Raw genomic sequence first — 56014 nt, forward strand, 5'->3', positions numbered from 1 at the left:
GCGCTCGATATGAAAGACTGGATCGAACACTACAACCGGTCCGAAATTATCAACCAACCCGTTCCTGATGCCAGCATGCAGCTCGCCACAGCCGCCACGGTGATTGTCTCAAGCAACGCGCCTCGTGCGCTGACCTCCGTCCGGGCTCTGGGCCTGAAGCCAGCCCTTGTCGACGCGCTTTTCTGTGAAGCGCAACTGCCTTATGGTCACTGGAAATGGCCAAGGCTATCGCCGTTTACCTGGGCATTTCTCCTTCGAGTCTTATGGTTGTGCGGATACTCACGCAGCGTTGAATCCGTCGGCACTGCAAGAATGCGCGCCAGCACGGCAGCTCAACGGCTTCAGTCCCTTGCCAGCGAAGGACCGGTTCTGCTGCTCGGTCATGGCTTTATGAATCGAATGATCGCCAAACAACTGGTGGCGGATGGATGGATCCGCCAAACACGTAACGGCAGCCGGTATTGGAGTGCGACGGTGTATCAATATGGCGGTGTTTAACGCAGGTCTGCCCTGGGCAACCAAGATAAATTTCGTCGTAAGGAGCACCCCACCTGCGCGCTGCTCATCGTGCCCTCCCCTCTGGGCCTGACTAGCAGTAGACACCCTCGAAGGTGTGATCAGTCGGGAGACGACAACGGGTCGGATAGCGACGGTCTAGCATCGACCGTCGCTATAGATGGTCAGACTTCCGTCTGTTCTGCCATTTCCAGGGCATCATCGACCTCGATTCCCAGGTATCTGACGGTGCTTTCAAGCTTCGTATGACCAAGCAGATGCATCCAAGCCTCTAGAACCGTTCGGGTTTGCTCAGTGATCTCAAATTGCACTGGGTGGTGGGTTTTCTGCTGCATCACGATGGCCCGTGACGACACATGTTCCCCATGGGCTATGTCTCGGACTCGCAGCTTGGTTAAGTCACAGGGCGTGGTGATTGCTATTCGGCCAGAAGCGATCACTGAGTTTCACCCATCGCACCATAACAAATCACGAGCATAATGATGCATCTCCAACGATGCAGCATGAGTCGGATCATGAGCGAAACCCAAAGCTGGGCAGTCAGGTGCCAAGACACCGCAGATGAAACTGGCGACGTCATCGTCGATTTGCCACCAGAACTATTCGCGAGCTTGGGCTTGGTCCTTGGTGACGAGCTGACAATCGAGGTGATTGATGGCGCGATAGTCCTGAAGCCGAAGCGCAATACATCCCCCAACCCCAATCCCTCGCCACTACCCGCCACCTAATTTACAAGCGGCTTAGCGCAGATGTGTGCTGACAGACGGCTTTCGCAGAAGCAGTCGCTCTGCGGTAAGTACCTGGCATCAACTTTCTCTACCCCAGCCTTGTAGAACTCGTCCGCGACCTTTTCTAAGTGAGCCTCTTTACAGACGGACTTCTCGCGACGAAAGGCCACTCAGCTCGGACGAATAGAAATATCCAAATAAGTGGGGATCAGCTAATCACTGCCCCCTTTGGAGCACTGGCAATCAGGCTGGCACCGCAGGCGGTTTTCATACCGTGCAGTGCAATGGGGGTTCCGTCGACGGTATAGGTACTGCTGCCCTCTGCAATGGGAAAAATCCCCTTGCACAGCGGGCAACTGACTTTGTGACCGACTCCCGCAATCGGTTTGCCATTCAGATCGGTTTGAGAGAAGGCCTCAAGCACCACTCCACCATGGCTTGTGGAGTCACCCAACCGGATTATGTCTTTCACGGTATCTCCCTGGTTTACTTGACCGCCTCAGGAATGTTGCAGTCTTCCCTATCAATCCCGATAGCCGTCAATCTATTACTTGCGCGTCCAGACGGATGCAGCGCCTGACGTTATCTCGGCAAGCTGGCCTTCACTGTCGTAGTGATAGAACCATTCATCTTCACCAGGCCAGCCATTGGCAATAGCCCGGCCGGACAGAACCTTACCTGTAGAAGAGTACTTATAGAGAAACACGGAAAACGCATCGCGGGCACTGACTCCGACATAGACCCTATCGCCGTCATCGAGCTGAAACAGCCTTCCAAGGCCTATTAACCTTGCGTCGAGTTTATCTCCACGATCCATCCCTTTAAAACCGACGGTACGAATCTCCAAGAAGGTATCCGCATGGTCGTATAGCATTGCCTGAATTGACTGCCCCCCCTTTTGCCCCGGAAGAACGGTAATCCTGTGGCGCCCCCCAGAAAATCCAGAGCAGTATTTCCCTAGCTCACGTGCTTCTTCCACACTCGAGTATTTTTTTTCATCAGCCTGGGCGTCGAAAACCCCATGCGTTCCGTGTCGTATGGTAAGTGCCCGAAATAATCGCCATCAGAAAATTTCCACTCATCCACTGACTCGCAACGCGCCAGATAGGCGTTGTACGAACCGGTTGCATCGAACGCTTGGAAACTTTTCCTCAGATTCTCAAGCGTCGTACGCACCTCAGGGATATCAAGCAACATCGTGATCTCCATCATGAACAACAACATTCATACGTTGCTTTCCATTGGCCACTTTCCATCCGCCCCCCAATATCTCGCAAAGCATTTTCGACATTTCCGCCACGTTTCTCGACCCCCTTCAATACCTGATAGATGAGCACGCACCGCACCATGGCGGTCAGTGCGCAGCTCGAAACCTTCACCGCGCGGCTGGCCACCGCTTGGACGCGGATGGGTGAGGTAACCGAGGTTGATCGCACTGGCCCCGTGATCACTGCGCAGCGCAATGCTGATCTCGCTGGTAGTGTCGTCGATGCGCAGTTCGTTGGCGCGACTGCCCTTGTATTCCTTGCTCTTGACCGTGGCCAGGGTCTTGAAGTCCGGCAGTTTGTACGGCGGCAGGTTCACGCCGTGGTACAGGCAACCGGTGATCAGCGGCTGGTCGGGATCGCCTTCGAGGAAGGTGATCAGCACTTCCATGCCGATGCGCGGCAGGTTGATCGAGCCGAAGTTCTGGCTGGCCCAGTTCGAGGCCACACGCATCCAGCAACTGGTCTTGTCGTCGTGCTGGCCTTCGCGGTCCCAGAAGAACTGCACCTTCACCCGACCGTACTGGTCGCAGAAAATCTCCTCGCCTTCAGGGCCGGTGACCACCGCGCTCTGGGTGCCGAGGACTTTCGGTTTCGGGTGCTCCAGCGGCGGACGGTACGGCACGTCCCAGGGAATGGCAGTGAACTGGTTGCGATAGCCCTGGTGGAAATCGTCCTTGAGGTCGGTGACGTCGCTGCTAATCACCTCCTCCAGCACCTGCGGCTGCTTGCCTTCGTGGAGGATTTCGGTGAGCAGCCACAGGTCGTTCCACGCCGGGTTGGCGTGTGCGGTCAGCGCGAGGAAATGCCCGCTGACCAGCAATGGCTGATCGCTGTTGCCTTCGGCCAGGCGGTAGCCGCTGCGATGGCGCTCGAGGGCGCGATTGGCCAGATGCTTGCCGCGTTCGCGATCGACGAAACGGCCGGGGTAATCGTAATCTTCGAGGTCCGGTTTCGCGGCGCTCTTGGCGTCACTTTCCAGCTCGATCTTCGGCTTGGTGAAATCGTAATCGCGCCGTGTGGTGCGACTGGTGCGGGTGGCCAGGCGCAAACCGAAACGCTTGATCACCGGCTGATCCGCCACCAGTCCAGTGTCCTGCTGATAGGCCACCGGCACCAGTTTCGGGAACACCGTCTGGTCGTCGCCGAACACCAGCAAGTGACCGCTGGCGCTGTGCTGGAAGTGGTAGTGAATGCCCTCCTCTTCACACAAGCGCTGCACGAAGTGCAGGTCGGATTCGTCGTACTGCACGCAGTAGATGCGTTCGGGATACACCGCACTCAGCTGGAACTTGTGCTCGCTGGCGAGGATGCCGTGTTCTTCCAGGACCTTGGCGATGATCTGCGGCACGGTCATTTGCTGGAAGATGCGCTGGTTGACTCGATGCGCCAGGTAAGCCAGTTGCGGACGCAGGGAAATCCGGTAACGGGTCAGGCGCTTGCCGGCCTCGCCCTGGGCGATGCTGTAGACCAGCCCGTGAATGCCGCTGCCCGAGGGGGACAACTGCAAAAAAGCCAGTTTGTGCAACACGCTTTCGAGGTTGATCGCGGCCTTTTCGCTGACCAGTTCCAGTTCGAATTCGAACGGCTGGTTCAGGCGCTCCCGGCCGGTGAAGGACAGCACCTGAAACAGGCTGTCCGCCCCATCGATGGTCAGGCTGAAATGGGTCTGATTGGCCGGTGCGAACATTCCGTGTTCCTCATGCGATGTTGCGGCACTCGTCGACGCCCGATGGCGATCAACGACTGCAAAAATTCTTCAGGAGTACCACCCGCCTCGGCCAGCTGTGCTGGCCGAGGGGTGAAACAGTCAGTCGCGATTAAACGACTGGAGCGCGCCAGTCATCGGAACCCGAAGTACCGGAGACTTCGTGGGTCCAGGTGATTTTGCGGTAGGTGAATTGCACTTCTTCCAGGTGCGTGAAGTGTGCGTTCGACGGATCCTGGCAGTTGTGCATCTTGTTGTTGATGGCGACGATGATCGCGTCTTCCAGTTTGGTGGTGTAGTAGTGCTCTTGGGTACCTTGAGCCGAAGTGCGGTACCACTGGATAACGATTTCGCTCATGCGCTCGCCGGAGGTCAGCGCCGCTTGCAGCAGTGGCGAGGACTTGTCGTAGACCTTGGTGATCACGACTGGCTTGTGTACACGCTGACCGGTCGGTTGGCCGGACTGTGGGTCACGCGGAATGATTACGTCGTGGCTGAAAGCCTGAACCATGACCTGGTCTTCGTGACCTTCCTGGTAGGTGTTGCCAACGGAGTCGGCGGTGAACGCGCCGGCAGTGATCAGGCCTTGTTTCTCGCCAGTAACGGACATGTACGCGGGTGTTGCCATGGGATGCTCTCCTTGCTCAAAAGACAGGACCGGACGGTGTGATTGCCTGCCCAGGTGTCGAAGGAGATATCAAAAGTCGCGCCAACCAGCATCTAACCATTAGGTATCAAGGGGTTAGATGGCCTCAGTGGTGACTTTTTCGACTTTCATGGTGAGAGACAGAAGAAAAGTGCGCAAGAAGTTGCGCAGTACTGCGCAACTTCTTGCGCACTTGGCTGTAGAGCATGAATTACGTGGCCTGTAGCGATGTATCAGGCTGATTTTGACCATTGAGTGCGCAACTTCTTGCGCACCTCCGCAATAGTCTTCATTCGAGGTCTACTCTGTTCGCGGAAGACGGACATCATGATAAACAACGGTCAATAGCCACCCTCGGAAACTGGCGGCTTTCGGCCAAGAACGGACATCGCGAGGACTGGCTTCTCGCCAGTCATGCATCATCGAAGGATGGACGAAAGCCAGTGCGCTTAGTGCGCACTAAACAACGCAAATACACCCACCACTGCCCACAGCACTGACACGTACTGCATGGGCACATAAAATAACGTGTGTTTCTTGCGAAAGACGACTTCTCCACCGCTGTCTTTGTCAATGTAGGTTTTGCCCGGCTGGTTATTCAGGCGGTGGCCAATATAGGCGTTGGCGGCCGCTCCAACCAATAGACCGACACCTAACCCGAGCCCATTAGGGAGCCCCGCGAAAGGCACCATGCAGAGCACCGGGATAAGAATCGAAAGAAGGCCCCATCCTTGCCAGACAATAAAAAACATAAAACGTCCCTGGTTAATTTTTGAGGCGCGCAATCTAACAAAGAAAAATGGATTACGGTAATAATTTGAAATATATTTCTTTAATAAACAGAGACTGCTTCACAATATTTGAGCAGCCAAGCCATTGGCTGGGGATTCCGAGGGATCACAGGCGATGAGGCAACCTTGAGTTACAGGGTTAACGTATAACAAGCCGTTCGCTTCGCTCTCTGGGACCGCGTACCGCGGCTCCTTAACCTAAATGTCAGGCAGTCATAAATATTGTAAGCATCCGGTAACACGCCTTCTTGAGGCCATCGCTTAATGATCAATTGCACTGACTTGACCACCCGTTCGCATTTAACTAACCCAGCGTTTGCATCGAACTTCAACGCCCAGTAAACAGCACCGGCAGAGGACGCCCCAAAGCTGACGGTGACGACAGGCAGAAATCGGCCCAGATTGCGTAAAAACGTCTTCGCGAACACTTGCTATGATTTCTGAGGATTTCATCGCAAGGATCGCCCATGAAGCGCTTTATCCAAGGTGAACATCGAGGCCAAGGCACCTTACTTACCGAGAGCCTCGACGACTACGTCAGCGATACCAATCCGGTGCGCGTAGTCGACGTCTTTATCGACGAACTCGATCTGGTCAATCTGGGTTTTGAAGGTGCCATTCCAGCCGATACTGGCCGGCCTCCTTACCATCCCGCGATCCTGCTGAAGATCTACATCTACGGCGATCTCAACCGCATCCAGTCGAGCCGACGTTTGGAGCGAGAAGCTCAGCGCAACCTCGAACTGATGTGGTTGACCGGGCGCTTGATGCCGGACTTCAAGACCATCGCCAACTTCCGAAAAGACAACAGCAAGACCATCCGAGGCGTCTGTCGCCAGTTCGTCGTGCTGTGTCAGCAATTGGGACTGTTCGGAGAACATCTGGACCCCGAGCACAGAACGACGAGTTCGACGCTGGGAACATGAAGACGTATTGGAGGAGATGCAGCTTCGGCTGAGCAAAGCGCCAGAGATGATGCGAGTCCGAAAACGGACGGTTGAACATTCCTTCGGGGCGCTCAAACAATGGATGGGTGCGACGCACTTCCTGACGCGAAAGCTGGCCGGGGTGAGTACGGAGATGAGCTTGAATGTGCTCGCCTACAACTTGAAACGGGTCATGAAAATCATCGGTACCCATCACTTGATGAAAGCGCTAACAGCCTAAAAACCGGCCTGTTTTTACGTGCCCCGATGATCTGGCGCGTTGCTGGGGCGGTTAGCTCATCAGGAATGGGACATCGTGCCTTGATCAGGCTACTAAGCCGGACAGTCGCTCAGCCTTGAAGATCGAAACGGGACCTAGCGTTTTTACACACTCCGGGCCAAAAGCAGCCAGTCGGATGTGTCTGGATAATCAGGGGCGATTCAGTTCGCGAATTGGAGAGTTCGATTACCACGTTCCTGGCATTGCGAAATGCGCAGCCAACCCGCTATGTGTGGAATGCGAAGGGAGAGGATATCTTGAACAATATATAGCGAGCCCGTAAGGCAATGGCCTCACAGGCTGGCGGGTAAGTTATTTTCAAAACAGCACACTAGCGAAAACTTTTAAGCACGACCGAATGGGGGTGTCATGCCATGAAGGCGCGAATTGATAGCGCCGTTGTTGCTGTAGGAGCATAATGGCATATCGAATAAACCTAACTTAAGGAGAGAGTTTTGGGCAATCCGTGTAATGCTGGATCGGCTGTAATGTTCGTAGTTAAACACCGTATCGCTGCGGAAACTCTAGCCAATCAGATTGACGTCCCGATCGAAAACATTCTTGGCCTTGCCGCACATGAGAGTCAATACGGGAAAGGTCGGTTCGCTACCGAGGGCAACAATTTTTTCTCGATGCACGCGCCAGCGCCTTTACAGACCGGCACGATAACGGCATTGGGCGATCCAAAAATGAAAGTTGCTGCTTTCGCCTCATTCTTACAGTCAGGGCAGTCTTTTTGGGCGCGAGTTGGGAGTGCAGTACGCGGTAAAAAAGATCCGGGCGAGTTTAGCAGAGCCCTTGTTACAAGCCACTTCAACACAGGCGATGCGAAGACGGGCGGGCGCTTTGGGTATGCGAAACTTGTGGAAGACGCAATTGGTATGGTGAAAGCGAGAATGCAATGCGGTACATAAGTCGGCTGCAAGTATTGGTGGTTGCTGCTGCCCTGTTGGCCTGTTCGTCCGTGCTTGCGGAATCACTCAACGCAAAGAACATTCGGCCTTCCGGCTTGACAGCGGATCAAGCCAAGCAGGTTCTGCTTGTGGTACTGAAACACCAGCACTACAAGATGTCAAACCCGGATATGTGGATTGACGGTCCATGGCAGGGCGAAGAGAAAGGGACTCTGTTTCGTGCGGGATACTATGACTTCGGTTTGGTGTTCAATAACCCAAAAGGCGCGGCGTCCAATGTACTGGGCCATTTCGCGGTTAACATCTTAACCGGTGATGTGTGGGAAACCGAAAGCTGCGAACGCTTCAGTTCCGCCACCTTATCGGGAATTCAAAAACGCATTTCCGTGCAGACTGGCAAAAAACTCGCTAACGAAGAGGTGGCACGCAGCGAGATAGGCTGCGAGTAGCTGACTACCTTTTTTGATTGGGTGATAGCCGGCGATGATTTCAGCGGAGAGCGCAGCCAGTGAGTATTTGCCCAGGTGCTCGATGAACTTCTTGGCTTTCGAGGTTTCGCCACGCTGAGTGGTGGGCTTCTGGGTTGGGGTAATTGAGGGCTGCTTCCAGCGTCATGCACTCGGAGCCGCTGCGCTGTGTGTACGCACCTCTGACCATTTCGTCTTCGGTACGCCGAGACCAGTCCTCCGCATCACTCTTGGTACGGAAGGTTTTAGCCATGGTTGGCCAGCCAGTTTTGCGAGCCAGAGCCTTCCTGGTGTCTGACGGAGTTTTGACGAGAGTTGCCATGAGAGGGTGCTCCTAGGCGGCTGGCGAGCAAGCACTGTGCCTAATTGAGCCCCTAGGACCGCATCCGCGGTGGCCGATCCAAAAACACGAAAGCCGCGCAATGCGCGGCTTTGAGTTTGGTGGGCCCACACGATAAGCGTCTGCCCAAGTCACCTTGCGTGACTCAGCCCCCCCCTGAGTCGGCAACCAGAAGTCGAAGGTCAGTCAGCGCTGTGACATACGCAACATATCTTGTTGCCGTCGGGGTCTCTGATGTAAGCACCGTAATAATCCGGAGAGTACTGAGGACGCAGCCCTGGTGCGCCTTCGTCTGATGCCCCGTTAGCCATAGCGATCACGTAGAAGTCATCAACCTGCGCCCGCGTTTGGGCTTCGAACGCAACCATCGACCCGTTACCTGGTGTCGCGCGTTCGCCATTTAGAGGGCTATAGATGCAGAACGCCGTACCTGAGTCAGTCGTGCTTTGGGTGAATAGAGCGCGTTCAGGATTGTGCTTGAGGGCAAGCAACGTGATGCCTAGCGGTGTAAGTAGCCGCCCATAGAAGTTTGTGGCGCTGGCGAGGTCGTTGGTGCCGATTGTGACATGGCTGTACATGAGGCGCTCCGATGGGATTAGGGTATGCGTCCACCCAACTTAACTTGTGTAAGCAGGTAGCGCGTCAGCGCTACCCAGAGTTTAAGGCTGAATCGGCAATCGGCCGATTCTGTTGAAAAAGTCGGCCATGGTTTGCGCATCAGAAAAGTACGCGTCCGAGATTGAAATCTTTACTTTTGGCAGAGGCTTCCGGCTCGGATTTCACGTAGCAGCGTGCAAAAAAGGCGTTTTCACCAGTCAATGATCGGGCAGTTTGGGCAGACCGACTTTTTCAATAGAATCGGCCAGAAGCAGTCAATCGCTAAAACTCCAGCGCCCCAAATGGGCCGCTTTTTCTGCAGCTCTGCACGACTGGATAGCTAAGCGGCGCGAACACGCGTCGAATACCTAAAATCCTTTAATCGTCTCACACCATGAACAAGACACGGAGAGCCCTATGGAGTAGCGCAAACACATTTGCGGCACAGACGAGATCAGAGCTCACGTTCAGGACGGTAGCGAGCTTAAGTACTGGGCACAAAAAATGTGTGGTTTCCAAGAATGAGATACGATCAGCCGTCAAGGAGGCTGGCGAGTCGCTTACCGCAGTCCAGCGGCAGATCAAGCTAATCCAGCCCGCATGAGAAAGCAGTCCGGCCGAGCGTCGGGATTCGCTACCTGAAGTCCTCTCGCCCATCGTCATTCGCCTCCTGCTACGCTCTCACTTAGCGCCCCTAAGCAGCTCACGTCATCGTTGGGTCGCCTGGAGCCTAAAATGAAATGCGCATTTCTGACGTTTATAGCCCTACTCACCTGCTCATCGGCAATGGCATCACCGCCAGATGGTGAAAAACTTTTTCAAGATAACTGCATTGTTTGTCACGGGCCTCGAGGCGCGGGAGGATCGGCACCTAAGCTGGCCGGAGATGCCAGTGAGTGGAAATCAAAAGTTTTTGAGCGAGCCGTGCTGAGCGGAATCGACGACCATGGGAAGCCTCTGAAGGCGCCAATGCCGCATTGGGCTAGCGCTAGCTTCAAATCTGACAACGGTGTAAAGCCAGGCAAACTTGAAATTGATGCAATTCAGAAATACCTGCATCAGCAAAAGTAGTGTGTTTGCTTCGACCAAATGCTTTCATTTCGGCGACATGCTTTTCACGCAGTGTTCACAGAATGGAGCGCAGATTACCCCTGCTCCTTTGAAGAATTCCCATTTGGCCCGCCCGCGTGCGGGCCATTTTTTTGGCTGCTACGCTTTCCTAATTCAAAGGAGAAGTGGCCATGCCTGACGTCTATGTTTCGCATCTTCGGCAGCTTCATCGACGCTGAGCAGAAAGAGTGGTTGGCATCCCACAAACCTAAACGCGCCCAAGGCATCTAGTAGTACGGATGGAGCTGGGCTACGTTAGGTCGGGAGGCTACCTGTTATGGAGGGCTGCTTTGGGGCGTCCTCTGCCGGTGCTGTTTACTGAGCGTTGAAGTCCGATGCAACCGCTGGGTTAGTTAAATGCGAACGGGTGGTCAAGTGCAATTGATCATTAAGCGATGGCCTCAAGAAGGCATGTTGCCGGACGCTTACAATATTCATGACTGCCTAACGTTTAGGTTAAGGAACCGCGGTACGCGGCTCCAGAGAGCGAAGCGAACGGCTTGAACCGCTTGTTATACGTTAACCCTGTAACTCAAGGTTGCCTCATCGCCTGTGATCCCTCGGAATCCCCAGCAATGACTTGGCTGCTCAAATATTGTGATTTCAACGTCAACCGGATTTATAGCCAAGTTTCGCTCAAAGGCTGTAAATATTTGCTTTATGAGCTTCTTTTTTGTTTCTTCCGTTCGCCCAGAAATCATGCTTATTTCGATTACTGTGTATTTTTCAGATCTACCGCCGGGGTAATAAAAATTAGTTTTATCTAGCGGGACGAAACGGTGAGCACGCTTGTCTTCGGGCAACCCAAGAACAGTAGTCATGCAATTATGTAGCACATCGGACATCTGTTCTTTTTTGGCATTTAAATTGTAGTCAATTCCATAGATGGTGATCATTGCGATTCCTTGCAAGTGTATAACTACTATTAGATGACATGCCATATCACGATTCTTGTCGCGATGGTGTGTCGTATAACGTTCCTTGTCGTCCTGTAAGTCCTTCTCTAGCTTAGAGGTGGTCGCGGTAAATGCGACATTGCTCAGGGAGAAACGCGACATGGATGACGGTAAGCCCTGCTGCCCTCTAGAGTCGAAAGCAGCATCCGTGACACTACTCATTTGCCATCACCGTGTCCACTGTCCACTTTAGGCTATAGCGGACACTCAGAGCGTCCAAAATTAACCACTAAATAATACCTTTCCCTTCCGGTATCAGGGCGACTGTCTTGGCTAATTTCAAGAGGTTTGATCCGCAAGACGCTCTTGAATGAGCGGTTACCCAGGCACGCTCGGCACATTAAGCCCGACTTTCACACGGTCCAGCGCCACGATTGTCTTGAACCAGGTAACGTTGGAGTTTTCGGCAAACAATCGCCGCGCCAAAGCCTGGTATTCCTTCATGCTGGCAACGGTTAACACCAGGACGAAATCCACTTCGCCGGTGACGTAGTAGCACTGCTGAACTTCGGGCACCGCGAAGTGTGCCTTCATCGCCTCCAGCGCCTCGATGCTAGTGCGCTCTGCCATCACTTCCACAATGATCGTGATCGGCCGTCCTACGGCGGTGGGATCCACGATGGCTACGTTGCCCGTGATGACTCCCCCCTCTTCCATTCGCTTGATGCGGCGCTGAACGGCGGCCGTGGAAAGATTGACCTGCTCGGCCATAAGGCGCAGCGGCATAGTGTTGTCGCGCTGAACGAGGTCCAAGATGGCACGGTCGAATTTGTCCAACGATTCAGGTGCAGCGTCGTTTTTTGCCATGGTAAACCCGTGAGAAATTTTCTCGAAAACTATCAGAAAACTGCGCCCCTTTATCTAGCCAAGAGAAATATTATCTTGCCAGCAGTCTGCGTACGCAGCCTTAGTCGGGAACACACACAGGATATTATTGGCATGCTCGCACTGTTCCATCTTTCCCCTGTCCTGTTGGTTACAGCCATGCTCGTCGTGCTGCGCCGGCCACCCGTTCACGCCGCCATTGCTGGCACTCTATTAGTCATGGTGCTCTGGCTCGCTGGTGCTGCCGACGCGTGGCGCCTAGGCAGTATGGTGGCCGCCGCTCAAGATACGGCCGTGCTGTTTGCAAGTACGGCTTTCGTGATCGTTCCAGGTCTGGTCTTCGTGATTTTTATCGAACGCATGGGCGTCAACCTGGCGCTTAGCCAATGGGTGCGGTCACTGGGGCTTGGACGCGGCGATCAAGTAGTGTTTATCGTCCTTGGACTGGCACCGTTGCTCGAAGCGATGACCGGCTTCGGCGTGTCGTTGATCGCTACGGTGCCCCTGCTGCTCAGTCTCTTCGAACGTCGGGTCGCGCTACGAATAGCACTGACCGGCATGGCAATCATGCCCTGGGGAACGCTGGGCTTGGCATCTGTCATTGGTGCTTCGTTGGTTCACCTGGACGCACCCGCGCTGGCATCGACCTCGGCACTGACCAGCGCACCGGTTTTTTTGGCCCTCAGTGCAATCGCGCTATATCTTGCAGGCGTTCGTGACTCGCGGGAATGGAGGGCGTTGGGCGCTTTCTGGCTGCTGTTTGTGGGCGTGCTTTACAGTGCTAGTCGGTGGATGGGGCCGGAAGTGGCCGGCGTTGCCGCGGGCCTGGTGACGGCAGCAGCGGTACTCTCTGCTGGGCTGTGGCGCCTGCGCCGCAACGATAGCGAGCGCAGTGCGGTGCAATGGCCGCGTCAGGCATGGCCATATCTGGTTCTGATTGTCTACATTGTCGCGTTGAAGATGGTGTGGACGATCACCTCTTGGCAGGATCACTGGGTTGTACAGGGCGCCCAGGTCACCTGGAAGCCACTCGCCTCACCAGGCCTGGCACTGGTTCTGGTGCTGATCGGGCTAGGGTTTCACACGCGCAACACAAAACGCCAGACAGCACTCGACGTCAGCATGCCTGCTGCGCTGGTGGCGCGGGCGAAGCGGCCATTGTTGACCATTTTCTTCTTTCTCGCGATGTCGCAGATGATGGTGAAGGCCGGCTTCCTCGCGGGTTTGATGCAACTGCTGGCGGGCCTGTCGCCCACCGCCGCGACGTCGCTGGTTGCCATGTTTGGCGCGCTGTCAGGCTACATGACCGGGTCGAATGTTGGCGGCAATGCGATCTTCATGCCGGCCATCGCGATGTTGCCCGAATCCTCTCGCCTATTGTTGGCTGCCGTCCAAAACAGCTCGGCAGGGCATGCAGCGCTGGGCTCGCTGTCGGTTGTCATGCTGATCCTTGGACTTGCTAAAACCCAGGCCAAGGAGGAAGGCGAACTGGTAAGGTTTGGCTTCATGCTGGTCTGTCTCAATACCGCGTTAGTCGCGTTGGGCGCAGCGTTGCTGAGTGGATGGTTTGGATAGCATGGTATTGGCAGATGGGCCCTCCAATGAGCAACGTGCGACTTAGCGATGACCACTATGGGCCGATTTCTGCCCCTCGTGACAGACAGAAATCGGCCGATTCTGTTGAAAAAGTCGGCCATGGTTTGCGCATCAGAAAAGTACGCGTCCGAGATTGAAATCTTTACTTTTGGCAGAGGCTTCCGGACTCGGATTTCACGTAGCAGCGTGCAAAAAAGGCGTTTTCACCAGTCAATGATCAGGCAGTTTGGGCAGACCGACTTTTTCAACAGAATCGGTCAAAAGCGGCCCTCGGGCAAACGATAAGTGCAGTGTATTCTGCATTAACTAAAGTTCGGCTCGGTCAACACGTTGCGCCCTGACTGGCGCAATCGCATGCGAAAAAGATAATCACGAAGATTTGATGTTTTTCTCAGCCATTGCGCACTTTCGGGCACGCGTTCCAAATAATCGAGCATGGGCGTCAGGATGGCATCCGCCATGCTGTAGTTCGCCCCGCAGAAAAATTGCTGCCCGTCCAATTGCTTCGCCAACAGCCCAAGTGTTTGGATTGCCAATGGCTCGGCGGTAGCCACAGCTTCTCTATCGATATGACGTGATGGCTGCGCGGGTGAAACCAGCAATAAAAGATAACGACGTATCAGTCGATCATCGGCATACATCGCCAAAGCAGCGGACCACTGATCGACCTTTACCTTCTGGGCCAAGTCAACGGACCTTAGAGAAATATGCGCAAAGGCTTCATCCAGGTAGCGGCAAATAGTGGTTGTTTCAATTACGCTGCGTTCTCCATGCAGCAATACAGGGACCTTGCCAAAAGGATGCAGTGCCTTGTGTTCAGGGCTGTGGAGCGTGATCGTTTTACCATCCACGTGCATCCCGTGTGTGTAATCGAGCGCTTTCTCTTCGCAGTAAAGTCTGACACTACGTACGAAGGTACTAAATCCAGGTCCCAGTATGTGCAATCTCATGTGTAGCTCCTTGAGGGATGAGTCGGCAATTCTGGTCGGTATGACTTTATGTTCAAGAACATAAAGTCCCGTTTTGTCATACTCCATCTCACGCTTTACTGAGGAGAAGACGTATGCCCTGGCCTGCTACACAGCGCGCAACCACTCGACAGATGATTCTGGATAGCGCATCGCGACTCTTCGCACTGGAAGGTTTCGAAAAAGTCAGTATCGACTCAATTATGGAGAGTGCGGGATTGACCCGGGGGGCCTTCTATAGTCACTTCGCATCCAAAACGGAGCTTTACACCGAAGCTATTAGAAATGCCGCGAACGCGGGGGGCGCGATACTGGAAGAGGCTGGTAAAGATGGTTTGCAGCAGGTAGTGAAAGACTATCTCCGCATGGACCATCGGGATGCAAGCCGCATGCACTGTCCGTTAGCCTTCATGGTCAATGATGCTGCTCAGCAGGACGGAGCCATCCAGGAGAGCTACACCCAAGTGCTCGCAGCTTTCGTCACACGTCTAGAGTCCGGACTGAAATCGACGACAGAGGCGGATACACGCCAGCATGCTCTGCAAATTGCCGTAGGGATGATTGGGGGCTTGGCACTAGCTCAAGCTGTGGCCGATGACCAATTGGCGCAAGAAATTCTCACAGCCTGCCAACAGGGATGTTTGCAGCTCGTAGAGCTATGACATGCCTTAGCAAGCAACGAAACGGCCGCATTGGGTCGCACGCGACCCCACGTCAGAGGCAAAAATCGGCCGATTCTGTTGAAAAAGTCGGTTCGCCCAAAACGCTCGAATATTGATGGGTGAAAACACCTCTTTTGCACGCTGCTACGTCAAATCTGAGTCCAATCTCTTCTGCGCAAAACACGGACTTCAATCTCAGACGCGTACTTTTCTGCCATGACTACCAAAGCCGACTTTTTCAACAGAATCGGCCATTAGCTGCCGATCGGCGGTGTCTACTAAATCGAAGACGAGCCCTGGTGTAGAATTCACTCGCTCACATCCTCCGTTTTATCGCAGTGCAGGATGACAGTCCTTTGGTGTGAGCGAGCCGCTATCATCTACAGCCCGCAACGCTTCATATACCTAAGGCTTGGCTCGGTCCCATTGACACTCTTTCAACCTGTCTGCGTCAGTTCCGCTGTCTTTTCGCATGTCGATGTTTCCATCTGCGTCTAGGTAGATGTCGGTATTGGGCCACTTCGGCGAGATGCTGATGCAATGATTACGCCCCCCTTTTTTGCTCCACCACGAAAACTCCATGAAGAATTCGTCGTCTGGGAAAAGTACCCCATTATCAACAGCACCGCCTCCAGGAAGCATTCCACCCTTGTAAATCCGGTCATTAACATTCCAGATGTACCGAAGCTCATCTTGCCCAGCTTTAGAGTAGTGAACATTCACGGTAGGCAAAGCTATGTCCCAGTGAGTGACCACTAAATACAACACCGGTATCCACAGTATCCGCGTGAACCATGTCCGACGCTTACTGGCATTTATGGGCACGGATTCCATCCCCCCAGTTCGCTGGTGGTACGGCCAACACTTCATCCATGATCATCTTCGCGGTTACTCCCCCCGTGGGATGCAGCTTGGCCAGCTTCATCCCAATTTCAATGGAAACCCTATCGGCAACGTCGTCCCATGATCGCGGTTCAGTCCATGGACTCGCCGTAGTATGTGGACCGGGATGCACTCTCTCCGCTTCAGGCTTGCTCATCTCGCCAGCTTTGGTAGCGGCGTCAGACAAAAATTGTGCAGCCCCTGCTCCATCCAGTAACTCGCTCTCTGACAAGCCTCCTATGATTCCAACGTATCCATAGTGGATGTTCGACCAGATGTCGTAAAAGTACTCGTAGGCTCCCTGTTTATGGTGCAGACCAACAAACAGCTTACGAAGCTTCGGTTTGTGATCCCAATCCATATGTGGGCCTACTTTGCTTGTCCAGATTGCCCACGATGTAGCTGTGTCCCTGTATTTGTTCAGAGCGCGGGCTACTGGTCCGCCCAAGCCTGTGAGTCGCGGGGGGGCCCTATCCGGAGATACGGGATCATAGTTATTAAGCCTTTGCATCTCTAAGACTTCCGAACTCAGAATATTTCGGTTCATCTCACCCGCGATGTAGTTGGCCAGCCCTTCCATTTCATCAGGATCTTTGCAAGCGACAGGTTCCGCCTCTGGCCTTGGCGTCGGGTCCGGTTGTTTAGCCGCCGCCTTAGGATCTACAAGGGCATTTGCAGCGGTTGCCTTCTCTGTCAGTTTTGGATCAGCCAGCAGTGTGGCCATTTTCTCATCGTCCACAGTGCCGTCTGGCCGGAATGCTCCGAGTGCCAAGAAGTTGATGATTGTTGCAGCACCAGCATCTCCCATGACGAATCCACCGCCAACATCGCTTGACCCGGTGATGATGGTCCCGCCATGGCTGGTTGGACTGCCCAAGTGAGCCATAGGACGGCCGTTCACTTGAATGGAAGGAAAACCAGTCGTGATAACAGCACCACACCCACAGGTATCGCCTACGCGTGCAGAACCCATGAAGTTGATGTTCGTGTCAGCGGAGGCAGTGGCAATCGGGGTAGTACCGTGTCCCGGTAATGGGCAGACATGTTTGTCACCCAATCGAGCAGAGGAAATCATTCGTCGTCCTTGTCGTACATAAAAAGCCCCCGTCGGTGGAGGCGAAGAGCATTTTTTAGGCGCCGCGAGGTTACCGCATGTGATGGTGAGCGGTCTGTAGGAAAGATCTGAACTTAAGTAACTCCATAAGACGTGCGCCTCTGGACCAGAAGTGGATGGTCGTCCTAGGCCTGCTTCCGGCCGATTCTGTTGAAAAAGTCGGTTCGCCCAAAACGCTCGAATATTGATGGGTGAAAACACCTCTTTTGCACGCTGCTACGTCAAATCTGAGTCCAATCTCTTCTGCGCAAAACACGGACTTCAATCTCAGACGCGTACTTTTCTGCCATGACTACCAAAGCCGACTTTTTCAACAGAATCGGCCAATAGCTGCCCGTGAGGTGAACCGGACTGACTTAACACAGCCCAAAAATCGCGTCCCTTCGCAAATTTCAGGTCTACTTACCAAACGGTCGACGTCAGATTTCACGTAGCAACGCTGACTTCAAAGTGACGAATGCGTTTTTACACGGCCTGGGCCGAAAACGGCCTCACCCCAAGACTCCTAGGCCTGTTGATCTGCGAAGTATCGACTGGGCACTTCTCCCAGCAAGCGCTTGAAAACCGTCGCGAATGCACTTGAACTGCTATAACCCAACACCATTGCAACCTGTGTGACCGACTGACCTTTTCCGAGCCGAACAATCGCTGCGAGCAGGCAGGCTTGTTGTCGCCATTCGATGTAACTGATGCCTGTGTGCAATCGAAACTGCCGGGTAAAGGTACGGCGGCTCATCCCCGCGCGCTGAGCCATTTCGTCGATACCAATTTCCAGCGAAGGCAGGGCCAGGAACTCGCGGCACACAATTGCAAGACGTGGCTCCGCTGGCAACGGGGCATTGAGCGAAAGCGCAGGCATCCCGGCAATTTCATGCAGCAGCAATCCCATCAAATGGCCATCTCGTCCTTGGGTGGAATAGTGCGCGGGTACATCCATTGCCTTCAACAGCAAATGCCGCAACAGCGGCGACACGTCCAATACCTGACATTGTCCAGGTAGCCCGAGTCGCTGTGCAGCTTGTTTGCGGATATAGGTGTTGTGCATGGTGACAGGGCCACGCATCTGCATGGCGTGGGGGAGCTGCGCCGGGACCCATATGCCGCGTTGGGGCGGAACGACCCAGTTGCCGTCATCGGTAAACACGGTAATGACCCCCCTTGCGGCATACGCGAACTGTCCACGCTGATGGTTGTGTACCGGGAACAGCGTTCCGTCCGCATAGTCATGTGCGGTCACGACAGCATCGCGCGATGTGTTCTGGTAGGGAGGTATGGTTATTTCTCGCATGGCCCGATTCTAATGAAAGTTGGCCTGTGACTGAAAGCGGGCCAAGTCGATTGCTTGCATATTTCTTCAGGCACGAGCATTTCCGCTCGGCTCTGGGAAAAGACTGACCATGCAGAAGAAGCATCTTGTACTAGCCGTGCTGGTAACGGCCGTCTGGGGATTGAACTTTCCCGTGACCAAACTTGGGCTTGCCGGCATCGACCCGCTGTTGTTGACAGCGTTGCGTTTCACGCTCGCCGCCTTGCCTTGGGTATTTTTCGTGGGGCGTCCACGCGTTGCATTCCGGTGGTTGGCGGCCTACGGGCTGATCTTTGGCGTAGCCATGTGGGCCTTGATCAACCAGGGAATCGCTTGGGGTGTGCCACCTGGTAGCGCATCGCTGTTGATCCAGCTCAGCGCATTCTTCACGCTGGGCTGGGGTGTGCTCTTTTTCGGAGAACGCCTGGGTCAGCCTCAATTGGTTGGCAGCTTGCTGGCGGCCGTAGGGTTGGGGGGGATGGTACTGTACAGTCCCGGCGATGCGTCGAGGGCAGGTTTTGCACTCGTAATTGGCAGCGCATTGGCATGGAGCATTGGCAACGTTGTCATCAAAGTATCCAAGGTACGTGAGATCTTCGCCTTCGTGGTATGGGCCAGCTTGTTTCCACCCATCCCGCTCTTGCTGTTGACGTGGCTGCTGCATGGCTCGGCACCCTTCAAGGCGCTACCTTCGCAGCTCAATGCAATGACGCTTTTTTCACTCGCTTTCCAGGTCTACGCAGCGACACACTTCAGTTACTGGGGGTGGAACCTGCTGTTGCGTGAATACCCAGTGTCGCGCGTGGCACCGTTATCGCTGTTGATTCCGGTATTTGGCATCGTCAGCTCAATGGTCATCCTCGGCCAACACCCAAGCCCCTCTAATTGGGCCTTGATCTTGCTGGTTCTACTGGCGCTAGCCTTAGGTTCAGGGAAAGTACAGGTACTGCTCACCCGCCATCGCACGCGTTGATTGGGCGGGCTTGAAGGGTCTGTCGGCTGCTTTGTTTCTGGTGTGTCAGTGCTGAATGGGCAGCCCTGGGCAGCCTAGGGATCAAGGGGTGGAATTGCCCAACCGTCTGACCTCAGCCTGTATGGCATAAGCCGGCGCCTCCACAGCATTGAAATCTTGTGTATACCGCTGGGCAAATCCTTCTACCCCCCATTCCTGAAACTGCTGCACATGCTTTAGTTCGTGAGCCCAGAGCGCGATGTTCTGTTCTGCGGTTTGAGCGTCCCGGAAGAGGATGATGTCGATCAGCGTCACGGCACCGACATCGGGGTTTTGCAGCATGGCAGTGGCGGCGCTGAATTGGCCATTGTCGCTAACCTTGTAGCGCGCGACATCGAGGACGCTGGGGTCGTACCAACGCAGCAGTTGTTCCCGGATGTGCAGTGGGATGGGTTGGATGTCGGCGCTGGCTGCTTCAGCACGGGCTTGGGTCAACCACAGAGCCAGGGCAGGTGCCGCGATCTGGTAGATGCCATCGGGCATCTGCCCCAGATCTGGCAGGCAGATACAGCCGTCCAGGCACACTTGTTTCTCGCCAGGTGGGCAGGCGTTGGTTTGGGCGGGTACTACAAGAGTCAGGCAAAGAGCAAACAGCGCCACCGGGCGCGTGGTGATGGGCGGCATTAGGCCCTCCAGGGACGGAAGCAGCACGAACAGTAGGTCACTATTGATCGACGACCCACATAACTTTAGCGTATCCCTATCGGGTCTCTTCTCGATGGCTGTTTGGGGCGATTGCTGCCCTCACAACAACAGCAACGGTCGATCAGAAGTACTCACTCAGTGATTGCGATCGGACTGGATATACGGTGTCTCATGCACGCTCAGTCCCTCTCCGTGCGATCCGAGGACACGCCGTCTCCCCCGCTGCCGGAATTTCCGCAAATGGCCATAAACGCTGAAGGGCCTCAAGTAATCGGTTTGGTCGCCGACACGGCTGCTGAATGCCCTCATGCGAAGGACCATAAGATGTTTTACCCACGCGAAGCAGAAAAAGATCACCTATACAACCGAGTAATCCTGCTAAGCATTGCTTGCTGTGTGCTGCTATCACTGGCCGCCATGGCACGGCACCAAGGATCCATCTATGCGATCATCCAATTGAGCGCGGCTGAGGTCACAGGCACAGTGACGCAGCTGGAAGATATCCCTAGAAACAGCATGGTCAAAATAATTCGCTACCAATATGTCGATCACGACCGCCAAGTTCACGAAGGCGAATACCAGGACCAGCGTTATGACGAACACTCCCAATATGAAGTGGGTCAGGATATTTCGCTGCTTTATTCACGCTGGTTCCCGCGAGTAAGTAGTATCACAACCGAGCTACACACCTACCGCCCCGGCTTTTTCATCATGACTGGCGGAGTGTTGCTGGCCTTGTTGTTTCTTGGCATCTCGTTCAGAACAATCAGCCGCATTTTTGCCATGAAGCAGGAAGATCGCTTCTATTGAGATGCGCACCTCAACGATCAATCCAAGCAATAGCCGCCGCGCAGGTCACACCGACTTGCCAACCAGGCACCGTGCAGATACTGTCCACTTTATGAATCAGCCACGCATTGCCTCGACCACCACGACCACGACCGCCCAAGGCGGGTCGTGAGAGGTGTCGTGAGCCAATAACGCACGAACTTCAAAGGCCCGCCAGCGATGGACAGGGCCTTTTCTTTTGCCCTTGTGTCGCTGGTCCAAACGCAAGGAAAGCACTATGTACGCACTGTTGATTCTCGATATGCAGGTTGGATTGTTTCATGGTCCGGATAAACCATGGGCTGGCGAAGCGCTGCTGAACACTTTGAATAACCTGTTGAGCAAGGCCCGCACGGCTGGCGCGCCAATTTTCCTTGCTCGCCACGTCGGTCCACCTGGCTCGCCCATCGAACCTGCGAGCCCGTTGACGCAACTGGTGTCGGAACTGCTGCTACAAGGCGACGAAGTTATCTTCGAAAAAAACCGACCCAACGCTTTCGCCATGACTGACCTGGCCGATCGGCTGAAAGCTTGTGAATCTCAGGGTGTGGTTATTGCCGGAATGAAGACCCAGTATTGTGTCGACAGCACCTGCCGCGCCGCACGCGATCTTGGATTCGATGCAGTGCTGATCGCCGATGGTCATACCTGCTCCGATACCCCTGTGTTGACGGCCGAAAATATCATCGCTCATCACAATGCGACCCTGGCGGGTCCATTCTGTCGCGTCGTTCGCGCTGAGGACTGGCATTTTTAACCGGCATTGATAGATCGGCTCAAGACTGGGTCGGTCTGTCCGCTTTGGGTTGTGAATTCACCAACCCAAAACGTACCTTGAGCAAACGCGGCTAGGCGCGCTCACGCCGATATAGTCGACTCTATTGCCGACCGTACCTCCAGGAACCTTTTCCCAGTGTCTGACATGCCGAGCAACTTCGCTTACACAAAACGCTTCAACGCCGTACTCGCCTACATTGATGCCAATCTCGAAGGTGACCTGTCGGTGAAGACGTTGAGTCATGTGGCGAACTTTTCGGTGTTTCACTTCCATCGACAATTCACCGCGTTCGCAGGCGTACCTGTCTCACGTTATGTGCAACTGATGCGGCTACGACGCGCGGCGCATCGCTTGGCCGCCCTCGCTGATTCCTCGGTACTGGACGCCGCACTCGGTGCCGGCTTTGAAAGCCCCGAGGCATTTTGCAGGGCGTTCAGGCGGGCGTTCGGTATGACGCCGAGTGCATTCAGGAAGGAACCGAACTGGCAGGTCTGGAATGCGGTATTCGCAATCCCTCACTTTTCCAGGACTATCATCATGCAAGTACGAATCGTGGAATTCCCTGAAATCAGGGTAGCAGCGCTTGAACACTGCGGACCCGCCGGGCTCGTCAATGAGAGCGTGCGCACGTTCATCGAGTGGCGTATGCAGAGCGGACAGTCGCCAGTGGCATCGAGTCGCACCTTCGGTATTCCCTATGGCAACCCCGATACGACACCTCCACAAGCATTCCGCTTCGCAATCTGCGGCGAGATTCACGAGGCAGTGGCGCCGAATGAGTTCGGTGTGCACGAGATCGTCATTCCTGGCGGTCGCTGCATCGTGGTGCGACACGTGGGGTCACCGGATCACATCGGCGAAACGATCTATCCGATTTACCGCGATTGGCTTCCTGCCAGTGGAGAAGAACTTCGTGACCACCCGCTGTTCTTCAATTACCTGAGCGTCTATCCCGAGACGCCGCAGGATCAATGGCAAACTGATGTGTATGTGCCGCTGCAATAGCGGAGCAAGCAGCTTTCGCCCCTGACAGACATTGACGAGTGTCCGCTCAGGGTTGCACCCTTTCGCAACAGGCAGACATCGGCCAAAAGCAGTCCTTCGGATGATGGTCACTGCTGAGAATCAACGAGTTTTGTTCGGACGAAAGACCACCCAGCTCGCCGCCACTAGCACCCATGCCGCAATACCCCCATACAGCATGACCCAGCCAAATCCATGGGCCAAAGCTGCGTTGGCAACATCGACCGCAATAGTAGTGTCTTGGCCAGTCTGCGCCAACACAGCGGAGTTGCCGGCTGAAATATTCTCCGCCAGCAACCTCAACTGCACATCATCGGACGAGCCAGATAACTGGTCGCGCAGGGAAGACAGGATGCCTTCCACCAAGATGAATCCCATCAGCGCGATATTGATTGCAAGGCTGATCATACGAGCGCTGATATCGATGCCCGATGCCATGCCTGCACGCTCACTGGGCACCGATCCTGTGGTGGTATTGGTGACAGGCGTATTGGTCAACCCCAGTCCGATCCCTGCGATCAAGCAGCCAGGAAGCATCGTCAGCCAGCTGGCATGCGTGACACTGCTGCCCCATTTCATCAGCAGGAAGCCCAGACCTATGGTGAACAAGCCTGCGGGAATCACCACGTCAGGTCGATAACGCAGCGCCAGCCGTTCGCCCAACGGAGGGATAACCAGCGTTGGCAGCGTATATGCCAGCAATGCCAGACCGGTGCCGACACTGGCGTAGCCCAGGCTATTTTGAAAATACAGAGGCAGGTAGATCATGAATGGCCAGAAGCTGAAGTTCATGCCTGCCGACCCTAGCAAGGCACCCGAGAAGCGGCGGATGCGAAATACCGAGAAGTCGAACATGGGATCGACATAGCGTCGCTGTGCGATGACAAAGACAACGAAGCTGACCATTGCCACAACCAGGCTGGCGATGGCCGAACCACTGGAGAAGCCCACCCCCGCTCCCTGAGTGATGAACCAGGAAAGACCCAACACTGCCAGCGATAGCGAAATAATGCCCAGCACATCCAGCCTGCGACGCTGCGGATCGCATGACTCATCGACACCGGCGATGACCAGCACCAGCGCGAGCACGGCAATTGGCGCATGCACCAGGAAGACCCATTCCCAGCTCGACAACGCCACGATAGCTGCGCCGATAATCGGACCGAACCCCAGACCGATGCCGAACACTATCCCCCAGGCACTGAAAGCTTTGCCGCGCGCATCTCCCGACTGGAATCGGTGAGACAGCACTGCCACCTGACAAATCAGCATGGCACCACCGGACATACCTTGCAGGAATCGGCTTGCGATCAACACACTGGTGCTTTGTGCCCATCCACAGCTCAGTGAGGTAATGCCGAAAAGTACCAGGCTAATGATGAACACTCGCTTGCGCCCATATCGATCCGCCAGTGTGCCGGTGGCCATCAGCACCGTGGTGCAGGCGATGGTGTAGGCATTCATTATCCACTGCATATCTTTGAAATCGCTACGCAGAACCGATTCAAGCGTAGGCAAGATTACCGGCACACTCGAGATTTCCAGGCCGAACATCAGCGAGGCCAAGCAAACGGCGGCTATTGTGAAAACATCCTTTTGCGAAGAAGAGAACAGCATCGTGATCTTCCAGATCAAGTTGATGGGCACTGGCAAGACGACCCTGCCCCCTCAGGGGAGTTGGCGCGATAGCCTCACCAGCGTCACCCGACATAACTCCAAGTGACCAGCCGCATTCTGGAAGTAATTAAAAAATGACAGAAATGATTTAATTTCGTAAGTTTTATTAATATTCATCATGAGTTGACTAAATGGACTTCGATCCAGCTCTGTTGCGTGCTTTTGTCGCGATCAAGGAAACCGGTAGTTTCACTCGTGCCGCAGAACGGCTGCACTTGAGCCAGTCAGCGATCAGTCATCAGATCCGGCGCCTGGAAGAACAGGCCGGCACCACCCTACTGGTGCGCACCACCCGACGTTTGACGCTGACAGAAGATGGCGAAGATTTTCTGCGTCATGCCGAACATGTCCTCGACGCGCAAGACGCCCTCTCACGGCGTTTCGAAACGTCATCGGTATCCGGAACCGTGCGCTTCGGTGTGCCAGAAAACTTTATCGGCGACGGCCTGCCGCCGTTATTGACTCGGTTCGCCAGACAATTTCCCGCAGTACGTCTGGATGTAACCGTTGGCACCTACCTTGATCTGCGCGCGCAGGTCGATGCCGATGGGCTCGATCTGGCCGTGGTCATGGCATTGCCGGGCGGTCAGGCCAGCGGTACCGTGCTGCGCGAAACCCGGTTTGTCTGGGCCGCGGCGCAGAGTTTCGACTTTACCGGCGACACCCCTTTACCGCTGGCGTTTGCACCAGCGCCCTGCATGCACCGGCAAGTGGCCGTAGAGGCACTGGCGAGTTCCACCGTGGATTGGCGAGTTGCCTTTACCTCTCCAAGTCAACAAGGACTGCGGGCGGCGGTATTGGCCGGACTTGCCGTCACCGCTCTACCGCTGGGAGATCTAGAGCCCGGCATGGTGGTGATTGACGGTCAACATGGCCTGCCACCGCTGGTGGATGCTAATTTCAGACTGATATGGAGTGTCACAGGAAAGACCCCTGCGGCCAATGCATTTGGGCAACTGCTGGTGGAGATGTCTGAGTCGCCATCGATTTAAACAAGCTGACGGCTATTCGATGGTAAGTGCCCTGTTGATTGCGAATGGCCGCTTTGGGTTGTGGATTCAACCGGCCGAAATCTGACATTTTATTTCCCTCAACCTCTGCCAGACTCAGTCAAAAAAGCAGCCGAAGGAAGTGCCGTGAAAATGCTCATGGAGATTGTGCTCGGCGTCATCTGCTACCGAGTCGGGTATTGGGTGCTCAAGGCAATTACGCTGGGTCGGTGCGTCAGCAGCCAAATCCCCGGTCTCCCAACTTTGATAGCTGCTGCATATTGGAAGCGCTAACATCCCGCCCTCGCATGGATGCTGTATGGCGGCGTGTAGAGCGCGCACGCTTGGAGTGTCCGTATCACCAGGCCCGCGGACACAAGGAAAAAGTACCATGGCGCTAACCAGCAAGATTTCCCTCTACGACAGTCAATGGCCCACGCTCTTCCTTAACGCCAAAGAGCAGATCGCGGAGGCGTTCGGCACTGAGCTTGTAGCCATTCATCATGTCGGAAGCACCGCCGTTCCCGAGCTCGCCGCCAAACCAGAGATCGACCTCCTGGTCGAGGTTGCGCAGCATCGAAACGAATCCTTCCGAGACACTGTCATGCGTGGGCTAGGGTATGCACGGGGAAGCGATCTGTCGGCAGGACACCATTTTTATCGTCGCGATGTTGACGGTGTGCGGACACACAAGGCCCACGTTTGTATCACCGGCCACGGTCAAATCGAAAGAATGCTCCGCTTTCGTGATTTGCTCAGGAGCAACCCTGTGCTTCGCCAGCGGTATCAGGACTTGAAGCTTGAACTGGAAGCAAACAACACCGGCGGCATAGGTGAATACCTGGCACGGAAGGCCCCCTTTATCGACGAGATTATGGGGTCGGTCTCGACATCCGCTCGCTATAACGTGGAGCCAAGACCAATCGGCTAGTCAGCGTGGCAATGCCGAGTGTCCTCCCTCATCTCTCCTCGGCAAATGCATCCTTGATAAATGCCTCCAGCTCCTTCTCTTCAAGCAGCTCAATAGAAAAATGCCCGAAGCGTTTCGGTAACCAGAGTATGCGTGTCCCACTTGGCGACTGGAGATTATCGCGAGACAGCGGCTGGCCGTTCTCATTTTCCGGCTGGACGCCTGCGTCGATCAATTCGTCGTAGGCTGCCTCAATATCAGGTGTGGAATAACAGTGCCGGTAGATTGTGCCTTCGCCGTTGGCGTCCATCAGAGCCTTGAGATTTCCGGTAATCGGTTGCACCAGCATAATGCGCTCCGTTCCGAACTTGACGATCGCATAGCGCACATGCAAACCGTCGCGCTGCCAATCAAGTGTCTTTGAAATTTTGGCGCTAAAGACACGAGCGTAATACTTGCACGCTTCCTCGAGGTCTTTGACGAGAACATCGACGTGGCTGAACTTTAATTTCAAGGGCCCCCGGGCGGGTATCGAGGCCGCCGAGAGGGTCAACTTCTCTATCAGCGAGGCGACGTCCTTCGCACCGTAACAGCGAAATTTAACGCTGCCAGCGTCGGTATCCAGACGGACGATCTTCGTCACAAACCCACCTTCAACGCTGACCTTTCGGATCATTGCCAATGGGAGTTCAATATCCAGGGTCCCATCCTGAAAGAGGCGGTTCATGGCATTGGCGTTCAGGCGAACCATGGTTTCGGTGACCACTAACTTCCCACCAACCCACAACCCTCCGTATGCGTTCTTGAAGGCCTCCAGCACCCCGGCCAACGCGCCCACACTGCCACTCCCGGCTATGGAGAATAAATCGCCCATGTTGTCGTGATTCAACTGGGCGTCGGCCACCAGAAAATTGACCAGCTTCGACTTCAAAACTCCTTCGGCCATCTACACATCTCCATAATTTGAGGAGGTGTAGTTAACCAGAAACAGGCTCCGTACGCCCGGCTGTGTATCACAGTGCGTCTGACCAGCCTCTTGATACATGGTTTTTCACCTGGCCTGCGATTCGACACAGGCCAGATACGTCGCCGCGTTCGAATGCAAGCAAGGTTTCAAGGGGCTCAGCCAGAACCCCTGGCCAACGGCTTGCAACGGAGACATCACATGAAGATGGCACTGCGGAACAAAACCGGCAAAACCCGCCACCGCCTGGTCGGCTCGTCGATCCTCGCGTTTACCCTGTTCAGCGTTCTCGGTGCGGCCCACGCACAAACGACCGCAGCCACGCAGCCAACGGCGATCAATGCTGGCGCCACTCATGCAACACCCTCCCCGTTCGGCCCGCTCAAGCATGTCAATGCCGGGCTGCTGAACGTGGCATACGCCGAAACGGGCCCGGCTGACGGGCCGGTGGTGATTCTTCTGCACGGCTGGCCATACGACATTCACAGCTATGACGAGGTCGCCCCCTTGCTTGCTGAAAAGGGCTATCGAGTGCTGATGCCGTATGCACGTGGCTATGGCGATACGCATTTTCTGTCCGATAAAACCGTTCGCAATGGCCAACCGGCTGCGCTGGCCAGTGACGTCATCGACTTCATGGATGCGCTGAAGATCAAACAAGCCGTGCTCGGTGGTTATGATTGGGGCGCGCGCTCGGCCGACATCGTCTCGGCGCTATGGCCAGAACGGGTCAAGGCGCTGGTCTCGGTCAGCGGGTATCTGATCGGCAATCAGGCGGCCGGCAAGAACCCGCTACCACCCAAGGCTGAATTGCAGTGGTGGTATCAGTTTTACTTCGCCACCGATCGCGGTCGCGCCGGGTACGAGAAAAACACCCACGACTTCGCCAAGTTGATATGGCAACTGGCTTCGCCGAAATGGGCGTTCGATGACGCCACTTTCGACCGCAGCGCCAAGGCGCTGGACAACCCCGACCATGTCGACATCACCGTGTTCAACTACCGCTGGCGGCTGGGCCTGGTCCAGGGCGAGACCCGATACGATGCGCTCGAGCAGAAACTGGCCACGACACCTTCCATCAGCGTGCCGACCATCACCCTTGAAGGCGATGCCAACGGCGCGCCGCACCCTGCCCCCGAGGATTACGCCAAGCGCTTCACCGGTCAATACGAGTTCCGGCTGATCAGCGGCGGCATCGGCCACAACCTGCCGCAGGAAGATCCGCAGGCGTTCGCCAAGGCTGTGATTGACGCGGATCACCTTTGAGGTGATCTGATGTCCGTGTACTGGCCCCGATGAACACCGTCACAACAACGGCTCGTTTATTTAACGAGCCGTTTTAGCCAAGGCAGGCGCAACACCGTCTAATCTGAATAGAGCACGACCACAAACACACCTCCAGCCTCTTGATGCAGGGGAACATGGGATGATCGGCAAAACAGCGCGCCAATGCTCGTCATGGATCCTCCCTTCCCTGCTCGCCATTAACCTGGCGCTGACTGCAGGATGTGCGGGCAAAACTTCCACGGCCCGCTATTCGGCCTCAAGCGCAGACTCAAGCGCCGGCTCAAGCTGCTATGCAAAAGCGCTACCCACTGCCGGCGAGGGCGGCCTGGCTTGGGGCTCCACCCTGGACATGGCTCGCCAGAAGTCCATGGATAATTGCATACGCTATGCCGGTCAATCCGGTGGTACGCCGACTACCTGCCATGTGGTGTTGGCGGAGTGCAAAAACTGATATCGAACGTCTGCATTCAATAACAGAACTGAACGCTCACCCTCTGCTCAATAGCGTCAAGCGGCACCAGGGACATTTGTTCCCATGCCCGCCGGCAGGAACGGTCGAATTTCGTCGATTTCTGCGGTGCTAAGACGCAACTCCGAGGCTGCAATCAGTCCGTCTACTTGTGCCGGACGGCGGGCACCGACAATGGCGCCCGTCACTGCCGGTTTGCGAAGTACCCAGGCGATGGCGACCGCCGCAGCGCTTACCCCGTGCCTTTCTCCGATGCGTGCCATGACGTCAACCAATGCCAGGTTCGCACTCAAACGGGGCTCCTGGAAGTCAGCACTTCGGGCCTTGCGCCAATCGTCGTCGGGCAACTGCGAGATGCGTTCGCGCGTCATGCTGCCGGAAAGTAGCCCTGATTGAAGCGTGGAATAGGCAAGGACACCCATCCCGGCCTGCTCACAGAATGGCAGAACGTCCTTCTCGATGTCCCGCATCAAGGCCGAGTACGGCGGCTGGAGCGAAACGATCTCTGTCACCGCCTGCGCCCGCTTGAGTTGAGCGACATCGAAATTCGATACACCGATAGCGCGAATCTTTCCTTGATCGCGCGCGGCCGCCAAAGCCGAAAGCGCCATTTCAATACCTTCACTGCTGGCATCGGCAGGAAAAGCAGGCCAGTGGATCTGATAAAGATCGATCGTCTCGACTTGAAGCCGGTGCAAGCTTGCGTCGATCTCGGCGAGCAAGGATTGAGGGGCCAGTGAGTGCGAAATCGCCTTTGTGGCCGGGTCCCAGACCAAGCTGCCTTTAGTGAACACCAAAGGACGCCGTGAGGCCGGCACCCGCTGCAGCAACTGCCCCACTAATTGCTCCGCATGGCCCAAGCCATAAACTGCAGCGGTATCAATCCAGTTCACGCCGCGTTCGACGGCATATTCAAGTGCGCCCAGGCTGTCCTTGTCATCCTGCGCTCCCCAACTGTACTCCCAGCCGGTGCCGGCGATTGCCCATGTCCCCAGGCCAATAGGCGAAATCAGAAAATCCGATGATCCAAGACGATTCTTTTGCATAGCGACCTCTCCACTAATGATGGAGGAAGTATCCGGGAGCGGTCTCATGACGATAAGATGGGCAATCGTATTTGAACTGCTGAACCATATTCATGAGTTATCACCCCGACCTCTCTGAACTCGACGCCTTTGCCGCCGTCGCTCGCCATCGCAGCTTTCGCAAGGCCGCCGACGAGCGTGGCGTTTCAGCTTCCGCGTTGAGTCACGCAATGCGAGCGTTGGAAGCACGCTTGGGCATCAGACTGCTGAACCGAACCACTCGTAGCGTGACCCCGACCGAGGCTGGCCAGCAGCTATTGGTGACGCTGGTCCCAACCCTGCACCAGGTTAACGATGCATTGGCGCAATTGACCTCGATGCAGGAAGTGCCCGCTGGCAAACTTCGCCTCAACGTGGCGCGTCCGGCGGCTCGCATCGTGTTTGCAAAAGTGCTCGCGCCCTTCGTGGCCAGGTATCCACGTATTCAGTTGGACCTGATCACCGATGATGGATTGACCGATATCGTGAATGCGGGGTTTGACGCTGGAGTCCGCTTTGGTGAAAGCCTGGCCGGTGACATGATCGCAGTCCCTGTCGGCGCACCCCAGTCGTTCGTGACCGTTGCTGCGGATGCCTATCTGGCCGCAAAGGGAACCGCGCACGTCCCCCGCGACTTGCTCGACCATGCGTGCATTGCCAGGCGTTTTCCCAGTGGCAAACTTTACGCTTGGGAGTATCAAGCCGACGGCCAACCGATACGGTTGTCCGTCACAGGCCCGCTGATTCTGGAAGACGATGCGCTGATGATCCAGGCGGCGAAAGATGGCGCTGGTATTGCCTATGTCTATGAGGAACTGGCGCGCGACGATATCCAGAATGGGCATCTCAGAGAAATACTCCAGGAGTGGAAAGCGCCGCCAAGCCGATTCTTTCTTTATTACTCCAGCCGGCGCCATGTGCCACCCGCTCTCAAAGCGCTCATCGAATTTATCAGAGCGGACCGAGCTCGCGAGGCTGCATAGCCGTCGTAAAATCAGAACCTGGAGCCCACGATCTTTTTCAACAAACGGAGTTACCTACATGGAAGTCATCAATCAGTTGCAGCCTGCAGAGTGTGCGGGCATGGAAGATATCCGACGCGAAATCGACGCCCTTGATCAGGCCGTTATCAAGCTGTTGGGCAAGCGTTTTCACTATGTGCTGGCCGCCTCGAAGTTCAAGACCTCGGTGACTTCGGTGCGCGCTCCGGAGCGTTTCAAGGCCATGCTGGCGACACGACGCGAGTGGGCCGAAGCCGAGGGCCTGAGCCCGGATGCCATCGAGAAGATGTACAGCGACTTGGTGAACCACTTCATTGCCGAAGAGATGAAACACTGGGCGGCTCATCAATCCGAAACCTGACGCTAGTGTCTGGACTGTCCGGACCGACTTTTTCAACAGAATCGGTCGCAAGCGGCCCTTCACTACCGGCAGCTCTCGTTCCGAAGTGGTCATCGAACCTCGTGGCATCCATTTTTTCCTCCTGCTGACTCTTTCAATTCCACCTTCAAGGACCGAACCTGTGATCGTATCCCCCGCCAAACTTCTCTTCCTGCCCGGAGCCTCAGGTAACACCCGGTTTTGGCATCCGGTTGCTGAGCGCCTGGCCCACCCGGCGCAGCAGGTCCATATCGGCTGGCCCGGCTTTGGAGACACACCGCCCTTGCCTGGCGTGACCGGCATGGATGATCTGGTGACTCGCGTGCTGGCCGAGATCGACCGGCCCACAGCGCTGGTGGCACAGTCCATGGGCGGCATAGTCGCTGTGCTTGCAGCGCTTGAACGCCCTGAGCTGATCACACACCTGACGCTGACCGTCACCTCAGGCGGGGTGGATATGTCTGCTCTGGACGCGCATGACTGGCGCCCGGATTTTGCTGCCGCCAACCCGACACTGCCGAGGTGGTTTCTCGACGACCACACCGACCTCACGCTCCGGTTGGTCGAGTTGCGCATGCCAGTCCTGCTCCTCTGGGGAGATTCTGATCCGATCAGCCCTGTTCGCGTCGGCCAGCGCCTTGCTCAACTGTTACCCCGCGCGGAACTACAAGTTTTCCCGGGCGCCGATCACAGTCTGGGCTTTACTCACGCAGCCGAGGCGGCGAGGTTGATCGAGAAACATCTGGCCTGCTGGTGAGCGGAACACTTGTTGCCACCGTGTCAGACTGATTGTGCGGCCCCGTGCGTTTCAAGACATCTCGGATAGCAAGTGAAAACGTATTTCAGCAGATTCGGTGATTCACTTTCAGAGTGTCCCTAACCAAGGAATGACCCGAGAATTCAAGGATTCAGATTGATGTCAATTTCCATCGCGAGTTTCTTCTACCCTTATTCAAAGTTCCTCCATGGCGCTGCCTACAACCTGCACCAGATTTTGGAAGGCCTGGGCGTCGTGTCATCGAGCTTCACCGAGCGTGACGACGCTGGAAAGATCATCGGCGGCTACTGGTCGCCCGATGAAGCTATGGTGATCACGCTGGGCTATCTGGTGATGCTGTCACTGCTGCTGATTCCCTTGCTGTCAGCAGCGGCCTATACGGTGGGCAAGAAGCGGGGCCTGCTCATCTTCTTCGCACTCTTGTTCCTGCCGGGTGTGTTGAACTGCCTAGGCCTATTCCCCATCATCAATTACCTGCCCACCCGTTACACCATCCATGGTGTGGGGAACCTGGGCAGCGAGGTCGGGCTAATTCCCCTGTTGATGCTATGCGCCATCACCGGATGGGTCGTCATGGTTCTTGTCTATGACAACCTCAACCTCACCGAACGTTTCCGCCAGATCTACGATCACTTCTGGTTCCCACTGGCCTTGGTCGCAGCGGTGTTTTTCGTGGCGGACAACGGCGCCAACGAAGACGCCGCATTGCTGAAGGGGGCGACGGCGAACATCCAGGATGCCAGCGGTTACTTGTTGGGCCAAATCAGGCGCTACGACGACTACTGTAAGGCCAATGGCTTGGATGACCTGAGGTCGTGCCAGTGGAGCCGCTATTCGCAGTGGACCTTTACACACATCAAGGAAGGCGAAGCCGGCTACTTCATCGAATTCGCACCGGATGATTCCAAAGGGTTTTACTCCGCGAGTCGCAGGACCGTAAGCGATGAGGATGTGATCGCCATTCGCACAGAGATCGCCGAATACAATCAACGGTTGTGCCCTGTGAAGTACTTTTCCAGTGATCTCTCGCAGTCATCGCCGCTCTCCAGCACCTGTGAGTATGTCCCCCACCACTATTGCTTGGCCAAACCTGATGGTCCGCCGGGTCTTGTGGACGACGGTATCGGCAGCCACACCGTGGCCTTGGCCAGCGAATGCATCATCCCCCGGCTCGCCGCTGCCAAGCCTTACTTGAAGCAGCTGTCGGCGTTGGTCAGCCAACATGACAAAGCCAAGAATCATCGTTGGCTGTATTTCCTCGCCGTCGCTGTAGCGATCGGAGCAAAAGTGGCCCTGGCCACCACCAAGCTATGCCTGATTGATGCGCGACCTTCGGCTGACAGGCGTCGCGTCCTACGGGCTATACGGTACCGCCTGGGCCAGTGCGTCCGTTTACTGAAGCGCCTGCTGGTCGTTTCCTGCCAATGGGCATGGTTCGCTGCAACCCGCGTATCCAAGCTGTTCAAACAGGTATAGCCCGGCCGGACTGACATTTTTGTCAGTAGGCGCACCGGGCACGAGGCGTTTAGCGTCAAGCTCAATGTGAACCTTGATCTACCCGGCTCAGAGTCGGGCAACGCCGCCCGTTATGCTCAAATTGTCAGATCGAAAAAAACCGAATGGCAGATCGATCTGCGATTTGCTACAGGACCGGAGTTTCGACTTCTCGCGTAAATTCTTGCCCGACGGACTATCGCAGATCGACCGCCTGACCTTTTTCGCCGAAGCCGAGACGACGAACCCTGCCCCTGCACAGAGGTCAAAAAAGTGATGACCTCACCAATGATCCAAGGCCGCTGGCCTGCTGCGTTCAAAGGCGAAGCCAGTAGCTCACACACTTTAGGGTGCGCCGGATCATTTCAGTAGGCTCGGACTCTGCCGGGGGGGGCAGATGCTGACTGCTGCTCACATCCAATGCTCCCGTATCGGAGTACAAAAATGACTCAGTCAATGCGGTTCTTCCTATCGATCGTCCTTGCGACAGCCTCACTGGCATCGGCAAGCTTCTTGAACACTGCAGGTGCGACCACCGCCGAGGATCTGGATGTCGACTCTCGGCAAGCCTTGCAAATGCTCTACAAGGCCAGGCCATTTGCCGAAACCATTTCACACAACGCCAAAGCGATTCTTGTCTTCCCGAAAATCATCAAGGCGGGCCTTGTGTTTGGCGGCGGCTATGGCGAAGGTGAATTATTGAAGGGCAAGAAAGTAGAGAATTATTACAACTCCGTGACCGGATCATGGGGGCTGCAGGCCGGCGCCCAGTCGTATGGCTATGTGGTTTTCCTGATGACCGAAAAAGCCGTGAACTTTTTAAATAAATCCAAGGGTTGGGAAATCGGCGTAGGGCCCACTGTTGTCGTGGTTGATGAGGGGATGGCGAAAAATCTGTCCAGCTCGACGCTGAAGGACGATGCCTACGCGTTCATTTTCGACCAGCAGGGGTTAATGGCTGGGGTCAGCATCGAAGGAACCAAGATTTCCCTGATCAAGCGTTAAAACCGGTCGTTTGGCGCAAGGATGCGCCAGTCAACAACAGTGCTGCCTGTAAGCTGGAAGGGGCTCAGTTGCCCGTTGATCAAATTGGAACACCACACCTTTAACCCACGTCGACCCGGTGGGTTTCGGCTGTGGATTCAACCGCTCGATGCAACACAGCGGCTCTTGGTAACTGGCATGGGGCTGGATGGCAGTAAGCCTGCTGGAATCCACAGTAAAGAGCGGACAGTTGTTCCACGGCACAATTATCCAAATAGTTCTACCAGGGGGCTGAACTTACTCTTGCCTGACAATATCGACCGAGATCTCCACCGCCGCAATCGTGCCTCTGTTCTCAAGCCAGTGTGTGGTGTTCCTGTCCTCGGGCCAACCCACGCCCGGCCCATAATCCGTGGCGACGCCATTTCGATGGTCAGTGATCGTTCCTTGCAGGATGTAGACGGTGCCGGGTCTGTCTTTATGGTTGTGAATTGGCCCGAAGACGCCTCCAGGCTCGATGGTCACCATGCGCATTCTAAGTTGGCGCCCTGCCATGCCCTCGATCTCAGGGCCGAGGTCAACCGTTGCAAGTAACTTCACCGCAACACCTTTCGTTTCAGGTGCCACCTGTTCGTTGCTCATAGTGCCCTCCTCTCTGAACATACAGCGCCTGAAATCCACCCGACAACGGTCGTAGCCAAGCCCTGAGCGACGCTGGTTAACGCTCCAGAGCCGCTTCGATCGCTGCGATGTCGATCTTTGTCATCCCCATCATGGCGTCGAACGCGCGCTTGGCCGCCGCTCGATCAGGATTGGTTATCGCAGCCGTCAGAACGCGTGGCGTGATCTGCCACGACAGTCCCCACGGGTCCTTGCACCAGCCGCATACGCTTTCCTGGCCGCCGTTTCCAACAATCGCGTTCCACAAGCGGTCGGTTTCTGCCTGATCGTCGGTCGCCACCTGGAACGAGAAAGCCTCGTTGTGCTTGATACCCGGCCCGCCGTTCAGCCCGAGACAAGGGATGCCCATCACCGTGAATTCGACCGTCAAGACATCGCCCTGTTTACCCGCCGGATAGTCGCCAGGCGCGCGAATGACAGCCCCCACAGCGCTGTCCGGGAACGTCTCGGCGTAGAACTTCGCAGCGTCCAGCGCGGTGCCGTCGTACCAGAGGCAAATCGTGTTCTTGCTGATCATCCTGGTTCTCCAGAATCGGGACTGATACATGCATTCTAGCAGCGCAGGTAACCGGACGATTTCGGCAACATCGCGCTCGAAGGCACCACAACCCCATGGGCAAACCCGATCATAGCGCTCTATGATTGAACCCCATGACGACCTCTCTTCCGATCCGCCAACCCTGCCCTCCCGGTGCCTGCATCTGCGAGCGTGAGCAGCTGCTGGAAACCCCCGGCACGGACTTGCGCATCCTGAGCCTGACCCAGTCGGAAGAGAAGCGCCTGATCGAACGCCTGGAAAACCTCCAGAGCCTGAGCGACCTCGAGCGTCTGCAACGCCGGATGTACGAGCAATTGGGCCTGCGCGTGGAGATCGTTCCGGGCTTCAATGAAGTGCGCACCATGCGCGGCATCAACATCACCCTCGGCGAACTGCCGGGCCTGTGCCGTAAAACCCGTCAGTCGATCCCGGCGGCAATTCGTCGAGGGCTGGAGAAGCATCCGGAAGTCGCCTACGAGCTGCTCAATGCCAACGACTTGTTGCGTGATGCCTGATGGCTTGCTCCGTTATCCCGATACGTTCGCTCGAATGCCCTGAAACAGGATCAGCGGTCGTACGCGCGACACGGTCCGCTGCTATGCCTTCTGATGGGAGAACAGGTTTCAGGCCAGCCAGGACGGAGCTGGAAACTCAGGCGTGACCGTGGCCCCGGCGCCAGCCAGGAACGCGAAGATAAAAGGTGCCAGTCCGTAGCAGGAGGTGGCAGATGTTATTCATGGTCCGTTGGTCCATCAGTCCGCAACAACGTAACAGCGCGATCGAACGTTTCCTCAAGACCGGTGGCGCCCCACCCGCAGGCGTCACCATGCTGGGGCGCTGGCATGCCGTCGGCGGCTCCAGCGGTGTGGGCATTGCCGAGGCCAGTGATCCGGTGGCGATTCAGAAGTGGGTGCTGGAATGGAGCGACCTGATGAACATGGAAGTCCACGCCGCATTGACCGATGAACAGGTGGCGCCGCTGCTCGCAGCCGCGGTCGGCAAGCAATAGTCGTCCAGGCGGCGAGTGCCTCTCGCCGCCTTCCTGCTGATTCACTACGTTTTCATCCCGATCCACCGCCGCATCTCGGCGGTAATCGTCTGCCGGGTTTTCTTCAGGTCGGCCCAGGGTTCATCGCCCACCTCGGCAAGGCGCTCATGCACAGTGTGCAGGTTCCACTGATTGGCGCCCTTGAGCTCGGCCACTTCTTCGCGAAAGATCGGCACCGACACCGGCAGCCCTTCGCGGGTGCGCACAGCGTAGGCGCAAATCGTGGTGGCGCCCAGGCCGTTGCGCAGGTAATCGATGAAGATGCGCCCAACCCGGTTTTTCGGCCCCGACACCGCAGAAAAACGTTCCGGCAGCAACTTGGCCATGTGGCTGACAATCGCGTGGCTGAAGTCCTTGACCTCGTCCCAACCGTGCTTGCGGGTCAGCGGTACGACCAGGTGAATTCCCTTGCCGCCGCTGGTCTTGAGAAACGCCTTGAGCCCCAGCTCATCCAGCACCGTGAGGGTCAGCCGAGTCGCTTCAATCATGCTCTTCCAGGGCAGCGCCGGGTCCGGGTCAAGGTCGAGGACGAAGCGGTCGGGTTTGTCCAGATCGACCGATGTGGCGTTCCAGGTGTGCAGCTCCACCGTGCCCATCTGCACCGCGCCGATCAGGGCTTTGGCGTTGTTGATGACCATCATCGGTTGGCCCGTCAGTGCCTTGTCCAGGATGGCGATTCCGGGAATGGCCAGACGCTCTGCGTTTTTCTGAAAGAACAATTCGCCGGCGATGCCGTCCGGTGCACGCACCAGCGCCACCGGCCGGTCCTTGAGCTGCGGCAGGATCCACTCGGCGACGCTGGTGTAATACTCCGCCAGTTGCATCTTGGTGGTACCGCTGCTGGCATCGATCACCCGATCCGGGTGCGTAATGCGCACTTTGCCCTGCCCCAGGCCGACTTGTGAGGGTGCGGGTGCGTCTTGGGCGGTTGTCTTTTTAGCGGCTGCAGTTTTCATGGCTTTCGCGCGCTCCTCGGTGATGCCTTCAGCAGGCTTGTCCTCACGCAGCCCATGGAACACGGCCTGGCGTACCGAGCCATCCTTGGTCATCTCGGCAAAAGCCACTTCCGCCAGCAGAACGGGTTTGAGCCAATGCACGCCCTTGGCTTCACCACCGGTGGGCGGGTTGACCACCGACGGCTTTTTCGTCTGCAGCGGCTTCAGTTGTTCGTAAAGACGCTTGAGGGTCGCCTCGTTGAACCCGGTGCCGACCTTGCCCGCATAGCGCAAACCGCCGCTGTCGCGGTCGTGCAGCCCCAGCAACAACGCGCCAAAGGCACTGCGAGAGCCTTGGGGATTGGTGAAGCCGACCACGACGAATTCCTGTCGATGCTTGCACTTGAGTTTGATCCAGTCACTGCTGCGTCGGGACACGTAAGGTGAACCCAGGCGCTTGCCGATCAGCCCTTCCATCTGCATTTTGCAGGCGCTGCTGAGCAACGCCTCCGGGGATTCGCCGAAGGCGTCGGAGAATCGCAATTGCGGGTTTTCATTGGGCTTGAGCACGGTCGCCAGTGCGGCCCTGCGCTCTTCGACGGGCACTTCGCGCAGGTCCACGCCGTTGAGGTAGGGCACATCGAACAGGTAGTAGACGATATTCCCGCTACGGCCGGCATCGAACGCGTTTTGCAGCGCCTGAAAATCCGGAACGCCCTGCTCGTTCGCTACCACCATTTCGCCGTCGAGCCAGGCCGATTCCAGCCCCAATGCCGCCAACGCCTTGGCTTGCCCGGGCAATTTGTGGGTCCAGTCGTGACCGTTGCGAGTGAAGAGTTTGACCTCATCGTGGTCGATGCGCGCCATGACCCGGTAGCCGTCGAACTTGACCTCGTAGCTCCATTCGCCATCCGGAGCGGATTCGACCAGCGTTGCCAATTCGGGTTTGATCAGCTCCGGCAGCCTGGCTTTGCGGGCGCCCGTCAGTTGTGGCGACTTGTCCTTGAGCGCCCTCGCCGCTGGCTTTTTGACGGGATCGGGTTTCGACTTGGCGACGATGGCGCGGTCACTGAGCACGCTGTCGGGCTCGGCGGCGACCACGTCATATTCGCTTTCAGGTCTGGCCGCGCTGTCCTGATGCTTGATCAGAAACCATTGCTCCTGCTTGCCCGGCATGTGCGTGCGCACGAGGTTCCACAGGCCGCCGAGTTTTTCCCCTAGCAGCTCGAATTTCAGTCGCCCCTTGGCGTATGCCTTGGCCGGATCATCCTGGGGAATCCACACCCCGCGGTCCCAGACGATCACCTCGCCGGCGCCGTAATGCCCTTCGGGAATGGTGCCCTCGAACGTGGCGTAATCGAGTGGATGGTCTTCGACGTGAATCGCCAGGCGCTTGACCTTGGGGTCCAGCGACGGGCCTTTCGGCACAGCCCAACTTTTCAGCGCGCCATCGAGTTCCAGGCGAAAGTCATAGTGCAGGTGCGAGGCGTCATGTTTCTGAATGCAGAACTGCAGCGCATGCGCTTTGCCTTGTCGTCGGCCTTTGGCGGGTTTGGAAACACCGGCAGGCTCTGGACTTTTTTCGAAGTTCCTCATGCTGTTGTACTTTTCGAGCGGCTTGTCCATGGCGCCCTCCACAGGGTTTATGACTGAATCAAACCGTTATAGTCATGAGACCCCGGATGAGTGCGCGAAGGTTCAGTAGCCTTGCAAAACTTGCCCCGTGGTTCCGCCAAACGACAAGGCCCGGCGATTGGCCGGGCCTTGTCGTTGCAGGGCTTGCGAAACACTCGCTTTTTTATCAGGTGAGCGGTTTGCGCAGCAGGATATCGACCGCGAAGACGCCCAGGACGGTCCCGGACACCCAGCGTTGGGTGCGCATGGCAGAGGGTCGCGTGGCCAGATATCCGCTGACCCGGGAGGCGGCGAGGACGATCATGCCGTTCACTGTGACGGCAATGGTGATCTGTACCAGCCCCATCTGGATGAATTGCTGGAAGGTAGACCCTGCGGAAGGGTCGATGAACTGGGGAATCAGCGCGGAATACATCAGCGCAATCTTCGGATTCAGCAGGTTCGTCACCAGCCCCATCGTGAACAGCCGTCTCGGCGAGTGAGGTGGCAGTTCGCGCGCCTCGAAGGGGGAGGTCCCCCTGGGCTTCAGCATGTTCCAGGCCAGGTAGCCCAGATAGAATGCGCCTGCGATCCTGACGAAATCGTAGGCCACTGGCACCGCCTTGAACAAGGCCGCCAGCCCCAGTCCCGCAGCCAGCAGGTAGCACACGAAGCCTAGCGCCACACCCGCCAGCGAAATCATCCCGGCCAGCCGCCCTTGGGAAATCGCCCGCGAGGTCAGGTAGACCATATTGGGACCCGGTGTCAGAACCATGCCCAAGGAGATGATGGCCACACCGGCCAGGTTTTCCAGCGCCATCATTAGCGTGCTCCTTCATTCAAAGGGGATTTGTCGGCCCGCTGCGGCTCGAGCCAGCCGAGACTGCCGCGGAACAGCGCATGCTGAGCGCGCTGTGCCACTGGCCGAACCACGATTTCGTCGACATTGACATGGGCGGGCTGATCGGCAACCCAGGCCACAACCTGGGCGACATCGTCCGCGCTCAAAGGCCGGTCGACATCATTGTAGATGGCGCTGACCCGTTCGGCGTCGCCGCGAAAACGATTCAAGGAAAACTCTGGCGTATGCACCATCCCGGGAAGCACCTCGGTGATGCGCACCGGTACGCCCTTCATCTCCAGTCGCAAGGAATGGGTCAGCGCGCGCTGAGCACTCTTGGCCGCGCAATAGCCGCCTCCCCCCTCATAACCGGCTAGCGCAGCCGTAGAGGTAATATTGACGATGCACCCTTGGGATGCAATGAGCCGAGGCAACATCAGTTGGGTCATCCGCAAAGTCCCCAGTACGTTGCTGTTGAACATGTTCGTCCAATCCTCGGCACTGGCCGTGTCTACCGCATCCAGGCCGATCGCACCGCCCGCACAGTTCACTAGCAGATCGCACTCGGAAATCTGTACCAAGTCCTCCTCTCGCGCTTGTGTCACATCCAGCACAATGGCGTGTCCGCCGGTTTCGCCGGCAATCCGCTCGAGCCGATCACCCCTGCGCGCCACAAGGAATACCCGCCAGCCACGACTGGCCAAGGTACGGCCGCATGCCTCGCCAATACCACTGCTGGCACCTGTAACAACGGCTGTTTTCAAGATTGAGCCCCCCATGACTCGGATAACTGTTCGAAGATCATCCCCACGTCACGTACCAACGCGGGGCGATCGAAGCTGCGCAGGCGAAGGCGAGTGCCAGCGCCTTCATAAACACCGCTGGCGAAGCGATCCAGGTTCTGCGGCTGAGCCCAGTACAGGGTACCCAAGCCATCGCGCGGCGAGCTGTTGCGGCGGGCGATCACCCATGCACCCCGCTCGGGGTGCAATGGCCTGCCCTCCTTACTAAGGCTGCGCGCAAGATCCCTGTAGCGGGTAGACGCCCCTGTCTGGAGTTCCCAAGCGATCCCCAGCAGGTCGATATCCCTCACCTCTCGCCAGAGGAACGGGATTTCGGCTCCACCGACCCGGGCACCGATTTCCAGGAACAGCCATTTGTCATCCAGGTCGAACAGTTCGAGGTGGAAGACGATTTCTCGCTCAGGCGCGAAGACTGCCAGCAGTTGCTCGACGCGCCCCGCAATTCGCTGTTCGTCGTCGCCCTCCTCGAGCTCGATGCTACCCAGCGGGCTGTCCGGACCGAAATCGGCACAGCTGTTCACATAACGCGACGCCGTGACCACCACAATCCGTTGCCCATCCCACCAGCCGTCTACGTGCAGGATGGGGGCCGCGCAGTAAGCCTGGACCATCATCGGCTCCGTTGCCTGCCGGATCTGATCAAGATCCCCTGGGCCGCGAAGGAATTTCACGCCGCGACTCGCCGTGCCATAGCGCGGTTTGAGCACCAGCGGATAGCCGTGTTCGGCCGCCAGTCGCTCCACCGTTTCGCGGGAATCGGCGGGCGAGGCAGGCAGCACGCCGATCGACGATTGCCGACCAGCGACCTCCAACATAGTGAGCTTGTCGCGGAACCGCTCGGTCCAGGCGACAAGATCTCCCGGTATCTGCCATCGCTCGCGGATAGAAGCCGCATTGAGCAGGTCGCCCTCGTTAAGGGCAACCACCAGCGCTGGAACGCCATGTTGCTCGACCAAACGCTCAGCCTCGACCATGACCGCCTCAGCATCGTCCAGTGAGGCGAGCGTCGAGCTTGACGCCAGACGCTCGCTCGGCAGGGACGCGCGGGATTCGGGCGTGCAGATCGCCCGAATCTGCATTCCTGCAGGCAGTTCGTATCGGTCATAGAGCGCTTGGCAGCCGACCCAACGGTGCAAGCACAGGACATATCTCATGCCGTGGGGTCCACGATGAAGTGGACCGCTTCCACCAGTTCGTCGCCGATCCGAACGGCCTCCTCGCGCGAGGAGCCTGTTGCCAGGACATACCCTGAAACGCAGTCGGCAACGGTGTCGAGCGGAGGAATCTTGTCGCCCTCATGCTTCTGGATGACGACGGCACGCTCGGCTGCACCCAGCTCGAACAGGAACGGCAGGAACACCAGTGGCGTCTCGCCTGGCTTGGTATGGCGCACATCGACATCAGGCTTGAGATCGAGCTCGACCTTTCTGACCTTGCCAGGCGTCGGTACGAAGAACTGGATCGCGGCACCCGCTATCGGCTCGGGCGACACATCCGGCAGGGTGTCGATACCCAGTGGCACCGTCAGGAACATGCGGTTCAGGTCCAGGCCGAACGCACGCCGCACCAGTTCCGGGGCACCCGAGCCCGCCAGGCGAGCGTGGGATTCGAGTACACGAGGACCTTTCGGGGTCAGCACGAACTCGCTGTGGGAAGGCCCCTCCTCCAGCTCTACGGCGTCGAGCAGGCGGCAGGTCATTTCCTTCAGCTCGCTCAGCCATTTTTTGGCCTCAGTGCTCGGCGTACTGACCTCCCACTCGACGTATTTGTCGTTCATGCGGTACTGGGAGTAACCAATCGGAAGGTGGCGACCCTTGAACGAGAAGGAGTCGACGCTGACGACCGGCCCCTCCAGGTACTCCTCGATGATGATGTGCTTGACGTCGGCATCCTGAAGCGCCTGCCAAGCCTTGGAAGCGGAGGCTTCGTCATCGCAGGGATGGATGTGCAGGCTGGCTACGCCTTCGGCTGGTTTGAGAACCGACTTGCCATGCTCTTTGACGAACGTAATGGCATCCTGTGCACTGGTGACATGGCGATAAGCTACCGGGCTCAGGTTGTGCTCGACCAACAACTCGCGCATGGCCACTTTGTCCTTGAGCAGGCGCGCAGTCTTATAGGAAACCCCGGTGAGGCCGAAGTGATCAACCACCTTGCCCGTCGACTCGCCCGCCACTTCGGTGGTGGTAATGATGCGATCGAACGGACGTTCGCGGTGCAAGGGCTCGAGGACTTTGATAATGGCCTCGGCGTCGTCAAGCCTGGCATGCACCACTTGTTCGCAATGGGCGAGGATCTCCTGCTCGTAGTCACCCTCTTGATGCACCAGTACGACGTCGATGCCCAGTTCTTTGGCACCGTGGATAGGCGCGGGACGGCCACCGACTACTGCGATACGCTTGTTCATGCATAAACTCCATGTCTATTGGGATGGTTTTTTGAAGCAAAGGATCAACTGCCGTACACCCTACGCAGCCAGCGCGCCTTGCCGTTGAGCAAAGGCTGGAACGCCTTGCGTCGGTGCAGCACGCGGGCATTTTTGAAAATGAAGAAGTCGCCTGGCTGCAGCACCACCTCTATACCCTGGGCGTCACGCAGGCACTGGCGCAGGAGCGCAAGAGCCTTTTCGCTGTCCAGGTCGAGCGCGGCCACGATGCCATCGTCAAAGCGCAAGCGATAACCGCCAGCGTCCTGCTCCAGCACCGGCAGCACCCTCGCCTCGCCATCGAAGCCCTCGTTGGAGGCGGGGGCACCAAAGGTGTAGGCAGCCTTCTGCAACTGGGCGATCGCCCAAGTGGGCAGCCGTGAAAGAACATGATCCACACAAACAATGTCGGTGGAGGCCCCTTCAAAGTTGCGCACGGCGGTGAAGGCCAGGAAGTTCGGCACGGCGGTCGCGACACTTCGGCTTTGATCGGCGAAGGGCCAGTTGGGGTTGTCGGTGTGCCAGAAAAACTCCACATCGGCGCCCCAGGAACTCGTGGTGCCCGCAGCCTCCGGGACCGGAACGACGTTTCTGACCAGCTTGCCGAAGTTTTCATACTCGACGGCATGCGGCCTGACACCCAGCAGTCGCAGCATGCCAAAGTGCAGCAGATCGAAATCAAGAACGCACTCGGCATTGGGCAGGAAGCCATTGCGTGGCGTCGCGATGTCCGTCGAGAGCGAAATGCCTCTGATCAGCAGCGCTTTGTGCGGGCTGGCAGGAAATGCGCGAATCGCCTCGACGATATCCCGTCCCAACACGGTGCCGAGCCAGTCCCCGCCGACTGTTCCCACACTGTCAGCGCAGTGTGGCGTTTCGGCCAGCCTCACGCGACAGTGCTCCAGCCCGGTCAGGTCGGGATCATTGACGACCATCTCCTGTACCAGCGAAGCCTCCTGAACATCCATGGCCAAGACGCTCATGATTTGCGGTTCAGATATGAGGTGACCTTGGGGTCCGGACGATGGGCGAACGCCTTGGTTCGCCGGATAAACATCCCCAACGGCAGGATCAGGTAGAGCAGAACATAATCCATAGTGCACCTTCCCTAGTGTATGAAATAGTTAATCCAGCGGTACTGTCTCGCGCCAGTCGACCGCTTCCTCAAACTGAGGCTGCTCCGATTTATCGAGATAGAAATCGCCAATCGCCAGTACATCCATATTGGTACGCATGAAGCAGCGATAAGCTTCGAACGGCGTGTTCACAATGGGCTCACCGCGCACGTTGAACGAGGTGTTGACCAGTACCGGACACCCCGAACGCTGGTAGAAGCGTTCAAGCAGCGCCCGGAACCGCGGGTTGCGCTCCCGGTCCACGGTCTGCACCCTTGCCGAGAAGTCCACGTGGGTAATTGCTGGCAGATCGCTGCGCACCAACTTGAGCAAGTCGATACCGGTAAGCCGCGCACTCTCCTGAGGGGTCGCCTTGCGAATGCCCTTTGCAATGGGCGAGACCACCAGCATGTAGGGGCTTTCCTCGACGATGTCGAAGTAGTCAGCCGCTTTTTCCTCAAGCACCACGGGAGCGAAGGGCCGGAAGGATTCGCGAAACTTGATGCGCAGGTTCATGTTTGACTGGGTGTCCGAGCGGCGCGGATCACCCAGGATCGAACGGCTGCCAAGTGATCGCGGACCGAACTCCATCCGCCCCTGGAACCAGCCGATGACCCCGCCGTCCTCTATGCTGGTGCTCACCCGCTGGTCGAGCTCTTCCTGCGAAAGCCTGTGAAAAACAGCGCCGCAGGCTTCCAGTTCGTCCCTGATCTGCTCCTCACTGTACTCCGGCCCGAGCAATGCTCCGCTCATGCCATCACGCACGCCAGCAGGTAATTCGCGGCTTGCTACGCGGCGATGCGTGCGGTCTGTCAGCAGCGCGGCGCCCAGCGAGCCACCCGCATCGCCAGCCGCCGGTTGCACCCACAGTCGGTCGAACGTTCGCTCACGCGAGATCACGCCGTTGGCTACGCAGTTAAGGGCAACGCCCCCGGCCATGCATAGCGCTGTCTCGCCAGTGAGTTCACGGGCGGTCTTGGCCAGGCGCGAAACGACGATTTCCGTGACTTTCTGCACCGATGCCGCCAAATCGAATTCGCGATCGGTAAGGGGTGCCTCGGGCAAGCGCCGGGGGCCTCCGAACAGCTGCTCAAAGGCATCGCCCGTCATGACCTGGCCCTTGATGAACTCGAACTTGGTCCAGTCGAGTCTGAAGCTGCCATCGGGCTTCACATCGATCAGATGCGAGAGGATCGTGTCGACGTAGTGAGGCTTGCCATAAGGCGCAAGTCCCATGAGTTTGTATTCGCCGGAGTCCACCTTGAAGCCGCAGAAATAGGTGAAGGCCGAGTAGAGCAAGCCCAGCGAATGGGGAAAGGACAACTCTGCGACCAGCTCGATGCCTTCTGGCTTACCGTGCCAGAGAGTGGTCGTCGCCCATTCGCCGACACTGTCGATACACAGGATCGCGGCGCTCTCGAACGGACTGGGGAAGAACGCCGATGCAGCGTGGGACTCGTGGTGGCCATGCACTTCGATTCGGCGACCGTCCCGGTCTCCCATCGCGCTGAGATGACGCACAACCTCACGGTCCATTCGGCGCTTGGTTGATAGCCATTCGCCAAGCACCGGTGCATAGGTGCGCGCTGCCGAAAACCCGGCCACGGCTGCCGTCGAGAGCACCCGACGGAACTTGAGCGCCGGGTCTTCGTAATAGGCGACATGGTCGACATCGGCCAGGTTTATACCTGCGTACGTCAGGACATACTCAATGGCCTTACGCGGAAAACCCGGGTCATGCCGGATCCGGCTGAAGCGCTCTTCCTGGGCTGCGGCGACGATCTTGCCGTCCACAACCAGAGTGGCCGCGCTGTCGTGATAAAAGGCAGAAATGCCAAGCGTAACCGTCATAGCAGCGACCTCACTTTTTCGCGAAACTTATCCAGCATTGTTTGCTCCCTGGGTGGATTGAGCGCGACGAATCCATTACGGACGCGCGCCCAAAGTTCTTCACGGTCACGTCGAGAAAATGCGCAAAGGTAGGTATCCAGACTCGCGGCAGCCCATGCCGTATGCCCGGTGGAGATGTTGTCGATGGAGTTGTGCAGATCGACGAACATCGTCGGATAGCCGTAGGCGACCAACGCCTTGTGGGTACGCCGATAACCGCCACCTACACCGGATAGCTCCATCGCCAGGTTCAGCCCGAGAATCTCCGGGCAGTAGGTTTGGGGATATCGTCCGATTGACAACCAGAACACGGGCAGCTCGAAGTCCTCGTCGTTGAAGCACGTTGCGTTGGCGTATCCAGGGTCGGCGGTGGCCGGCAACTCGCCATGTACTGCCTTGAGCAGATGGCGGTAGATAACGGGATGGTTCTGCGCCTCGATTCCGTTGCCCAACTCATCGAAAAGCGTTTCGAACAGCCGGCTGCCATACGCCGTGGAGGCTACCGCCGGGTGGGCGAACCCGGCCAGCCAAGCCCCGTCGATCATTGTCAGCGGCGCCAGGGACAGGATATCGGCGACCACCTCATCGCGAGACGGCAGCTCTTCGTCCTGCCCCAGTGCCTGGTTGGAAGCTTCATGCTGGCCCTGCAACCACTGCTGCAAGACACCGGGAGCCCAATGCTCCGGCAACGAGCAACGCCCCTTGGCGACGCCACGGGCGGCCCGGGCCAGCCAGCTCTTCACGTAGTGACCGGCATAGGACTCATCTGACGGCGCGAGCTCCATGCGCAACATGCGCGGGTAGGCCTCTCGTGGGCTCAAACTGGCGACCAACGCTTGGGGTTCAGCGTCCTCGCGAATAGCCCCGGCGAGTATTCCGTCGTCTTTCCATACCTGGAAAGCCGCAGGCTGCATGGGCGCATCGGCGTAAGGCAAGCCGCAGATCCAGCGGTGAAGAATGGCAATATCGTCGCGACTGAAGATTCGGAACATCTTGCCCCGCGGCGAAATCAGGCTGGTGAGCAGTGGACTCGATTCCGGCTTGCCCGCCCGCACGTAGGTGCTGGCGGCAAGATGATCGAGGAACGTCAAGGAGTCGTCGACCGCGAGCAAGGGCTTCATCGGCACCTTATTCAGCCGCGTCTTGTCATGGTATTGGCAAGCATCCAGCCGACGTCGGCTAATCAGGTGGCGTGCCGCCTCTCTCGGATCGAGCCAGCGCTCAAGCACATTGAGCAGTGCTCCGTTCATCTCCTCGACTTGCCAGCGCGCCCACAGGTAGCCTTGGCGTACCCCAACGTTTGCGGCCGGTCCCATCTGCCCGAGAAATTCCCGGACGGCCACTTCAGCGAGCACGGCGAGATCGTCGGTACGACCGGCGGGGTCGTGACGCAAATCGAGAAATTGGCGGGTGGACGGCTCATTGTTGGCAATGAACTCGAACGCGGGCAGCAGCCCGCAATGGCGCAGGTAAAGGTTGACCCCCAGGATCTGGGCCGTCAGCGACTCCGGGAAATGCCCCAATACGACCAGGGCCGAGGCACAGTTGAAGGCTCCGTCCGAGATCCTTGGGTCGGCCACTGCTCGCAAGAGATCTTCGCCAGCATCTGCCAGCGCGTGCTGACGCAGCAATTCCTGGTAGCGCTGGATACGACTGGCCCCCGGTTGACCGGCACCCACATCCGCCGCATGGATACGCAGCGCTGCCATGGCATGGCGCGCTTCATTATTCCAGCTGCCACAGACCCCATGAATCAGGTGCTGGCTGCCGATCAGAAAGGGAGCCGACTCCAACGCCGCCTTGGCATGCAGCGCCTGGGCATCTGCTTCGTTCGTCTCGATTGCCTGTGCCAACCTTCGGAATCCGTCGCGCAATGGCCCAAGCCGTTCGCATGCCACACTCGCCAGCCCCGCCAAGGCCGTCGCGCTGGCGAAGTCGAGGTCTGCCAAGTCCGTCCCCTGCACCGCATCCAGGCACGTGCGCAGGGTGACGGGCGTGAACATGCGCCTCGCCTCTCCCCCGGTCTCTGCCCCGAGGAAACTGGAAAAGATTTGCCTATTAGTCTTCATCAGTGCATTGGATATATGGAGGAATTGTTTTTCTTCTTGGACTTTTTCTTTTTCTTGAACAAAGAACCAAGTGCCTTGCGAATTCGCTTGAACATAGAGTCTCCTAAACTTTCACTGCAGGTATCGATGAACGGTGCGTGCTGCGACATCACTGCCAAGGTCGGTAAAGTGCGCGCGATCTACGAAAAGCCATTCATCGCCCGGACGCTCTCTAAAATCATCGATCAAACTGGCAAATCGAATGCCTAAACCATGACAACCATTGGCCAAGTTATCAGCGTAATATTCCGCGACGTCGGGAACGGATATGTCGCCATACAAATGCTGCCAAGTGCCAAACCGGGATATTCGATCAAGTTCAGCGAACAGCTTCTGCTCTTCGGCGCACGGTGTTCTTGCCCAAGTCGCCAAGGGCTGGAGAACAAACGTAAGTTCCGCACCCAAGGAATCCGCGAGTCGCTTCCAAGTAGTCAGACGATTTAGGGTGTCTTGTGTGGCGCGTGCCAGAGTTTGCGAAACTGGCGGAACTTCGGTCGTTTCGGCAGGCCACTTTGGAAGTTTGCTTGGCGGCAGTTCTGCGCCATTCTCTTCAGCAATTTCATCAAACTTTTCGTAATAGTCGCCGCAGAAGTAGAACGGCGGCAGATCACCCCGAATGAACTCGGGAAGACGCGCCATGACCAGCGTATTGAAGCCCCCCATGATCACGATCTTCCGCACTTTGGGCAGTCGATGGGCATGCAGCATGAATAGCATCAATTCCTGGGTCGCATTAAAGGTATGCCCAGCAAAATTCAGCCATGGCGTACCGTCGGGATCATACGTGGACAGGCGGCTCGCTAGCGAGGCGGCATCACTGGAAGCCCCGTAACCCAAGGCTGTTGAGGCCCCGACCAGCAAATTTACCGCGGACGGCGCGCTGGCCTCCAGGGTGCCGACACTGATCGGCCGGCCTTGCGCATCATGGGCCAGGCGAAATCCGAGCCGATCGGTATTGATCGATTCCGAACGGTAGTCGGCGGCATTGAAACCCATCACATAAGGCAGGTACTGGGAACGACTGCGACTGGCGAATTGATCGTAGGCGAGCATCTGGGGTGTCAACTTCACACGTTCCAGACTGGGATCATCCAGTGCGATGCGCTTGCGTCTTTTAAACATGGCCAAGCCACTCCTTTAGCGAGAATCAGAATTCCATTTGATCAGCCAATTTTTTTCGGGGCGAACAACGCCATCAATTTCGAATCTTTAATATCGAAAGTGCGAATTGGCTAATCACGACCCACGACAAACCATGCATCATAAGTTTTGGCTATTACCAACCCAAACTGTTAGATGCATGAAAGTCGAAATAAATTAAAACCGTATGCGAGCGATAAAGTTCACATCGCAACGCGACGAGGCGGGAAATTCAGTGATGACTGTAGCGAGGTACAACATGAAGGTATTGCATGCTGCAATACGGTGATATGGATAGCTTCCATGCATTGTATCGTCCCTTTACTTTTATTCTTCTCGGTCCCTCAGAGGGGACCCGTGCGAACGATTCTAGACATTGAATCCCAGATGTCAAATGAAAGTACCTGCATTTCATCTATTGGGAATAAAATATTCATGAAAGGGTGTGCAAAATCAACAACCCCTTTGAATACCCGGTCATTCATGCCATTAAAATGACAGCATTTATGGAAGCCAGGTTCTGCCGGACAGACGGGTTTGTGCAAGGACACCTTAATGAATAAAGGCGGAACCACACGCCCCCTGATTAACGAACGCCATTTCCGTAGGGGAGCTGCCGCAGGCTGCAATCTTTTGAATTTCAGCGGCTCCGAAAATGCCAAAGATCAAAAGGGAGCACGTTCAGGCTGTGCCGCCCTTGGCCTGTTGCTCCAGGTGCAGCTGCAACTCGGGATCGATCTTCAGCGCAGCCGCCAATTCATCCAGATAATTGCGTTCGGCGTCCTGCTGATCATCCACCAACATCACGCTGGCCAGGTACATCTCGGCGGCCATGCCCGGATCCTGAGCGGACTGCGCCACATCGGCAGCATCCAGTGGCCGGGCGACTTCGTCATCGAGCCATTGCTGCAGCTGCGGATCGTCGGTATGGCGGCCGATTTCGGTGCTGATCATTTGCTTCTCGGCATCATCGATGCGCCCATCGGCCTTGGCGGCGGCGATCAAGGCACGGAGGATGGCGTGGCTGTGGTCTTCGATTTCCGGGCCAGACAACAGATCAACGGTGCGCGGCGCCTGTTGTGGTGCCGAGGCCTGGCTGCGTTGCCAGGCCTGATACGCCTGGAACGCCATCATCCCCAACGAGGCCAACGCCGCGTAGTTGGCGCCGCCCGAACGTGTCTGGGTCGAACCGCCCATGGATGACCCACCGCCCAGCAGACCACCGAGCAAACCACCCAGGCCTCCCCCGCTCACACCGCCGCCCGCGCCGCCCCCTAACAGGCCACCAAGCAAGCCGCCAAGGCCACCCAAACCTCCTTGAGCTGACGCCACACTGCCACCTTGTTGCGACGGCGAGCCCTGACCGGCCCGCAGTAATTGTTCGAGCAGATCGCTGGTGTTCATGACGACATCCTCATCAATGGGCGAAAGTCAGTCAGGCAACAATAGCCCTCGGCGGACATTACGCCAGCGCCGTCTGGCTGACATCAAAAGGCGCCCGCTCACACTCCTGACAGAAACTGACACTGCCTCCTTTTATGCTGCGTCCACCTTGAATGGAGCAGCCCTATGATCACTCCCCGTTTTATTTTGCTTTTCGTGGAAAACCCCGCCATCAGTGCACGATTCTATGAGTTTCTGCTCGAACGCAAGCCCGTGGAAGAGTCGCCGACCTTCGCTCTGTTTGTCCTGGATGGCGGCTACAAGCTGGGACTCTGGTCGCGGCACACCGCCGAACCTGCGGTGGGTGCGACGGGCGGCGGGACCGAACTGGCGTTCCCGGTGGAAACCGCCGAACAGGTCGATGCCCTGTTTGCCGATTGGAGCGCTCTCGGGCTGACCATGGTGCAAGCGCCAACAGAGCTCGACTTCGGTCGTACCTTCGTCGCGCTTGACCCGGATAACCATCGGCTGCGCGTGTTCTACCCCTCGCTGAGCTGACACCCGTCGCGACATCGGTCAACGCTCAATACGTGCCCCGGAGATTTCCGGGGTATTTTTTTGCGCGGCGTCTAAGATTCAAAGGTGGTGAACCTTATCCCCGAAAATCCGGTCGATACCTGCTACCCGACCCGGTTTGCCGACGCCCTCAACAGGAGGGTGATAACCGGCTTGCTTCACTTTCTGGAGAACGCCCCCGTGATATCCGCCGTACACATCGCCAGGCTCAAAGCGTGGGGCGCCCATGGTTTTACCGCCACCGGCGTGGTCACTGCCTTCCTCGCGACCCTCGCCTTGCTGGAGAACCAACCCACCAATTGCCTGCTGTGGCTGGGCGTGGCGCTGATCGTCGATGGCCTGGACGGCGCACTGGCGCGCAAGGTCAATGTGCAGTCGGTGCTGCCAAGTTTCGACGGTTCGATCCTCGATCTGGTGATCGACTACCTGACCTATGTGTTTATCCCGGCGCTGTTCATCTACCGTTACATCCCGTTGCCGGACTACACCCTGCTGCTGACCGTGTCGCTGATTCTGGTGTCGTCGCTGTTTTGCTTCTGCAACGTCAACATGAAGAGCAAAGACAACTACTTCCAGGGCTTCCCCGCCGCGTGGAACGTGGTTGCGCTGTGCCTGTACATCATCGATCCGTCGCCGTGGATCACCTTGCTCACGGTCATCGGCCTGGCACTGTTGACCGTGACCCGAATGAAGTTTTTGCACCCGTTCCGCGTGCGTCGATTCATGCCGATCAACATTGCCGTGACGGCCATCTGGCTGCTGTGCAGCTTGTCGCTGGTGGTCAACCACCCGGTCATCAACCCGCTGGTGATGGGCCTGTGGCTGCTGATGTCGGCGTACTTCCTGGGAATCTGCATCTGGCGCACCGCGCTGGAGTGGTTCGACAGCTCGCGGCTCAAGTAGGCACTGCGATCATGCCCATCCATATCGTGCGACTCGGTTCACCCCGCTCCGCCAACGAAGGCCTGCGCCTGGGCACCGTACGCCGCCCGCCTCGTGGCGTGCCGAAGGCCGAATTTGCCAGTCGTGATTTTTATGATGTGTGGCAACCGCTGCTGTCTCCCAGCCCCGAGTTGGTGGCCGTAGCCAAAGCGGCAGACGATGCCAAAGCCTGGGAGGCCTTCAAGCGCAAGTTCAAGGCCGAAATGAACCATCCCGCACCCAGCCAGTTGCTCGACCTGCTGGCCGCCCTCTCCCATCAGACGTCGCTGGCCGTGGGGTGTTATTGCGAAGACGAGGCGCACTGCCACCGTTCCGTATTACGGGAGCTACTGGCGGCACGGGGCGCACAGATTGTTTAAATAAGATAAGCACCACAAATCCCCTGTAGGAGCGGGCTTGCTCGCGAAGGCGCCCCTGAGACTGATCATGGTCAATAATTAAAAGATTGAGATGTATTGAACGACCACCGTCTGCTCATTTACCCACGGGAGGTTTGTCATGTCTGGTCAATCGCGTTTCATGCTGGTCGTCTCACCCCTGATGGAACACAGCCCCGCCTTCGACCGGGCCGCGGCGCTGGCCAAGGCCGAGAGTGCGGCCCTGCACATCGTGGCCTTCGACTATCTGGAAGGCCTGGCGACCGCCAGCCTGGTCAACGAAAAGGCCCTGGAACAGATGCGCCTGGGGTACGTCGAGCGCCACCGTCAGTGGCTTGAGGAACAGGCCCGCCCCTTGCGCAAGATCGGTGTGCACGTCACCACCGAGGTGGCCTGGGTCGAACATCCGCTGGAGGAAATCCTGATTCACCTCAAAGAGCAGCCGATGGACGTGCTGATCAAGGCGCTGGAACATCAATCGCGGCTGTCGCGACTGGTGTTTACCCCTCTCGACGTGCATCTGCTGCGTGAGTGCCCGGTGCCGCTGCATTTCGTCAGCCATGCCAAGCATGCATTGCCGCGCAAGATCGTCGCGGCGGTCGATCCCTTCCATCGTGATGATCAATACAAAAGCTTCAACGACCGGATTCTGCACGAAGCGTCAAAACTGGCGAGCGCCTGCAATGCCGAGCTCGATGTGGTCTACGCCTATGACCTTTCATCCATCAGCGCGGACGAATTCAACTTCGATAACGGTTCGGCGTTCTTCACTTCCAGCAAGGCCAAGACCCTGTTCGACTTCCAGGAGGACGCCTTCAACGAACTGGCCGCACGCAACGGCATCGCGCCGGAACAACGACACATGATCATGGGCAATCCGACCAAGGTGCTGACCCGCTATGCCGATACCTATGACGTCGACGTGATTGTCATGGGCCGGATCGGCCATCGCGGCATGGGCCGGTTGATCGGCAGCACGGTGGAACATGTGTTGTACAAAATGCCGTGCAGCGTGTGGGTGGTGTACACCGAGCGGCTGGATGAGTAATTGCGCCCGCATGCGGTCCCCTGTAGGAGCTGCCGAAGGCTGCGATCTTTTGATTTTGATTCTCGACGACCTCCAGATCGCAAAAGATCAGGATCAAAAGATCGCAGCCTTCGGCAGCTCCTACATGGACCGCGTCAGAGGTTTAACGCCGTGTGATCACCACCTCCAGATATTCACTGGGCACCACCAGCGACCGCTCTCCCGCTCGATTCAGGCGATTGAGCAGTTCGGTCAGGTCGCTTTCCAGCGCCGCGCCCCCTTCGGGTGGCAGGGTCGCAAAGGCCTTGTGAACCGGGCCATACCAGGTGCGGAAAATGTCGATGAAATGGGCGGCCGAGCGGTAGCGGAAGTTGAATAACCGCCGTGTCACCTGGAGTAGAAAGTCGCGCTGATCGAACTGCGAGTGCAACCAGGCTTCGGAGCCCCAGTTGGAAGGCGGTTGAGCCCCCACGGGTGGCGGCATGTGACGAGCCAGGGTCTTGAACATCTGGCCGACGAAGCCTTCAGGCGTCCAGTTGGCAAGGCCAATTCGCCCGCCAGGACGGCACACCCGCGCCAGTTCCGCGGCGGCCTTGGGCTGATCCGGGGTAAACATCACGCCGAAGGTCGAGAGCACGGCATCGAAGCTGGCGTCCTCGAACGGCAGGGCCTCGGCATCGGCCACCTGAAAGGTCACGTCCAGGCGCTCGGCCCGGGCGCGGTCTTCACCCCGTTCAAGCAGCTTGGCCACGTAGTCGGTGGACGTGACCTTGCAGCCCCGACGCGCGGCGGCGAGCGTTGCGTTACCGTTGCCGGCGGCGACGTCCAGCACGAGCTCATCACAGAGCAGGTCGCAGGCTTCGGCCAGTTGTTCGCCGACAATCTGTAAGGTGGTGCCGATCACGGCGTAGTCACCGCTGGCCCACGCAGTCATCTGACGGTTTTTCAGGGCAGTGAGGTCAATGGGTGTGCTCATGAAGTCAGCTCCATCGCAGGTTGGCCCGGCTTACTCCGCCGTGGTGGGATCGATGATGCTCATGACTCGGGAAACGCTGTTGATAGGAAAACCACCCTGTTTGGCGTGCTCCCTGATGAGTTCTTCATTCGGCGCGATGTACACGCAATAAATCTTGTCGCCAGTGACGTAACTCTGCTGCCATTGCACTTCTGGCCCCAACCCGCGCAACACATCGCAGGATTTTTGCGAGATCGCTTTGAGTTCCTGTTGCGGCAGTGCGCCGGCCCCCGGAAGCTCGCGCTCAATAATGAACTTAGGCATGACAATCTCCCTTGCATGATCGTGATGGCAGAGTCGAGAGTGACCCCGTCCACAAACTAAAGCTCCCGGATACGTATCCGTCCTGCCCGGTCGTCCGGCAGTCCCACGAAATGCACCGCTCTCCGATGCATGGTCGCCCCTCCGTAACGCCGCATTAACAGGTTGGCTTGCGTCGCCGAAACGGGTTACACCGCAGGCGCCTTGGCCTCTTTCAGCAGCTGCTGAATCAATTGCTCCTGAGTCTCGTAACGGCCCTCGCCAAAGTGGCTGTAACGCACCTGCCCCTTGGCATCGATCAGGTAATGTGCGGGCCAGTACTGGTTATCGAAGGCGCGCCAGATCGCGTAGTTGTTATCGATCGCCACCGGGTAGGTGATGCCCAGTTTTTTCACCTGATCGCGGACGTTGTCGAT

General features: G+C 57.1%; 57 protein-coding genes and 4 pseudogenes (2 of these 61 cut by a window edge). 28 read left to right on the forward strand and 33 right to left on the reverse strand.

Annotation, left to right across the window (positions count from 1 at the left end):
* Positions 1 to 498, forward strand: partial view of a histidine phosphatase family protein gene (locus tag QMK51_RS16870; protein WP_320390982.1) — the 3' portion only. 45 nt of this gene lie to the left of the window's left edge; only the last 498 of its 543 coding nucleotides appear in the window; its start codon lies beyond the left edge, outside the window; its stop codon occupies positions 496 to 498.
* A 182-nt stretch (positions 499 to 680) separates the two neighbouring features.
* Here the strand turns inward: QMK51_RS16870 and QMK51_RS16875 are convergent.
* Positions 681 to 920, reverse strand: a pseudogene (locus tag QMK51_RS16875) (hypothetical protein); the annotation flags it as partial.
* A 111-nt stretch (positions 921 to 1031) separates the two neighbouring features.
* Here QMK51_RS16875 and QMK51_RS16880 point away from each other — a divergent pair.
* Complete coding sequence (locus tag QMK51_RS16880) at positions 1032 to 1244, forward strand: AbrB/MazE/SpoVT family DNA-binding domain-containing protein (protein WP_320390983.1); 213 nt, start codon at positions 1032 to 1034, stop codon at positions 1242 to 1244.
* 208 nt (positions 1245 to 1452) lie between these two features.
* On the opposite strand, the gene QMK51_RS16885 is transcribed toward QMK51_RS16880, so the two are convergent.
* The 6 genes from QMK51_RS16885 to QMK51_RS16910 all read right to left on the reverse strand — a co-directional run bounded on the left by QMK51_RS16885 (position 1453) and on the right by QMK51_RS16910 (position 5615).
* Positions 1453 to 1716, reverse strand: coding sequence for a PAAR domain-containing protein (locus tag QMK51_RS16885; RefSeq protein WP_320390984.1), 264 nt, complete (start codon positions 1714 to 1716; stop codon positions 1453 to 1455).
* Positions 1717 to 1791: 75 nt separating this feature from the next.
* Positions 1792 to 2091, reverse strand: coding sequence for a hypothetical protein (locus tag QMK51_RS16890; protein ID WP_320390985.1), 300 nt, complete (start codon positions 2089 to 2091; stop codon positions 1792 to 1794).
* A 110-nt stretch (positions 2092 to 2201) separates the two neighbouring features.
* On the reverse strand, positions 2202 to 2441 hold the full coding sequence (locus tag QMK51_RS16895; protein WP_320390986.1) for a hypothetical protein: 240 nt from the start codon (positions 2439 to 2441) through the stop codon (positions 2202 to 2204).
* A 27-nt stretch (positions 2442 to 2468) separates the two neighbouring features.
* Positions 2469 to 4199 carry a type VI secretion system tip protein TssI/VgrG gene (gene tssI / locus QMK51_RS16900; protein WP_320390987.1) on the reverse strand — a complete coding sequence of 577 codons (1731 nt, stop codon included), beginning with the start codon at positions 4197 to 4199 and terminating at the stop codon, positions 2469 to 2471.
* Between the two features lie 130 nt (positions 4200 to 4329).
* Positions 4330 to 4845, reverse strand: coding sequence for an Hcp family type VI secretion system effector (locus tag QMK51_RS16905; protein ID WP_074687775.1), 516 nt, complete (start codon positions 4843 to 4845; stop codon positions 4330 to 4332).
* A 467-nt stretch (positions 4846 to 5312) separates the two neighbouring features.
* A complete protein-coding gene (locus QMK51_RS16910) occupies positions 5313 to 5615 on the reverse strand; it encodes a hypothetical protein (protein WP_320390988.1) in 303 nt (100 codons plus the stop codon).
* Positions 5616 to 6121: 506 nt separating this feature from the next.
* Between QMK51_RS16910 and QMK51_RS16915 the strand changes: the two are divergent.
* The 4 genes and pseudogenes from QMK51_RS16915 to QMK51_RS16930 all read left to right on the forward strand — a co-directional run bounded on the left by QMK51_RS16915 (position 6122) and on the right by QMK51_RS16930 (position 8223).
* A pseudogene (locus tag QMK51_RS16915) lies at positions 6122 to 6821 on the forward strand (transposase).
* A gap of 200 nt (positions 6822 to 7021) precedes the next feature.
* A pseudogene (locus QMK51_RS16920) lies at positions 7022 to 7132 on the forward strand (IS630 family transposase); the annotation flags it as partial.
* 216 nt (positions 7133 to 7348) lie between these two features.
* Entirely contained in the window at positions 7349 to 7774 is a 426-nt protein-coding gene (locus tag QMK51_RS16925; protein ID WP_320390989.1) for a glucosaminidase domain-containing protein, read from the forward strand.
* On the forward strand, positions 7762 to 8223 hold the full coding sequence (locus tag QMK51_RS16930) for a hypothetical protein (RefSeq protein WP_320394589.1): 462 nt from the start codon (positions 7762 to 7764) through the stop codon (positions 8221 to 8223). Before QMK51_RS16925 ends, QMK51_RS16930 begins: the two co-directional genes overlap by 13 nt.
* Positions 8224 to 8247: 24 nt before the next feature.
* On the opposite strand, the pseudogene QMK51_RS16935 reads toward QMK51_RS16930, so the two are convergent.
* Positions 8248 to 8563, reverse strand: a pseudogene (locus tag QMK51_RS16935) (site-specific integrase); the annotation flags it as partial.
* A gap of 200 nt (positions 8564 to 8763) precedes the next feature.
* Positions 8764 to 9159, reverse strand: coding sequence for a VOC family protein (locus QMK51_RS16940; protein ID WP_320390990.1), 396 nt, complete (start codon positions 9157 to 9159; stop codon positions 8764 to 8766).
* Positions 9160 to 9913: 754 nt separating this feature from the next.
* On the opposite strand from QMK51_RS16940, the gene QMK51_RS16945 reads away from it, so the two are divergent.
* Complete coding sequence (locus QMK51_RS16945) at positions 9914 to 10249, forward strand: cytochrome c (RefSeq protein ID WP_320390991.1); 336 nt, start codon at positions 9914 to 9916, stop codon at positions 10247 to 10249.
* Positions 10250 to 10800: 551 nt separating this feature from the next.
* Here QMK51_RS16945 and QMK51_RS16950 read toward each other — a convergent pair.
* Both QMK51_RS16950 and QMK51_RS16955 read right to left on the reverse strand, forming a co-directional pair.
* On the reverse strand, positions 10801 to 11406 hold the full coding sequence (locus QMK51_RS16950; RefSeq protein ID WP_320390992.1) for a tautomerase family protein: 606 nt from the start codon (positions 11404 to 11406) through the stop codon (positions 10801 to 10803).
* A 156-nt stretch (positions 11407 to 11562) separates the two neighbouring features.
* Positions 11563 to 12051: an Lrp/AsnC family transcriptional regulator gene (locus QMK51_RS16955; RefSeq protein WP_154980336.1), complete on the reverse strand. Its 489-nt coding sequence runs from the start codon at positions 12049 to 12051 to the stop codon at positions 11563 to 11565.
* 132 nt (positions 12052 to 12183) lie between these two features.
* On the opposite strand from QMK51_RS16955, the gene QMK51_RS16960 reads away from it, so the two are divergent.
* The gene (locus QMK51_RS16960; protein ID WP_320390993.1) at positions 12184 to 13644 is read left to right on the forward strand and encodes an L-lactate permease; all 1461 of its coding nucleotides are present in this window, start codon (positions 12184 to 12186) and stop codon (positions 13642 to 13644) included.
* Positions 13645 to 13967: 323 nt separating this feature from the next.
* Here QMK51_RS16960 and QMK51_RS16965 read toward each other — a convergent pair whose 3' ends face one another.
* Positions 13968 to 14615, reverse strand: a complete 648-nt coding sequence (locus QMK51_RS16965; protein WP_320390994.1) for a glutathione S-transferase family protein — start codon at positions 14613 to 14615, stop codon at positions 13968 to 13970.
* 113 nt (positions 14616 to 14728) lie between these two features.
* Between QMK51_RS16965 and QMK51_RS16970 the strand changes: the two genes are divergently transcribed.
* The gene (locus tag QMK51_RS16970; RefSeq protein ID WP_320390995.1) at positions 14729 to 15295 is read left to right on the forward strand and encodes a TetR/AcrR family transcriptional regulator; all 567 of its coding nucleotides are present in this window, start codon (positions 14729 to 14731) and stop codon (positions 15293 to 15295) included.
* A gap of 805 nt (positions 15296 to 16100) precedes the next feature.
* On the opposite strand, the gene QMK51_RS16975 is transcribed toward QMK51_RS16970, so the two are convergent.
* Together QMK51_RS16975 and QMK51_RS16980 are read right to left on the reverse strand one after the other, a co-directional pair.
* Positions 16101 to 17252, reverse strand: a complete 1152-nt coding sequence (locus QMK51_RS16975; protein ID WP_320390996.1) for a polymorphic toxin type 44 domain-containing protein — start codon at positions 17250 to 17252, stop codon at positions 16101 to 16103.
* A gap of 544 nt (positions 17253 to 17796) precedes the next feature.
* The gene (locus tag QMK51_RS16980) at positions 17797 to 18579 is read right to left on the reverse strand and encodes an AraC family transcriptional regulator (RefSeq protein ID WP_258696307.1); all 783 of its coding nucleotides are present in this window, start codon (positions 18577 to 18579) and stop codon (positions 17797 to 17799) included.
* Positions 18580 to 18688: 109 nt separating this feature from the next.
* Between QMK51_RS16980 and QMK51_RS16985 the strand changes: the two genes are divergently transcribed.
* Positions 18689 to 19570: an EamA family transporter gene (locus tag QMK51_RS16985; protein ID WP_320390997.1), complete on the forward strand. Its 882-nt coding sequence runs from the start codon at positions 18689 to 18691 to the stop codon at positions 19568 to 19570.
* 81 nt (positions 19571 to 19651) lie between these two features.
* Here the strand turns inward: QMK51_RS16985 and QMK51_RS16990 are convergent, their stop codons facing one another.
* Positions 19652 to 20233: a DUF4157 domain-containing protein gene (locus QMK51_RS16990; protein WP_258696309.1), complete on the reverse strand. Its 582-nt coding sequence runs from the start codon at positions 20231 to 20233 to the stop codon at positions 19652 to 19654.
* A 261-nt stretch (positions 20234 to 20494) separates the two neighbouring features.
* Here QMK51_RS16990 and QMK51_RS16995 point away from each other — a divergent pair, with 261 nt between their 5' ends.
* The 3 genes from QMK51_RS16995 to QMK51_RS17005 all read left to right on the forward strand — a co-directional run bounded on the left by QMK51_RS16995 (position 20495) and on the right by QMK51_RS17005 (position 22865).
* Positions 20495 to 21064, forward strand: a complete 570-nt coding sequence (locus tag QMK51_RS16995; protein WP_320390998.1) for a DUF3592 domain-containing protein — start codon at positions 20495 to 20497, stop codon at positions 21062 to 21064.
* Between the two features lie 256 nt (positions 21065 to 21320).
* On the forward strand, positions 21321 to 21839 hold the full coding sequence (locus QMK51_RS17000) for an isochorismatase family protein (protein WP_258696311.1): 519 nt from the start codon (positions 21321 to 21323) through the stop codon (positions 21837 to 21839).
* 156 nt (positions 21840 to 21995) lie between these two features.
* A complete protein-coding gene (locus tag QMK51_RS17005) occupies positions 21996 to 22865 on the forward strand; it encodes an AraC family transcriptional regulator (RefSeq protein WP_320390999.1) in 870 nt (289 codons plus the stop codon).
* A gap of 120 nt (positions 22866 to 22985) precedes the next feature.
* Here QMK51_RS17005 and QMK51_RS17010 read toward each other — a convergent pair whose 3' ends face one another.
* A complete protein-coding gene (locus QMK51_RS17010) occupies positions 22986 to 24500 on the reverse strand; it encodes an MFS transporter (RefSeq protein WP_320394533.1) in 1515 nt (504 codons plus the stop codon).
* Between the two features lie 191 nt (positions 24501 to 24691).
* On the opposite strand from QMK51_RS17010, the gene QMK51_RS17015 reads away from it, so the two are divergent.
* Together QMK51_RS17015 and QMK51_RS17020 are read left to right on the forward strand one after the other, a co-directional pair.
* Positions 24692 to 25552: a LysR family transcriptional regulator gene (locus tag QMK51_RS17015; RefSeq protein WP_320391000.1), complete on the forward strand. Its 861-nt coding sequence runs from the start codon at positions 24692 to 24694 to the stop codon at positions 25550 to 25552.
* A gap of 388 nt (positions 25553 to 25940) precedes the next feature.
* Positions 25941 to 26480, forward strand: a complete 540-nt coding sequence (locus QMK51_RS17020; RefSeq protein ID WP_320391001.1) for a GrpB family protein — start codon at positions 25941 to 25943, stop codon at positions 26478 to 26480.
* 28 nt (positions 26481 to 26508) lie between these two features.
* Here the strand turns inward: QMK51_RS17020 and QMK51_RS17025 are convergent, their stop codons facing one another.
* Positions 26509 to 26973, reverse strand: a complete 465-nt coding sequence (locus QMK51_RS17025; RefSeq protein ID WP_258700744.1) for a VOC family protein — start codon at positions 26971 to 26973, stop codon at positions 26509 to 26511.
* Positions 26974 to 27624: 651 nt separating this feature from the next.
* On the opposite strand from QMK51_RS17025, the gene QMK51_RS17030 reads away from it, so the two are divergent.
* Both QMK51_RS17030 and QMK51_RS17035 read left to right on the forward strand, forming a co-directional pair.
* Positions 27625 to 28689 carry an alpha/beta hydrolase gene (locus QMK51_RS17030; RefSeq protein WP_320391002.1) on the forward strand — a complete coding sequence of 355 codons (1065 nt, stop codon included), beginning with the start codon at positions 27625 to 27627 and terminating at the stop codon, positions 28687 to 28689.
* 160 nt (positions 28690 to 28849) lie between these two features.
* On the forward strand, positions 28850 to 29161 hold the full coding sequence (locus QMK51_RS17035; RefSeq protein ID WP_320391003.1) for a hypothetical protein: 312 nt from the start codon (positions 28850 to 28852) through the stop codon (positions 29159 to 29161).
* Positions 29162 to 29217: 56 nt separating this feature from the next.
* On the opposite strand, the gene QMK51_RS17040 is transcribed toward QMK51_RS17035, so the two are convergent.
* Entirely contained in the window at positions 29218 to 30225 is a 1008-nt protein-coding gene (locus tag QMK51_RS17040; protein ID WP_320391004.1) for an aldo/keto reductase, read from the reverse strand.
* A gap of 92 nt (positions 30226 to 30317) precedes the next feature.
* Between QMK51_RS17040 and QMK51_RS17045 the strand changes: the two genes are divergently transcribed.
* The 5 genes from QMK51_RS17045 (at position 30318) to QMK51_RS17065 (ending at position 34900) form a co-directional block, all read left to right on the forward strand.
* Positions 30318 to 31226, forward strand: a complete 909-nt coding sequence (locus tag QMK51_RS17045) for a LysR family transcriptional regulator (protein ID WP_320391005.1) — start codon at positions 30318 to 30320, stop codon at positions 31224 to 31226.
* Between the two features lie 58 nt (positions 31227 to 31284).
* Positions 31285 to 31605, forward strand: a complete 321-nt coding sequence (locus QMK51_RS17050) for an isochorismate lyase (RefSeq protein WP_064618687.1) — start codon at positions 31285 to 31287, stop codon at positions 31603 to 31605.
* A gap of 160 nt (positions 31606 to 31765) precedes the next feature.
* The gene (locus tag QMK51_RS17055; RefSeq protein ID WP_320391006.1) at positions 31766 to 32380 is read left to right on the forward strand and encodes an alpha/beta fold hydrolase; all 615 of its coding nucleotides are present in this window, start codon (positions 31766 to 31768) and stop codon (positions 32378 to 32380) included.
* 159 nt (positions 32381 to 32539) lie between these two features.
* Positions 32540 to 33877, forward strand: coding sequence for a hypothetical protein (locus QMK51_RS17060; RefSeq protein WP_320391007.1), 1338 nt, complete (start codon positions 32540 to 32542; stop codon positions 33875 to 33877).
* A 462-nt stretch (positions 33878 to 34339) separates the two neighbouring features.
* Positions 34340 to 34900 carry a YSC84-related protein gene (locus QMK51_RS17065; RefSeq protein WP_320391008.1) on the forward strand — a complete coding sequence of 187 codons (561 nt, stop codon included), beginning with the start codon at positions 34340 to 34342 and terminating at the stop codon, positions 34898 to 34900.
* Positions 34901 to 35176: 276 nt separating this feature from the next.
* Here the strand turns inward: QMK51_RS17065 and QMK51_RS17070 are convergent, their stop codons facing one another.
* Entirely contained in the window at positions 35177 to 35521 is a 345-nt protein-coding gene (locus tag QMK51_RS17070; RefSeq protein WP_258696322.1) for a cupin domain-containing protein, read from the reverse strand.
* 76 nt (positions 35522 to 35597) lie between these two features.
* Positions 35598 to 36077, reverse strand: a complete 480-nt coding sequence (locus tag QMK51_RS17075) for a VOC family protein (RefSeq protein WP_320391009.1) — start codon at positions 36075 to 36077, stop codon at positions 35598 to 35600.
* Between the two features lie 134 nt (positions 36078 to 36211).
* Between QMK51_RS17075 and QMK51_RS17080 the strand changes: the two genes are divergently transcribed.
* A complete protein-coding gene (locus tag QMK51_RS17080) occupies positions 36212 to 36613 on the forward strand; it encodes a hypothetical protein (protein WP_019648541.1) in 402 nt (133 codons plus the stop codon).
* Positions 36614 to 36825: 212 nt separating this feature from the next.
* A complete protein-coding gene (locus QMK51_RS17085; protein WP_258696324.1) occupies positions 36826 to 37107 on the forward strand; it encodes a DUF3303 domain-containing protein in 282 nt (93 codons plus the stop codon).
* 44 nt (positions 37108 to 37151) lie between these two features.
* On the opposite strand, the gene ligD is transcribed toward QMK51_RS17085, so the two are convergent.
* The 10 genes from ligD to QMK51_RS17135 form a co-directional block, all read right to left on the reverse strand.
* Entirely contained in the window at positions 37152 to 39707 is a 2556-nt protein-coding gene (gene ligD / locus QMK51_RS17090; RefSeq protein ID WP_320391010.1) for a DNA ligase D, read from the reverse strand.
* Positions 39708 to 39882: 175 nt separating this feature from the next.
* Complete coding sequence (locus QMK51_RS17095; RefSeq protein ID WP_258696326.1) at positions 39883 to 40518, reverse strand: LysE family translocator; 636 nt, start codon at positions 40516 to 40518, stop codon at positions 39883 to 39885.
* Positions 40518 to 41300, reverse strand: a complete 783-nt coding sequence (locus QMK51_RS17100) for an SDR family oxidoreductase (RefSeq protein ID WP_320391011.1) — start codon at positions 41298 to 41300, stop codon at positions 40518 to 40520. Before QMK51_RS17100 ends, QMK51_RS17095 begins: the two co-directional genes overlap by 1 nt.
* Complete coding sequence (locus QMK51_RS17105) at positions 41297 to 42493, reverse strand: biotin carboxylase (protein WP_320391012.1); 1197 nt, start codon at positions 42491 to 42493, stop codon at positions 41297 to 41299. Before QMK51_RS17105 ends, QMK51_RS17100 begins: the two co-directional genes overlap by 4 nt.
* Positions 42490 to 43746, reverse strand: coding sequence for an ATP-grasp domain-containing protein (locus tag QMK51_RS17110; protein ID WP_258696329.1), 1257 nt, complete (start codon positions 43744 to 43746; stop codon positions 42490 to 42492). The genes QMK51_RS17105 and QMK51_RS17110 overlap by 4 nt, the downstream gene beginning before the upstream one ends.
* 44 nt (positions 43747 to 43790) lie before the next feature.
* On the reverse strand, positions 43791 to 44747 hold the full coding sequence (locus tag QMK51_RS17115; protein ID WP_258696330.1) for a TauD/TfdA family dioxygenase: 957 nt from the start codon (positions 44745 to 44747) through the stop codon (positions 43791 to 43793).
* A gap of 141 nt (positions 44748 to 44888) precedes the next feature.
* A complete protein-coding gene (locus QMK51_RS17120) occupies positions 44889 to 46730 on the reverse strand; it encodes a carbamoyltransferase (protein ID WP_320391013.1) in 1842 nt (613 codons plus the stop codon).
* Complete coding sequence (locus tag QMK51_RS17125) at positions 46727 to 48772, reverse strand: iron-containing redox enzyme family protein (RefSeq protein ID WP_320391014.1); 2046 nt, start codon at positions 48770 to 48772, stop codon at positions 46727 to 46729. The genes QMK51_RS17120 and QMK51_RS17125 overlap by 4 nt, the downstream gene beginning before the upstream one ends.
* Positions 48773 to 48949: 177 nt before the next feature.
* Positions 48950 to 49999, reverse strand: a complete 1050-nt coding sequence (locus QMK51_RS17130) for a hypothetical protein (protein ID WP_320391015.1) — start codon at positions 49997 to 49999, stop codon at positions 48950 to 48952.
* Between the two features lie 699 nt (positions 50000 to 50698).
* The gene (locus QMK51_RS17135; protein WP_320391016.1) at positions 50699 to 51421 is read right to left on the reverse strand and encodes a tellurite resistance TerB family protein; all 723 of its coding nucleotides are present in this window, start codon (positions 51419 to 51421) and stop codon (positions 50699 to 50701) included.
* Between the two features lie 165 nt (positions 51422 to 51586).
* Between QMK51_RS17135 and QMK51_RS17140 the strand changes: the two genes are divergently transcribed.
* From QMK51_RS17140 to QMK51_RS17155, 4 genes are all read left to right on the forward strand, one after another.
* On the forward strand, positions 51587 to 51958 hold the full coding sequence (locus QMK51_RS17140) for a VOC family protein (RefSeq protein ID WP_320391017.1): 372 nt from the start codon (positions 51587 to 51589) through the stop codon (positions 51956 to 51958).
* A gap of 198 nt (positions 51959 to 52156) precedes the next feature.
* Positions 52157 to 52879, forward strand: a complete 723-nt coding sequence (pcsA, locus tag QMK51_RS17145; protein ID WP_258696336.1) for a phosphatidylcholine synthase — start codon at positions 52157 to 52159, stop codon at positions 52877 to 52879.
* 11 nt (positions 52880 to 52890) lie between these two features.
* On the forward strand, positions 52891 to 53277 hold the full coding sequence (locus QMK51_RS17150; protein ID WP_320391018.1) for a DUF488 domain-containing protein: 387 nt from the start codon (positions 52891 to 52893) through the stop codon (positions 53275 to 53277).
* A 139-nt stretch (positions 53278 to 53416) separates the two neighbouring features.
* Positions 53417 to 54343, forward strand: coding sequence for a universal stress protein (locus tag QMK51_RS17155; protein WP_320391019.1), 927 nt, complete (start codon positions 53417 to 53419; stop codon positions 54341 to 54343).
* Positions 54344 to 54485: 142 nt separating this feature from the next.
* Here QMK51_RS17155 and QMK51_RS17160 read toward each other — a convergent pair whose 3' ends face one another.
* From QMK51_RS17160 to QMK51_RS17170, 3 genes are all read right to left on the reverse strand, one after another.
* Positions 54486 to 55298, reverse strand: coding sequence for a class I SAM-dependent methyltransferase (locus QMK51_RS17160; RefSeq protein WP_320391020.1), 813 nt, complete (start codon positions 55296 to 55298; stop codon positions 54486 to 54488).
* Between the two features lie 30 nt (positions 55299 to 55328).
* Positions 55329 to 55601, reverse strand: coding sequence for a DUF4242 domain-containing protein (locus QMK51_RS17165; RefSeq protein ID WP_258696340.1), 273 nt, complete (start codon positions 55599 to 55601; stop codon positions 55329 to 55331).
* Between the two features lie 185 nt (positions 55602 to 55786).
* Positions 55787 to 56014: the 3' end of a cytochrome c biogenesis protein DipZ gene (locus QMK51_RS17170; RefSeq protein WP_320391021.1), read on the reverse strand. The gene runs 984 nt beyond the window's last position; 228 of the gene's 1212 nt are visible here — the last part of the coding sequence; its start codon lies off the right edge, out of view — the gene reads right to left on this strand; its stop codon occupies positions 55787 to 55789.

It is taken from the genome of Pseudomonas sp. P9_31, from assembly GCF_034008235.1.
Lineage (GTDB): Bacteria > Pseudomonadota > Gammaproteobacteria > Pseudomonadales > Pseudomonadaceae > Aquipseudomonas.

Excerpts from the sequence above, each read along its gene's own strand:
- QMK51_RS16925 (WP_320390989.1), top strand. The coding sequence starts at position 7,349 with ATGTTCGTAGTTAAACACCGTATCGCTGCGGAAACTCTAGCCAATCAG.
- QMK51_RS17035 (WP_320391003.1), top strand. The coding sequence starts at position 28,850 with ATGATCGGCAAAACAGCGCGCCAATGCTCGTCATGGATCCTCCCTTCC.
- QMK51_RS17010 (WP_320394533.1), bottom strand. The coding sequence starts at position 24,500 with ATGCTGTTCTCTTCTTCGCAAAAGGATGTTTTCACAATAGCCGCCGTT.
- QMK51_RS16970 (WP_320390995.1), top strand. The coding sequence starts at position 14,729 with ATGCCCTGGCCTGCTACACAGCGCGCAACCACTCGACAGATGATTCTG.
- QMK51_RS17085 (WP_258696324.1), top strand. The coding sequence starts at position 36,826 with ATGTTATTCATGGTCCGTTGGTCCATCAGTCCGCAACAACGTAACAGC.
- QMK51_RS17095 (WP_258696326.1), bottom strand. The coding sequence starts at position 40,518 with ATGATGGCGCTGGAAAACCTGGCCGGTGTGGCCATCATCTCCTTGGGC.
- QMK51_RS17115 (WP_258696330.1), bottom strand. The coding sequence starts at position 44,747 with ATGAGCGTCTTGGCCATGGATGTTCAGGAGGCTTCGCTGGTACAGGAG.
- QMK51_RS17135 (WP_320391016.1), bottom strand. The coding sequence starts at position 51,421 with ATGAACACCAGCGATCTGCTCGAACAATTACTGCGGGCCGGTCAGGGC.
- QMK51_RS16990 (WP_258696309.1), bottom strand. The coding sequence starts at position 20,233 with ATGCCGCCCATCACCACGCGCCCGGTGGCGCTGTTTGCTCTTTGCCTG.
- QMK51_RS17060 (WP_320391007.1), top strand. The coding sequence starts at position 32,540 with ATGTCAATTTCCATCGCGAGTTTCTTCTACCCTTATTCAAAGTTCCTC.
- QMK51_RS16945 (WP_320390991.1), top strand. The coding sequence starts at position 9,914 with ATGAAATGCGCATTTCTGACGTTTATAGCCCTACTCACCTGCTCATCG.
- QMK51_RS17165 (WP_258696340.1), bottom strand. The coding sequence starts at position 55,601 with ATGCCTAAGTTCATTATTGAGCGCGAGCTTCCGGGGGCCGGCGCACTG.
- QMK51_RS17150 (WP_320391018.1), top strand. The coding sequence starts at position 52,891 with ATGCCCATCCATATCGTGCGACTCGGTTCACCCCGCTCCGCCAACGAA.
- QMK51_RS17050 (WP_064618687.1), top strand. The coding sequence starts at position 31,285 with ATGGAAGTCATCAATCAGTTGCAGCCTGCAGAGTGTGCGGGCATGGAA.
- QMK51_RS16980 (WP_258696307.1), bottom strand. The coding sequence starts at position 18,579 with ATGCGAGAAATAACCATACCTCCCTACCAGAACACATCGCGCGATGCT.
- QMK51_RS16910 (WP_320390988.1), bottom strand. The coding sequence starts at position 5,615 with ATGTTTTTTATTGTCTGGCAAGGATGGGGCCTTCTTTCGATTCTTATC.
- QMK51_RS17020 (WP_320391001.1), top strand. The coding sequence starts at position 25,941 with ATGGCGCTAACCAGCAAGATTTCCCTCTACGACAGTCAATGGCCCACG.
- QMK51_RS17120 (WP_320391013.1), bottom strand. The coding sequence starts at position 46,730 with ATGACGGTTACGCTTGGCATTTCTGCCTTTTATCACGACAGCGCGGCC.
- QMK51_RS17155 (WP_320391019.1), top strand. The coding sequence starts at position 53,417 with ATGTCTGGTCAATCGCGTTTCATGCTGGTCGTCTCACCCCTGATGGAA.
- QMK51_RS17080 (WP_019648541.1), top strand. The coding sequence starts at position 36,212 with ATGACGACCTCTCTTCCGATCCGCCAACCCTGCCCTCCCGGTGCCTGC.
- QMK51_RS17040 (WP_320391004.1), bottom strand. The coding sequence starts at position 30,225 with ATGCAAAAGAATCGTCTTGGATCATCGGATTTTCTGATTTCGCCTATT.
- ligD (WP_320391010.1), bottom strand. The coding sequence starts at position 39,707 with ATGGACAAGCCGCTCGAAAAGTACAACAGCATGAGGAACTTCGAAAAA.
- QMK51_RS16975 (WP_320390996.1), bottom strand. The coding sequence starts at position 17,252 with ATGATTTCCTCTGCTCGATTGGGTGACAAACATGTCTGCCCATTACCG.
- QMK51_RS16985 (WP_320390997.1), top strand. The coding sequence starts at position 18,689 with ATGCAGAAGAAGCATCTTGTACTAGCCGTGCTGGTAACGGCCGTCTGG.
- QMK51_RS16905 (WP_074687775.1), bottom strand. The coding sequence starts at position 4,845 with ATGGCAACACCCGCGTACATGTCCGTTACTGGCGAGAAACAAGGCCTG.
- QMK51_RS16880 (WP_320390983.1), top strand. The coding sequence starts at position 1,032 with ATGAGCGAAACCCAAAGCTGGGCAGTCAGGTGCCAAGACACCGCAGAT.
- tssI (WP_320390987.1), bottom strand. The coding sequence starts at position 4,199 with ATGTTCGCACCGGCCAATCAGACCCATTTCAGCCTGACCATCGATGGG.
- QMK51_RS17160 (WP_320391020.1), bottom strand. The coding sequence starts at position 55,298 with ATGAGCACACCCATTGACCTCACTGCCCTGAAAAACCGTCAGATGACT.
- QMK51_RS16955 (WP_154980336.1), bottom strand. The coding sequence starts at position 12,051 with ATGGCAAAAAACGACGCTGCACCTGAATCGTTGGACAAATTCGACCGT.
- QMK51_RS16930 (WP_320394589.1), top strand. The coding sequence starts at position 7,762 with ATGCGGTACATAAGTCGGCTGCAAGTATTGGTGGTTGCTGCTGCCCTG.
- QMK51_RS17140 (WP_320391017.1), top strand. The coding sequence starts at position 51,587 with ATGATCACTCCCCGTTTTATTTTGCTTTTCGTGGAAAACCCCGCCATC.
- QMK51_RS17125 (WP_320391014.1), bottom strand. The coding sequence starts at position 48,772 with ATGTTCACGCCCGTCACCCTGCGCACGTGCCTGGATGCGGTGCAGGGG.
- QMK51_RS17015 (WP_320391000.1), top strand. The coding sequence starts at position 24,692 with ATGGACTTCGATCCAGCTCTGTTGCGTGCTTTTGTCGCGATCAAGGAA.
- QMK51_RS17000 (WP_258696311.1), top strand. The coding sequence starts at position 21,321 with ATGTACGCACTGTTGATTCTCGATATGCAGGTTGGATTGTTTCATGGT.
- QMK51_RS17110 (WP_258696329.1), bottom strand. The coding sequence starts at position 43,746 with ATGAACAAGCGTATCGCAGTAGTCGGTGGCCGTCCCGCGCCTATCCAC.
- QMK51_RS16965 (WP_320390994.1), bottom strand. The coding sequence starts at position 14,615 with ATGAGATTGCACATACTGGGACCTGGATTTAGTACCTTCGTACGTAGT.
- QMK51_RS17030 (WP_320391002.1), top strand. The coding sequence starts at position 27,625 with ATGAAGATGGCACTGCGGAACAAAACCGGCAAAACCCGCCACCGCCTG.
- QMK51_RS16940 (WP_320390990.1), bottom strand. The coding sequence starts at position 9,159 with ATGTACAGCCATGTCACAATCGGCACCAACGACCTCGCCAGCGCCACA.
- QMK51_RS17045 (WP_320391005.1), top strand. The coding sequence starts at position 30,318 with ATGAGTTATCACCCCGACCTCTCTGAACTCGACGCCTTTGCCGCCGTC.
- QMK51_RS17070 (WP_258696322.1), bottom strand. The coding sequence starts at position 35,521 with ATGAGCAACGAACAGGTGGCACCTGAAACGAAAGGTGTTGCGGTGAAG.
- QMK51_RS17105 (WP_320391012.1), bottom strand. The coding sequence starts at position 42,493 with ATGAGATATGTCCTGTGCTTGCACCGTTGGGTCGGCTGCCAAGCGCTC.
- QMK51_RS16950 (WP_320390992.1), bottom strand. The coding sequence starts at position 11,406 with ATGAGTAGTGTCACGGATGCTGCTTTCGACTCTAGAGGGCAGCAGGGC.
- QMK51_RS17065 (WP_320391008.1), top strand. The coding sequence starts at position 34,340 with ATGACTCAGTCAATGCGGTTCTTCCTATCGATCGTCCTTGCGACAGCC.
- QMK51_RS16960 (WP_320390993.1), top strand. The coding sequence starts at position 12,184 with ATGCTCGCACTGTTCCATCTTTCCCCTGTCCTGTTGGTTACAGCCATG.
- QMK51_RS16895 (WP_320390986.1), bottom strand. The coding sequence starts at position 2,441 with ATGTTGCTTGATATCCCTGAGGTGCGTACGACGCTTGAGAATCTGAGG.
- QMK51_RS17075 (WP_320391009.1), bottom strand. The coding sequence starts at position 36,077 with ATGATCAGCAAGAACACGATTTGCCTCTGGTACGACGGCACCGCGCTG.
- QMK51_RS16995 (WP_320390998.1), top strand. The coding sequence starts at position 20,495 with ATGGCCATAAACGCTGAAGGGCCTCAAGTAATCGGTTTGGTCGCCGAC.
- QMK51_RS17130 (WP_320391015.1), bottom strand. The coding sequence starts at position 49,999 with ATGTTTAAAAGACGCAAGCGCATCGCACTGGATGATCCCAGTCTGGAA.